This is a genomic window from Mycobacterium noviomagense, assembly GCF_010731635.1.
GTDB classification, from domain to species: domain Bacteria; phylum Actinomycetota; class Actinomycetes; order Mycobacteriales; family Mycobacteriaceae; genus Mycobacterium; species Mycobacterium noviomagense.
This window is the reverse complement of sequence record NZ_AP022583.1, coordinates 4,557,345-4,613,584: the sequence shown is the minus strand read 5'-3', so window position 1 is coordinate 4,613,584 and position 56,240 is coordinate 4,557,345. Positions and strand designations below refer to the sequence as shown.

At 66.9% G+C, this 56,240-nt stretch carries 59 protein-coding genes, 1 tRNA gene and 1 pseudogene (2 of these 61 cut by a window edge); 44 read left to right on the top strand and 17 right to left on the bottom strand.

The genetic code is table 11. The features are described 5' to 3' along the window. The 3 genes from ripC to G6N15_RS21860 form a co-directional block, all read left to right on the top strand. Positions 1-289, top strand: the final stretch of a protein-coding gene (ripC, locus tag G6N15_RS21870) for a peptidoglycan hydrolase RipC (RefSeq protein WP_083089307.1). 854 nt of this gene lie to the left of the window's left edge; 289 of the gene's 1,143 nt are visible here — the last part of the coding sequence; its start codon lies off the left edge, out of view; the stop codon is at positions 287-289. Positions 290-384: 95 nt separating this feature from the next. Then, entirely contained in the window at positions 385-1,185 is an 801-nt protein-coding gene (locus G6N15_RS21865; protein ID WP_232070502.1) for a hypothetical protein, read from the top strand. A 9-nt stretch (positions 1,186-1,194) separates the two neighbouring features. Continuing rightward, positions 1,195-2,331: a glycosyltransferase family 4 protein gene (locus G6N15_RS21860; RefSeq protein WP_083089305.1), complete on the top strand. Its 1,137-nt coding sequence runs from the start codon at positions 1,195-1,197 to the stop codon at positions 2,329-2,331. A gap of 45 nt (positions 2,332-2,376) precedes the next feature. On the opposite strand, the gene G6N15_RS21855 is transcribed toward G6N15_RS21860, so the two are convergent. Next, positions 2,377-4,173 carry an AMP-dependent synthetase/ligase gene (locus G6N15_RS21855; RefSeq protein ID WP_083089304.1) on the bottom strand — a complete coding sequence of 599 codons (1,797 nt, stop codon included), beginning with the start codon at positions 4,171-4,173 and terminating at the stop codon, positions 2,377-2,379. A gap of 121 nt (positions 4,174-4,294) precedes the next feature. Between G6N15_RS21855 and G6N15_RS21850 the strand changes: the two genes are divergently transcribed. The 5 genes from G6N15_RS21850 (at position 4,295) to G6N15_RS21830 (ending at position 7,689) form a co-directional block, all read left to right on the top strand. Beyond that, a complete protein-coding gene (locus G6N15_RS21850; RefSeq protein WP_083089303.1) occupies positions 4,295-4,684 on the top strand; it encodes an SRPBCC family protein in 390 nt (129 codons plus the stop codon). A 105-nt stretch (positions 4,685-4,789) separates the two neighbouring features. Continuing rightward, a complete protein-coding gene (locus G6N15_RS21845; RefSeq protein ID WP_083089302.1) occupies positions 4,790-5,227 on the top strand; it encodes an SRPBCC family protein in 438 nt (145 codons plus the stop codon). After that, positions 5,220-6,482 (top strand): ArsA family ATPase, encoded by a 1,263-nt coding sequence (locus G6N15_RS21840; RefSeq protein ID WP_083089301.1) that lies wholly within the window; start codon positions 5,220-5,222, stop codon positions 6,480-6,482. Before G6N15_RS21845 ends, G6N15_RS21840 begins: the two co-directional genes overlap by 8 nt. Beyond that, positions 6,479-6,862 carry a hypothetical protein gene (locus G6N15_RS21835; protein WP_083089321.1) on the top strand — a complete coding sequence of 128 codons (384 nt, stop codon included), beginning with the start codon at positions 6,479-6,481 and terminating at the stop codon, positions 6,860-6,862. The genes G6N15_RS21840 and G6N15_RS21835 overlap by 4 nt, the downstream gene beginning before the upstream one ends. Before the next feature lie 89 nt (positions 6,863-6,951). Next, positions 6,952-7,689, top strand: coding sequence for a lysophospholipid acyltransferase family protein (locus G6N15_RS21830; RefSeq protein WP_083089300.1), 738 nt, complete (start codon positions 6,952-6,954; stop codon positions 7,687-7,689). 20 nt (positions 7,690-7,709) lie between these two features. Here the strand turns inward: G6N15_RS21830 and G6N15_RS21825 are convergent, their stop codons facing one another. Next, a complete protein-coding gene (locus tag G6N15_RS21825; protein WP_139797983.1) occupies positions 7,710-8,981 on the bottom strand; it encodes a glycosyltransferase 87 family protein in 1,272 nt (423 codons plus the stop codon). A gap of 110 nt (positions 8,982-9,091) precedes the next feature. On the opposite strand from G6N15_RS21825, the gene G6N15_RS21820 reads away from it, so the two are divergent. The 3 genes from G6N15_RS21820 (at position 9,092) to G6N15_RS21810 (ending at position 11,939) form a co-directional block, all read left to right on the top strand. Further along, on the top strand, positions 9,092-9,967 hold the full coding sequence (locus G6N15_RS21820) for a hypothetical protein (protein WP_083089298.1): 876 nt from the start codon (positions 9,092-9,094) through the stop codon (positions 9,965-9,967). A gap of 11 nt (positions 9,968-9,978) precedes the next feature. Next, positions 9,979-10,488 carry a polyadenylate-specific 3'-exoribonuclease AS gene (locus G6N15_RS21815; RefSeq protein WP_083089297.1) on the top strand — a complete coding sequence of 170 codons (510 nt, stop codon included), beginning with the start codon at positions 9,979-9,981 and terminating at the stop codon, positions 10,486-10,488. 62 nt (positions 10,489-10,550) lie between these two features. Then, positions 10,551-11,939 carry a class II 3-deoxy-7-phosphoheptulonate synthase gene (locus tag G6N15_RS21810; protein ID WP_083089296.1) on the top strand — a complete coding sequence of 463 codons (1,389 nt, stop codon included), beginning with the start codon at positions 10,551-10,553 and terminating at the stop codon, positions 11,937-11,939. Between the two features lie 72 nt (positions 11,940-12,011). Here the strand turns inward: G6N15_RS21810 and G6N15_RS21805 are convergent, their stop codons facing one another. Next, positions 12,012-13,199, bottom strand: coding sequence for a protein kinase domain-containing protein (locus G6N15_RS21805; protein ID WP_139797981.1), 1,188 nt, complete (start codon positions 13,197-13,199; stop codon positions 12,012-12,014). Positions 13,200-13,279: 80 nt separating this feature from the next. Between G6N15_RS21805 and G6N15_RS21800 the strand changes: the two genes are divergently transcribed. Then, a complete protein-coding gene (locus G6N15_RS21800) occupies positions 13,280-13,684 on the top strand; it encodes an Rv2175c family DNA-binding protein (RefSeq protein WP_083089294.1) in 405 nt (134 codons plus the stop codon). Here the strand turns inward: G6N15_RS21800 and G6N15_RS21795 are convergent. After that, positions 13,671-15,206 carry an alpha-(1->6)-mannopyranosyltransferase A gene (locus G6N15_RS21795; RefSeq protein WP_083089293.1) on the bottom strand — a complete coding sequence of 512 codons (1,536 nt, stop codon included), beginning with the start codon at positions 15,204-15,206 and terminating at the stop codon, positions 13,671-13,673. The genes G6N15_RS21800 and G6N15_RS21795 overlap by 14 nt on opposite strands. Before the next feature lie 5 nt (positions 15,207-15,211). Next, positions 15,212-16,261, bottom strand: a complete 1,050-nt coding sequence (idsA2, locus tag G6N15_RS21790; RefSeq protein ID WP_083089292.1) for a bifunctional (2E,6E)-farnesyl/geranyl diphosphate synthase — start codon at positions 16,259-16,261, stop codon at positions 15,212-15,214. A 167-nt stretch (positions 16,262-16,428) separates the two neighbouring features. Between idsA2 and G6N15_RS21785 the strand changes: the two genes are divergently transcribed. Then, the gene (locus G6N15_RS21785) at positions 16,429-17,328 is read left to right on the top strand and encodes a mycobacterial-type methylenetetrahydrofolate reductase (RefSeq protein WP_083089291.1); all 900 of its coding nucleotides are present in this window, start codon (positions 16,429-16,431) and stop codon (positions 17,326-17,328) included. Between the two features lie 8 nt (positions 17,329-17,336). Here the strand turns inward: G6N15_RS21785 and G6N15_RS21780 are convergent, their stop codons facing one another. Both G6N15_RS21780 and G6N15_RS21775 read right to left on the bottom strand, forming a co-directional pair. Then, positions 17,337-18,041, bottom strand: coding sequence for an LppM family (lipo)protein (locus G6N15_RS21780; RefSeq protein ID WP_083089320.1), 705 nt, complete (start codon positions 18,039-18,041; stop codon positions 17,337-17,339). Between the two features lie 59 nt (positions 18,042-18,100). After that, positions 18,101-18,700 carry a GNAT family N-acetyltransferase gene (locus G6N15_RS21775; protein WP_083089319.1) on the bottom strand — a complete coding sequence of 200 codons (600 nt, stop codon included), beginning with the start codon at positions 18,698-18,700 and terminating at the stop codon, positions 18,101-18,103. Between the two features lie 380 nt (positions 18,701-19,080). On the opposite strand from G6N15_RS21775, the gene G6N15_RS21770 reads away from it, so the two are divergent. The 6 genes from G6N15_RS21770 to G6N15_RS21745 all read left to right on the top strand — a co-directional run bounded on the left by G6N15_RS21770 (position 19,081) and on the right by G6N15_RS21745 (position 25,386). Next, positions 19,081-19,482, top strand: coding sequence for a DUF3040 domain-containing protein (locus G6N15_RS21770; protein ID WP_083089290.1), 402 nt, complete (start codon positions 19,081-19,083; stop codon positions 19,480-19,482). A 338-nt stretch (positions 19,483-19,820) separates the two neighbouring features. Then, complete coding sequence (gene mraZ / locus G6N15_RS21765; RefSeq protein WP_083089289.1) at positions 19,821-20,255, top strand: division/cell wall cluster transcriptional repressor MraZ; 435 nt, start codon at positions 19,821-19,823, stop codon at positions 20,253-20,255. After that, on the top strand, positions 20,230-21,405 hold the full coding sequence (rsmH, locus tag G6N15_RS21760; RefSeq protein ID WP_139797978.1) for a 16S rRNA (cytosine(1402)-N(4))-methyltransferase RsmH: 1,176 nt from the start codon (positions 20,230-20,232) through the stop codon (positions 21,403-21,405). The genes mraZ and rsmH overlap by 26 nt, the downstream gene beginning before the upstream one ends. Continuing rightward, positions 21,395-22,591 carry a hypothetical protein gene (locus G6N15_RS21755; RefSeq protein WP_163748208.1) on the top strand — a complete coding sequence of 399 codons (1,197 nt, stop codon included), beginning with the start codon at positions 21,395-21,397 and terminating at the stop codon, positions 22,589-22,591. The genes rsmH and G6N15_RS21755 overlap by 11 nt, the downstream gene beginning before the upstream one ends. Positions 22,592-22,698: 107 nt before the next feature. Then, the gene (locus G6N15_RS21750) at positions 22,699-24,606 is read left to right on the top strand and encodes a peptidoglycan D,D-transpeptidase FtsI family protein (protein ID WP_275998644.1); all 1,908 of its coding nucleotides are present in this window, start codon (positions 22,699-22,701) and stop codon (positions 24,604-24,606) included. 264 nt (positions 24,607-24,870) lie between these two features. Then, positions 24,871-25,386 (top strand): hypothetical protein, encoded by a 516-nt coding sequence (locus tag G6N15_RS21745; protein ID WP_139797919.1) that lies wholly within the window; start codon positions 24,871-24,873, stop codon positions 25,384-25,386. 39 nt (positions 25,387-25,425) lie between these two features. Here the strand turns inward: G6N15_RS21745 and G6N15_RS23870 are convergent, their stop codons facing one another. The 4 genes from G6N15_RS23870 to G6N15_RS21725 all read right to left on the bottom strand — a co-directional run bounded on the left by G6N15_RS23870 (position 25,426) and on the right by G6N15_RS21725 (position 28,006). Next, positions 25,426-25,842 carry a DUF4333 domain-containing protein gene (locus G6N15_RS23870; RefSeq protein WP_369407288.1) on the bottom strand — a complete coding sequence of 139 codons (417 nt, stop codon included), beginning with the start codon at positions 25,840-25,842 and terminating at the stop codon, positions 25,426-25,428. Between the two features lie 23 nt (positions 25,843-25,865). Continuing rightward, the gene (locus G6N15_RS21735; protein ID WP_083088881.1) at positions 25,866-26,354 is read right to left on the bottom strand and encodes a hypothetical protein; all 489 of its coding nucleotides are present in this window, start codon (positions 26,352-26,354) and stop codon (positions 25,866-25,868) included. 88 nt (positions 26,355-26,442) lie between these two features. After that, the gene (locus tag G6N15_RS21730) at positions 26,443-27,726 is read right to left on the bottom strand and encodes a hypothetical protein (protein ID WP_139797920.1); all 1,284 of its coding nucleotides are present in this window, start codon (positions 27,724-27,726) and stop codon (positions 26,443-26,445) included. A gap of 4 nt (positions 27,727-27,730) precedes the next feature. Further along, positions 27,731-28,006 carry a hypothetical protein gene (locus tag G6N15_RS21725; RefSeq protein WP_083088883.1) on the bottom strand — a complete coding sequence of 92 codons (276 nt, stop codon included), beginning with the start codon at positions 28,004-28,006 and terminating at the stop codon, positions 27,731-27,733. 220 nt (positions 28,007-28,226) lie between these two features. Between G6N15_RS21725 and G6N15_RS21720 the strand changes: the two genes are divergently transcribed. The 15 genes from G6N15_RS21720 (at position 28,227) to G6N15_RS21650 (ending at position 44,547) form a co-directional block, all read left to right on the top strand. Continuing rightward, on the top strand, positions 28,227-29,756 hold the full coding sequence (locus G6N15_RS21720; protein ID WP_083088884.1) for a UDP-N-acetylmuramoyl-L-alanyl-D-glutamate--2,6-diaminopimelate ligase: 1,530 nt from the start codon (positions 28,227-28,229) through the stop codon (positions 29,754-29,756). Continuing rightward, complete coding sequence (locus G6N15_RS21715) at positions 29,753-31,282, top strand: UDP-N-acetylmuramoyl-tripeptide--D-alanyl-D-alanine ligase (RefSeq protein ID WP_083088885.1); 1,530 nt, start codon at positions 29,753-29,755, stop codon at positions 31,280-31,282. Before G6N15_RS21720 ends, G6N15_RS21715 begins: the two co-directional genes overlap by 4 nt. Continuing rightward, positions 31,279-32,358 carry a phospho-N-acetylmuramoyl-pentapeptide-transferase gene (gene mraY / locus G6N15_RS21710; protein WP_083088886.1) on the top strand — a complete coding sequence of 360 codons (1,080 nt, stop codon included), beginning with the start codon at positions 31,279-31,281 and terminating at the stop codon, positions 32,356-32,358. The genes G6N15_RS21715 and mraY overlap by 4 nt, the downstream gene beginning before the upstream one ends. 1 nt (position 32,359) lies before the next feature. Then, a complete protein-coding gene (gene murD / locus G6N15_RS21705) occupies positions 32,360-33,823 on the top strand; it encodes a UDP-N-acetylmuramoyl-L-alanine--D-glutamate ligase (RefSeq protein WP_083088887.1) in 1,464 nt (487 codons plus the stop codon). Positions 33,824-33,829: 6 nt separating this feature from the next. Next, a complete protein-coding gene (gene ftsW / locus G6N15_RS21700) occupies positions 33,830-35,425 on the top strand; it encodes a putative lipid II flippase FtsW (RefSeq protein WP_083088888.1) in 1,596 nt (531 codons plus the stop codon). Further along, entirely contained in the window at positions 35,335-36,597 is a 1,263-nt protein-coding gene (murG, locus tag G6N15_RS21695) for an undecaprenyldiphospho-muramoylpentapeptide beta-N-acetylglucosaminyltransferase (RefSeq protein WP_372506528.1), read from the top strand. Before ftsW ends, murG begins: the two co-directional genes overlap by 91 nt. Before the next feature lie 2 nt (positions 36,598-36,599). After that, positions 36,600-38,084 (top strand): UDP-N-acetylmuramate--L-alanine ligase, encoded by a 1,485-nt coding sequence (gene murC, locus G6N15_RS21690; RefSeq protein WP_083088889.1) that lies wholly within the window; start codon positions 36,600-36,602, stop codon positions 38,082-38,084. Beyond that, the gene (locus tag G6N15_RS21685; protein WP_083088890.1) at positions 38,078-38,989 is read left to right on the top strand and encodes a cell division protein FtsQ/DivIB; all 912 of its coding nucleotides are present in this window, start codon (positions 38,078-38,080) and stop codon (positions 38,987-38,989) included. Before murC ends, G6N15_RS21685 begins: the two co-directional genes overlap by 7 nt. A gap of 297 nt (positions 38,990-39,286) precedes the next feature. Beyond that, a complete protein-coding gene (ftsZ, locus tag G6N15_RS21680) occupies positions 39,287-40,429 on the top strand; it encodes a cell division protein FtsZ (protein WP_083088920.1) in 1,143 nt (380 codons plus the stop codon). Between the two features lie 10 nt (positions 40,430-40,439). Continuing rightward, entirely contained in the window at positions 40,440-41,147 is a 708-nt protein-coding gene (gene pgeF, locus G6N15_RS21675) for a peptidoglycan editing factor PgeF (protein ID WP_083088891.1), read from the top strand. Continuing rightward, positions 41,144-41,926 carry a YggS family pyridoxal phosphate-dependent enzyme gene (locus G6N15_RS21670; RefSeq protein ID WP_083088892.1) on the top strand — a complete coding sequence of 261 codons (783 nt, stop codon included), beginning with the start codon at positions 41,144-41,146 and terminating at the stop codon, positions 41,924-41,926. The genes pgeF and G6N15_RS21670 overlap by 4 nt, the downstream gene beginning before the upstream one ends. A 56-nt stretch (positions 41,927-41,982) precedes the next feature. Further along, positions 41,983-42,618 (top strand): cell division protein SepF, encoded by a 636-nt coding sequence (locus G6N15_RS21665; protein ID WP_083088893.1) that lies wholly within the window; start codon positions 41,983-41,985, stop codon positions 42,616-42,618. A 142-nt stretch (positions 42,619-42,760) separates the two neighbouring features. Beyond that, positions 42,761-43,051 carry a YggT family protein gene (locus G6N15_RS21660; protein ID WP_083088894.1) on the top strand — a complete coding sequence of 97 codons (291 nt, stop codon included), beginning with the start codon at positions 42,761-42,763 and terminating at the stop codon, positions 43,049-43,051. Between the two features lie 208 nt (positions 43,052-43,259). After that, positions 43,260-44,060, top strand: a complete 801-nt coding sequence (gene wag31, locus G6N15_RS21655; protein WP_083088895.1) for a DivIVA-like cell division protein Wag31 — start codon at positions 43,260-43,262, stop codon at positions 44,058-44,060. An 82-nt stretch (positions 44,061-44,142) separates the two neighbouring features. Continuing rightward, complete coding sequence (locus G6N15_RS21650) at positions 44,143-44,547, top strand: hypothetical protein (RefSeq protein WP_083088896.1); 405 nt, start codon at positions 44,143-44,145, stop codon at positions 44,545-44,547. A gap of 35 nt (positions 44,548-44,582) precedes the next feature. On the opposite strand, the pseudogene G6N15_RS21645 reads toward G6N15_RS21650, so the two are convergent. The 3 genes and pseudogenes from G6N15_RS21645 to G6N15_RS21635 all read right to left on the bottom strand — a co-directional run. After that, positions 44,583-45,287 (bottom strand): annotated as a pseudogene (locus G6N15_RS21645) (phosphoribosyltransferase); the annotation flags it as partial. Positions 45,288-45,433: 146 nt separating this feature from the next. Next, positions 45,434-46,321 (bottom strand): SDR family NAD(P)-dependent oxidoreductase, encoded by an 888-nt coding sequence (locus tag G6N15_RS21640; protein WP_083088921.1) that lies wholly within the window; start codon positions 46,319-46,321, stop codon positions 45,434-45,436. 187 nt (positions 46,322-46,508) lie between these two features. Continuing rightward, a tRNA-Leu gene (locus G6N15_RS21635) sits at positions 46,509-46,594 on the bottom strand. A gap of 118 nt (positions 46,595-46,712) precedes the next feature. Here G6N15_RS21635 and G6N15_RS21630 point away from each other — a divergent pair. Then, on the top strand, positions 46,713-48,068 hold the full coding sequence (locus G6N15_RS21630) for a M20/M25/M40 family metallo-hydrolase (RefSeq protein ID WP_083088898.1): 1,356 nt from the start codon (positions 46,713-46,715) through the stop codon (positions 48,066-48,068). Between the two features lie 19 nt (positions 48,069-48,087). Further along, positions 48,088-48,618 (top strand): YbhB/YbcL family Raf kinase inhibitor-like protein, encoded by a 531-nt coding sequence (locus tag G6N15_RS21625; protein ID WP_083088899.1) that lies wholly within the window; start codon positions 48,088-48,090, stop codon positions 48,616-48,618. Between the two features lie 63 nt (positions 48,619-48,681). On the opposite strand, the gene G6N15_RS21620 is transcribed toward G6N15_RS21625, so the two are convergent. Genes G6N15_RS21620 through G6N15_RS21610 form a run of 3 tightly spaced genes read right to left on the bottom strand, consistent with a single transcriptional unit; the run spans position 48,682 to position 51,067 of the window. Then, positions 48,682-49,785, bottom strand: a complete 1,104-nt coding sequence (locus tag G6N15_RS21620; protein ID WP_232070303.1) for a quinone-dependent dihydroorotate dehydrogenase — start codon at positions 49,783-49,785, stop codon at positions 48,682-48,684. Beyond that, positions 49,782-50,033 (bottom strand): DUF5703 family protein, encoded by a 252-nt coding sequence (locus G6N15_RS21615; RefSeq protein ID WP_083088901.1) that lies wholly within the window; start codon positions 50,031-50,033, stop codon positions 49,782-49,784. Before G6N15_RS21615 ends, G6N15_RS21620 begins: the two co-directional genes overlap by 4 nt. Then, on the bottom strand, positions 50,030-51,067 hold the full coding sequence (locus G6N15_RS21610; protein WP_372506529.1) for a hypothetical protein: 1,038 nt from the start codon (positions 51,065-51,067) through the stop codon (positions 50,030-50,032). Before G6N15_RS21610 ends, G6N15_RS21615 begins: the two co-directional genes overlap by 4 nt. A 183-nt stretch (positions 51,068-51,250) precedes the next feature. Here G6N15_RS21610 and G6N15_RS21605 point away from each other — a divergent pair, with 183 nt between their 5' ends. From G6N15_RS21605 to mshC, 8 genes are all read left to right on the top strand, one after another. After that, the gene (locus tag G6N15_RS21605; RefSeq protein ID WP_083088902.1) at positions 51,251-51,553 is read left to right on the top strand and encodes a hypothetical protein; all 303 of its coding nucleotides are present in this window, start codon (positions 51,251-51,253) and stop codon (positions 51,551-51,553) included. 74 nt (positions 51,554-51,627) lie between these two features. Next, positions 51,628-52,509, top strand: a complete 882-nt coding sequence (locus tag G6N15_RS21600) for an undecaprenyl-diphosphate phosphatase (RefSeq protein WP_083088903.1) — start codon at positions 51,628-51,630, stop codon at positions 52,507-52,509. Then, on the top strand, positions 52,506-53,222 hold the full coding sequence (locus G6N15_RS21595; protein WP_083088904.1) for a histidine phosphatase family protein: 717 nt from the start codon (positions 52,506-52,508) through the stop codon (positions 53,220-53,222). Before G6N15_RS21600 ends, G6N15_RS21595 begins: the two co-directional genes overlap by 4 nt. A 92-nt stretch (positions 53,223-53,314) precedes the next feature. After that, a complete protein-coding gene (locus G6N15_RS21590; protein WP_083088905.1) occupies positions 53,315-53,902 on the top strand; it encodes a DUF3090 domain-containing protein in 588 nt (195 codons plus the stop codon). Continuing rightward, positions 53,886-54,701: an SCO1664 family protein gene (locus tag G6N15_RS21585; RefSeq protein WP_083088906.1), complete on the top strand. Its 816-nt coding sequence runs from the start codon at positions 53,886-53,888 to the stop codon at positions 54,699-54,701. Before G6N15_RS21590 ends, G6N15_RS21585 begins: the two co-directional genes overlap by 17 nt. A gap of 32 nt (positions 54,702-54,733) precedes the next feature. Next, positions 54,734-55,246, top strand: coding sequence for a DUF2505 domain-containing protein (locus G6N15_RS21580; protein ID WP_083088907.1), 513 nt, complete (start codon positions 54,734-54,736; stop codon positions 55,244-55,246). A 44-nt stretch (positions 55,247-55,290) separates the two neighbouring features. Continuing rightward, positions 55,291-56,064, top strand: coding sequence for a 3'(2'),5'-bisphosphate nucleotidase CysQ (locus tag G6N15_RS21575; RefSeq protein ID WP_083088908.1), 774 nt, complete (start codon positions 55,291-55,293; stop codon positions 56,062-56,064). A gap of 135 nt (positions 56,065-56,199) precedes the next feature. Next, positions 56,200-56,240 carry the start of a cysteine--1-D-myo-inosityl 2-amino-2-deoxy-alpha-D-glucopyranoside ligase gene (mshC, locus tag G6N15_RS21570; RefSeq protein ID WP_083088909.1) on the top strand. The gene runs 1,195 nt beyond the window's last position, so only the first 41 of its 1,236 coding nucleotides appear in the window; it begins with the start codon at positions 56,200-56,202; its stop codon lies off the right edge, out of view.

The window sequence follows — 56,240 nt, the reverse complement described above, 5'->3', positions numbered from 1 at the left end:
GGGCGGTGCCGCGCCCGGCGGGTTCGACTGCTCCGGCCTGGTGATGTGGGCATTTCAGCAGGCCGGTATCCCGCTGCCGCACTCCAGCCAGGCGTTGGCGAACGGCGGGCAGCCCATCGCCCTGTCGGATCTGCAGCCCGGTGACGTGCTGACCTTCTATTCCGACGCTTCACATGCCGGCATCTACATCGGTGACGGTCTGATGGTTCATTCCTCGACGTATGGTCAGCCGGTGCGGGTGGTTCCGATGACCTCGTCGGGCCCGATTCACAACGCGCGCCGCTACTAGAGTTGATGGCCCGGCTTCTCCTCGGGCCAGGGTGGCCCGCATCGTCGCTGGGCGGAGCCTTCGCCGGGAAGTTTCCTCACCGGTGGCAGCCGGTGCTGCTGGCGGCCGCGCTTGTCGTCGAACTGAGCGTCGGGACAGCGGTGGTGGCAGGTCCTCGGCCCCACCCCGAGCCGGCCACCGTCACAGCGCCGACGATTTCCGTCGCTGGGGGTCGCACGGTGCGCATTGTCAGCCTTGGCGGTCCGAACACCGACCGGCTTTTGACGCGGGTCGCCGCCGAGATGGGCGGGGCCGTCGACGTGGTGCAGGCCTTCTGGGGGCCACAGTGGCCGCGCCGGATCACGGTGGTGGCGACGGGCTCCCAACAGCAGTTCGTGGCCGCGGCCGGCGGCACGGCGGCGCAGTGGTCTGACATCGCGGCGGTCACCGTCGCCGACCGTGTCGAGCCCGAGCATCGGACCGCGCAAGGCCAGCGCATCGTCTTCGCGCCGGGTGCCGCCGCGATGAGCGATACCTCGCTGCGAATTGTTTTGCGCCACGAGCTTTTTCACTACGCGGCGTTCGCCGAAACCGCCCTCGACGCGCCGCGCTGGCTGTCCGAAGGGGTAGCCGACTTCGTTGCGCGGCCAGCCACGTCGCCGCCCCCAGCGCTGGCGGCCACGCTGCCGTCTGACGCCGATCTCGACGTGCCCGGACCGCAGCGCTCGCTCGGCTATGACAAGGCGTGGTGGTTTGCCCGCTTCGTCGCCGACGCCTACGGGACGGTCACGTTGCGCCGGTTGTATCTCGCCGCCTGCGGCGTTGGGCACGCCGACGCGACGGCCGCGATGCGTGCCGTGTTGGGCAGCGAACCGGCGAGCCTGCTCACGCGCTGGCAACAGTGGCTCACCCGCTAGCCTTTCCGGGTGGCTCGGGTCCTGCTGGTGACCAACGACTTTCCGCCTCGCCGTGGCGGTATCCAGTCCTATCTGGAAGAGCTGGTGCGCAGGATCGTCAGCATCGGGTCGCATGCCGTGACGGTGTATGCGCCGCAATGGAAAGGTGCCGACGCCTTCGATGCGCGCGCGTCCGGCTATCAGGTGGTACGTCATCCGGGCACGTTGATGGTGCCCGGCCCGGCTGTCGATATCCGGATGCGCAGCCTGATCGCCGCCTACGACATCGACACCGTCTGGTTCGGCGCCGCGGCGCCGTTGGCATTGCTGGCGGACCGTGCACGACGGGCCGGCGTGATTCGGGTGCTGGCCAGCACGCATGGCCACGAGGTGGGCTGGTCGATGCTTCCGATGGCCCGCTCGGTGCTGCGTCGGATCGGCGACCGCACCGATGTGGTGACTTTTGTCAGCCGCTACACCCGAGCCCGATTCGCGTCGGCCTTCGGGCCGCGGGCGGCGTTGGAGTACCTGCCGCCGGGCGTGGACACGGACCGGTTCCGGCCCGACCCGGCGAGCCGCGCCGAATTGCGCGCCCGTTACCGGCTGGGCCAGCGGCCGACAGTGGTGTGCCTGTCGCGGCTGGTGCCGCGCAAAGGCCAGGACATGCTGATTCGGGCACTGCCTGCGATCCGGCAGCGAGTGGAGGCCGCCGCGCTGGTCATCGTCGGCGGTGGTCCGTATCTTTCCGCGCTGCGCCAGTTGGCCCAGCGTGCCGGGGTGGTCGAGCACGTGGTCTTCACCGGCGCAGTTTCCGGAGCAGACCTACCCGCGCATCACGCGATGGCCGACGTTTTCGCGATGCCCTGCCGAACCCGGGGTGCGGGACTGGACGTCGAGGGGCTGGGCATCGTGTTCCTCGAGGCCTCCGCCTCCGGCGTGCCGGTGGTTGCCGGATGCTCGGGCGGGGCACCGGAAACCGTGCAGCACAACGTAACTGGGCTTGTTGTCGACGGTCGCTCGGTAGAGCAGGTTGCCGACGCGGTCGGTGGGCTGTTGGCCGATCCCGACCGGGCTGCCGCAATGGGCGCTGCGGGGAGGAACTGGGTGACGGAAAACTGGCGATGGGACACGCTGGCGGCACGCATGGCCGCGCTTTTGGAAGGCTAACAGCGTGTTCGCCGGGCCATGCCCGGCCACGGTCTGCTCGGCGGCTCAGGAGTAGATCGCTTCGATGTCCGGGGCGAACTTCTCCGACACCACCTTGCGCTTGACCTTCATGGTCGGGGTCAGCTCACCGGTGTCTTCGGTGAAGTCGACCGGCAGAATCCGGAACTTGCGGATCGACTCGGCATGTGAGACAGCCAAATTGGCTTGTTTGACGGCAGCGTCCACCTCGGCGACCAAGTCCGGATCAGTCGCCAGATCGCCCACCGACATGTCGGCGGCCTTGCTGTTGCGCTGTTTCCAGCCTTCGAACGCCTCCGGGTCGATGGTGATCAGCGCCCCGACGAAGGGCTTGGCGTCGCCGACGACCATGGCCTGGCTGATCAAGGGGTGCGCCCGCAACTGGTCCTCGAGCACCGCCGGCGCGACGTTCTTACCGCCCGCGGTGACGATGATCTCCTTCTTGCGGCCGGTGATGCTCAAAAAGCCGTCCTCGTCGACCGAACCCAGGTCGCCGGTCTTGAACCAGCCCTCGGTGAACGCCTCTGCCGTGGCCTGCTCGTTGTGCCAGTAGCCGTTGCACACCACGCCCCCGCGAACCAGCAGCTCCCCGTCATCCGCGATGCGCATGCTGTTGCCGGGCAAGAGTTTTCCGACCGTACCGATCTTCAAGTCGCCCACCTGGTTGACGGTGATGGCCGCACTGGTCTCGGTCAGGCCGTAGCCCTCGTACACCGTCAGACCCACGCCGCGGTAGAAGTGGCCCAGCCGGGCGCCCAGCGGGGCGCCGCCGGAGATGGAGGCGCGGCAGTCGCCGCCCAAGGCTGCACGCAGCTTGTGGTAGACCAACCGATCGAACAGCGCATGCTTGGCGCGCAGCAGCAGGCTCGGGCCGCCGCGGTCGCAGGCCTGGCTCCAGTCGACGGCAGTCTGAGCGGCGATGTCGAAGATCCGTCGCTTGCCGTCGTTGGCGGCGTTTTGCGCGGCGGTGTTGTACACCTTTTCGAACACCCGCGGCACCGATACCACGATCGTCGGCTTGAACACCGCGAACATCGGCAGCAGATTCTTGATGTCGCTGGTGAATCCGACCGTGACCTTGTTGGCGAACGCGGCCATCGTGATTGCGCGGGCCAGCACGTGCGCCAGCGGCAAAAACACCAGCAGGCGTTCGCCCTTGGTCAGCAGCGTGGGCAGTACCTCTTTGGCGCCGCGAGTCTCATAGACCAAGTTGGAGTGCGTGAGTTGGCAGCCCTTGGGCCGCCCGGTGGTGCCCGAGGTGTAGATCAGCGTCGCCGGGTCAGCGCTGCGCAACGCCTGCACCCGGGTGCTGACCTCAGCAGGGTCGACCGACGCGCCTTCATCGGCGAGCTGGTCAAGCGCCTTGCGGCCCGAGCCGTCGATATGCAGCACCCGGCGCAACGCGGGCAGCTGGCCGGTGAGCTCGCTGACCATCGTCGCGTGCGCGTCGGTTTCTGCGAACGCCACCACCGCCTCGGAGTCCTGCAGCACCCAGCGCACCTGCTCAGCCGACGAGGTCTCATAGATTGGGACCGTCACGGCGCCGACGGACAGGATCGCGAAATCGAGAATCGCCCACTCGTAGCGGGTGGCCGAGAAGATGGCTACCCGGTCACCGGGCTGTACCCCCAGCGCAATCAAGCCCATTGCGGCCGAGCGGATTTGGGCGGCTGCAGCGGCGCATGTGACGTCGGTCCAAGCCCCGTCGACCAGCCGCTGGAAAATCACGAAGTCAGGGTCCTCACGCTCATGGTCGTACACCGAGGCCACGATGCTGTCGTGTTCGCCGACGGTAAACGGGGCGGGCACACTGAACTCACGCACTCTTTGACCTCGCTTGACCTCGCATGACGTTGCCGGGGTCGCCGGCTCGATGGCGTCCAGCCTAATCGGCGCCGGTGCCAGTCCTGATCGGTGTCGGCTCGGCGTATGTGAAGCTGGAATAGTGCACAGCATTCAGGTCGCCGACGAGACGTTTGTCGCTGCGGACGCTGCACGCGTAGGGCGGGCTGTCGCCGATCCGGCCAGCTGGCAGCGGTGGTGGCCTGATTTGCGGCTGGAGGTCGTCGAGGATCGCGGCGATAAGGGGATCAGGTGGGCGGTGACCGGCGGGTTGACCGGCACCATGGAGATCTGGCTGGAACCGGCGCTGGACGGGGTGTTGCTGCACTATTTCCTGCACGCTGAGCCGTCCGGTGCCGCTGCGTGGCAGTTGGCCCGGATGAACCTGCCCCGAATGACACACCGACGCCGGGTTGCCGGCAAGAAAATGGCCTTCGAAGTCAAGGCCGCACTGGAGCGCTCGCGGCCCGTCGGGGTTTCTCCGGTGGCTTAGCCGAACCGGGTTGCGACGGCGGAGTACCGTTTCTGCGAAAGGGCCAGAAGGTACTCCGGCCGGAGCCGAGGTCCACCCGCTTACGGGCGAGAAGGAAGCAACCAGGTGGCGGAGAAGACGACCCAGACCATCTACATCGATGCGGATCCGCGCACGGTGATGGATGTCATTGCCGACATCGGCTCTTACCCCGAATGGGTGTCGGAGTACAAAGAGGCCGAAGTACTGGAGGCCGACGCCGAGGGATATCCGAAGGTGGCGCGGCTGGTGCTAGACGCCACCGTTCTCAAAGACACCATGGTGTTGTCCTACGACTGGCCCAAAGACCATGACTCGGTTCGCTGGTCGCTGGTATCCAGCTCGCTGCTCAAATCCCTCGACGGCGCATACCGCTTGGAGCCCAGCGGATCTGGCACCGATGTCACCTACGAGCTCACGGTCGACCTGGCTGTCCCGATGATCGGGTTGCTCAAGCGCAAGGCTGAGCGCAGGCTGACCGACACCGCGTTGAAGGATCTGAAGAAACGAGTCGAGGCTGAGTGAGTCCGCAGCGCCCGCCCTGGCCCGGATCAGTCTCTTCGTCGGCAAGGGTGGGGTAGGAAAGTCGACCCTGGCGGCCGCCACCGCTGTGCGGGAGGCGCGCGCCGGTCATCGGGTACTGGTGGTGTCCACCGATCAAGCGCATTCGCTGGGAGACGTGCTCGGCGTTGCCGTCCCGCCGACCGGTCAGCGTGATCCGGTGCGTGTGCTCGCCGATGACCTGGATGCCGGCGGCGGCTTCCTCGATGCGCTGGCGTTGGACACGCTGGCGTTGCTGGAAGCTCGTTGGCGCGAGGTGGTCGACGCGCTGGGCCGCCGCTTTCCTGATTCGGAACTGGGCACCATCGCCCCCGAAGAACTATCGGCACTGCCCGGCGTCCAGGAAGTGCTCGGCCTGCATGAGGTCGGTGAAGTGGCCACCGCCGGGCAGTGGGATCACATCGTGGTCGACTGCGCCTCCACCGCCGACGCGCTGCGGATGCTGACGTTGCCGGCCACGTTCGGGCTCTACGTGGAACGCGCGTGGCCGCGGCATCGCAGGCTGACGGTCGCCGCGACCGACACCCGCTCCGCGGCGGCCGTCGAGCTGCTGGAGCGCATCCGCGCCAGTGTTGACCGGCTCAGCACGCTGCTGACCGACGGTGGCGTGGTCGGTGCTCACCTGGTGCTGACGGCCGAACGGGTGGTGTCAGCCGAGGCGGTCCGTACGCTCGGTTCGCTGTCGTTGATGGGCGTGCGTGTCGAGGAGCTGATCGTCAACCAGGTTTTGGTGCAGGACGATTCCTACGAGTACCGCAACCTGCCCGAGCACCCGGCGTTCGACTGGTATGCCGAACGCATCGGCGAGCAACAAGCTGTGCTGAACGAACTCGACGCCACCATCGGTGACGTCGCGCTGGTGCTGGCTCCCCATCTGGCCGGTGAGCCGATCGGCCCCAAGGCGCTGGGCGAGCTGCTCGATGGTGTCCGCCGTCGTGGCGGGGCACCGCCGCCCGGGCCACTGCGTCCCGTCGTGGATCTGGAATCAGGATCAGGGCTGCAGTCGGTGTACCGATTGCGGTTAGAGTTGCCCCAACTCGATTCCGGCGCGCTCACCTTGGGCCGAGTCGACGACGACCTGATCATCGGTGTCGGCGGCATGCGGCGCCGAGTTCGGTTGGCGTCGGTACTGCGCCGATGCACGGTGTTGGACGCGCATCTTCGAGGCAGCGAACTGACGGTACGTTTCCGACCTGATCCGGAGGTGTGGCCAGCATGAGCGGCGTTCACCCCGATATCGGTCCCGAGTTGCGGAAGCTTGCCCAAAGCATCCTGGACGGCATCGACCCGGCGGTGCGTGCTGCGGCGGCGCGGGCGTCGGGCAGCGGAGTCGGCACCGGCAAGTGCCAGCAGATGTGGTGCCCGGTATGCGCGCTCGCGGCGCTGGTCACCGGTGACCAGCATCCACTGCTGACCGTCATCGCCGACCACAGTCTCGCGTTGCTGACAGTGATCCGCGCAATCATCGACGACATGGACCGCTCGGCGCCGCCGCCTACCCCGGGGGGCCCGCCCGGTGGTGGCACGGGTGCCGCGCCCGCCGGCGAAGCGCCGGCGACCAGCCGGTACCAGCCGATCCCCGTCACCGTCGAGGAATAGCCGGCCACCGTCGCTGTGTGGTCGCATCCGCAGCCGGTGGGTACAGTTGGCGCAGAGCACCGTCGGGTGTGGGGCGAGAGGGAGGGTCCATGTGGTACTGGCTACTCAAGTACATCTTCATGGGCCCCCTGCTTGCATTGCTCGGCCGGCCGAAAGTCGAAGGGCTGGAATATGTTCCGCGTACCGGCCCGGCGATACTGGCCAGTAACCATCTTGCTGTCGCGGACAGTTTTTATCTGCCGCTGGTGGTGCGCCGCCGGATCACCTTCCTCGCCAAGCGGGAGTACTTCACCGGCACAGGGCTGAAGGGCTGGTTCCTTCGCTGGTTCTACAGCACTACCGGGCAGGTGCCGATCGACCGCAGTAGTGGTGATGCCGCGCAGGCGGCGCTGGAAACCGCGGAGCGGTTGCTCAAAGAAGGCAAGTTGCTTGGCATGTATCCGGAGGGCACCCGCTCGCCCGACGGCCGGCTGTACAAGGGCAAGACGGGGCTGGCGCGGCTGGCGTTGCACACCGGCGTCCCGGTCATTCCGGTGGCGATGATCGGCACCGACAAGGTGAACCCGCCCGGTAGCAAGATGTGGCGGTTCGGCCGGGTCACCGTCCGGTTCGGCAAACCGATGGAGTTCTCGCGGTTCGAGGGGCTGGCGGGCAACCATTTCATCGAACGGGCTGTCACCGACGAGGTGATGTACGAGCTGATGGGGTTGTCGGGTCAGGAGTACGTCGACATCTACGCGGCCACAGTCAAAAACGGTCACAAGCCAACTGCGTCGGGGTCGTCCGGCGGAACCGCCGCACGCATTCCGGAAACCGCAGCCGGCTGATCCGCCCGGCTAGCGACGATTCAGCCGACCGCCGACACCGGCGCCCGGTGCGGCGCTGTCGGGATTTCATGTGGGCTGCGAGCTTTGACAATGATCCCGGCGATGATGATCGTGGCCAGCGCCCACCACACGTAGGACGCTCCGACAAGCTGTCGCCACCACGGCGCAGTCGTCTCGTGGTACTTGGGCATCAGGTCGATCGGTGTCCACACCATCAGCGCCACTCCGGCGCCGGTGACCGCGGCAAGGGCCGCGCTGCGCCGGCGCCACGTCAGCACCATCGTTACCAGCACCGCCGGCAGCATCCACACCCAGTGGTGTGACCACGACACCGGCGAAACCACCAAGCCGAACAGCGCGACACAGATGACAGCCAAGACTGGCTCACCCGCGCCAAGCACTCGCCGCGTCGCCCATATCGTCAAGGCCAGCACGAGCAGGCAGCCGAGCGCCCACAGCACGAAGCGTTCGTGCTCGCCCAGGCCGGACCGCGCCAGGGCGCCGGCAATGTTCTGGTTGGTGTTCAGCGTGGCCGCACCGATCCGGTCGGTGTTGCGCACCGTGTTGGTCCAGTACTCCCAGGAGTCGCGCCAGTCCAGCGCGAAGCCGGCCAGCGTCACCGCCGCAAAGGAGCACACGGCAGTCAGTGCGGCCCGGCCCTCGCGGCGCAGCAGGAAATACAGCAGGAACACCGCGGGCGTTAGTTTCAGCGCGATGCCCAGCCCCAGCAGCATGCCGCGCGGCCATGCGGTGCGGCGGGGCAGGCAGTCGGCGATCACCAGCGTCATCAGCACCACGTTGATCTGACCGTAGGCGAAGTTCGACTTGATCGGCTCCAGCCAGATCACCCCAGCTGCCACCACGGCCAGCGCCGACCACCATCGCCGCCACCAGGCCGGCCCGGGCAGCAGCCGCGACGAGCCCCACACGTCGAGGCGGGTCAGCACGACCATAATCGCGACGATCAGCAGCACCAGCGTCGTGCAGGTGATCGCGACGCTGGCAGCCGGCATCCGCAACCAGGCGAAGGGGCAGAACACGATGGCGGCCAGCGGGGGATAGGTGAACGGCAGGTTCAGCCCGATCGGGGTGTGAAACATCGTGTCTTTGTAGAGCGGGCGGTTGTCCAGCCAGGCCCGCGCGCCCATCTGATAGACGTCGATGTCGATGCGGTAGGGGATGTGCCCCAGCAACCGCCAACTCGCATAGCTCAACGCCGCGAGAGCCAGCAGCGGAAGCACACCCCACACGGTGATCCGCCCGAAGATCGCTCGCCCCCGCCACGCGCCCATGCCGGGCGACCCCTGTCCGCTCATGTCGGAGAACACCCTATCGGTGTTGCGTGCACATCAAGCGGCATGGCTAGCCGCACCGGGCGGCTAGTGCGCGTACGTTTTCTTAGGTGCTTCACTGGTTACAACACGACATCATCGAACGCGGCCGACTGCCGCTGCTGTGCTGCCTCGTCGCGTTCATCTTGACTTTCGCCGTGACACGCAGCTTCGTGCGCTACATCCGTCACCGCGCCAGCGCCGGACTGCCGCCTAAATGGTGGCAGCCCCGGAACGTCTATATCGGGTCTGTCCACATCCACCATGTGGTAGTTGGCGTCGTCTTGGTGATGATCTCCGGTGTGACGTTGGTGACCCTGTCCATCACCGGGAACCAGCCCGAAGTCGCCGCAGCAGCAACGTTTTTCGGTATCGGAGCCGCCCTCGTGCTCGACGAGTACGCGTTGATCCTGCATCTGTCCGACGTCTACTGGGAGGAGGACGGCCGCACCTCGGTGGACGCAGTGTTCGCCGCTGTGGCGGTGGGCGGACTGCTGGTGCTCGGCTTGCACCCGATGATGTTCTTTCTCTCCATCTGGCAGGACACCCATTCGAGGCTGATGCACGCCGCCGTCATCGCCGGGCTGGTGCTCACACCGCCGCTGGCCGTGGTCGTGTTGCTCAAGGGCAAGGTGTGGACCGGGCTGATCGGCATGTTCTTCGTTGTGCTGCTGGTGGTCGGAGCCATCCGGTTGTCGCGTCCACATGCTCCATGGGCCCGCTGGCGGTACAACACCCAGCTCGACAAGATGCGGCGTGCCTTGGAGCGCGAACGCAATCTGCGCCGCCCCGTTGTCGGGGTCAAGCTGTGGCTGCAGAACCTGGTTGCCGGGACGCCGCGGCTGCCCGACGAGCACATGGTCGACGCCGAGCTGGACCGCGAGGTGCACGCCGCCCCGCCACCCGAAGGAATCCAGCGCGCGCTGGCGAGCGGCAGCAGCGGCTAGGGTTCCCGCACGTGCGGTATTTCTATGACACGGAGTTCATCGAAGACGGCCGCACCATCGACCTGATCTCCATCGGCGTGGTGGCCGAGGACGGCCGCGAATACTACGCGGTATCCACTGAATTCGATCCTCAACGGGCAGGCAGCTGGGTACGCACCCATGTGCTGCCCAAGCTTCCGCCACCTGCTTCGCAGCTGTGGCGTTCCCGCTCGCAGATCCGCTGCGATCTAGAGCGGTTCTTGCGCGTCGATGCGGGGGAGCCGATCGAGCTGTGGGCGTGGGTCGGCGCCTACGACCATGTGGCGCTTTGTCAGCTGTGGGGCCCGATGACCCAGTTGCCGACGGCGATGCCGCGGTTTACCCGGGAACTGCGCCAGCTCTGGGAGGACCGGGGGTGTCCGCGCATGCCACGCCGGCCGCCCGATACCCATGACGCCCTGGTCGACGCCCGTGACCAGCTGCGACGGTTCCGACTCATCATCGCGGCCGGTAACCTGGGCGCGGGCGCGGCGGCGGACTGAGCTGTTTGCCTGGCCCTGGCGCTGTGGGCGGGCGAACGCCGTCAGCCCGTTACGATGAACGGATGAACTGGACCGTCGACATCCCGATCGACCAGCTGCCACCGCTGCCGCCGCTACCGGCGGAGCTGCGGTCGCGGCTGGACGCCGCATTGGCGAGGCCGGCCGCCCAGCAGCCCAGTTGGCCGGCCGACCAGGCCGAGGCGATGCGCAAGGTCTTGGAAAGCGTCCCGCCCGTCACGGTGGCGTCCGAGATTGTGCGGCTGCAGGAGCTGCTGGCCCAAGTCGCCCGCGGCGAGGCCTTCCTGCTGCAGGGCGGCGACTGCGCGGAGACGTTCACCGACAACACCGAGCAACACATCCGCGGCAACATCCGCACCCTGCTCCAGATGGCCGTCGTGCTGACCTACGGCGCCAGCTTGCCGGTGGTCAAGGTGGCCCGGATCGCCGGCCAATACGCCAAGCCTCGGTCTGCCGACATCGACGCGCTGGGCCTGCTGTCCTACCGCGGGGACATGATCAACGGCTTCGCCCCGGACTCCACTGCCCGGGAGCACGACCCGTCGCGGCTGGTGCGTGCCTACGCCAACGCCAGCGCGGCGATGAATCTGGTGCGGGCGCTGACGTCGTCCGGGCTGGCGTCGCTGGATCGCGTTCTCGACTGGAACCGGGAATTCGTGCGCACCTCGCCGGCCGGCGCGCGCTACGAAGCGCTGGCCTCCGAGATCGAGCGCGGGCTGGCGTTCATGAGCGCCTGCGGAGTGGCCGACCGCAACCTCGAGACCGCCGAAATCTACGCCAGCCACGAGGCGCTGGTGCTCGACTACGAGCGCGCCATGTTGCGCCTCTCCGAGGAGCCCGACGGTAGCCCGAAGCTTTACGATCTATCGGCGCACTACGTCTGGGTCGGAGAGCGCACCCGCCAGCTCGACGGGGCGCACATCGCCTTCGCCGAAGTCATCGCCAACCCGATCGGCGTCAAGATCGGCCCGACCATGACTCCGGAGCTGGCCGTCGAATACGTCGAGCGGCTCGACCCGCACAACAAACCGGGCCGGCTGACTTTGGTGAGCCGGCTGGGCAACAACAAAGTGCGTGATCTGCTGCCACCGATTATCGAAAAGGTTCAGGCGACCGGTCATCAGGTGATTTGGCAGTGCGATCCGATGCACGGCAACACCCACGAATCGTCCAACGGCTACAAAACCCGCCATTTCGACCGCATCGTCGATGAGGTGCAGGGCTTCTTCGAGGTGCACCGGGCGCTCGGCACCCACCCGGGTGGCATCCACGTCGAGATCACCGGCGAGGACGTGACGGAGTGCTTAGGTGGGGCGCAAGACATTTCGGACACCGATCTGGTGGGCCGCTATGAAACCGCCTGTGACCCGCGGCTAAATACCCAGCAGTCGCTGGAGTTGGCGTTCCTGGTCGCGGAGATGCTGCGCGACTAGGAGCTCAGTGCGCCGCGTGGCCAGTTATGGCACGCTTTTGTCGAAATTGCGTGTCATAACTGGCCTTTCGCGCTAAAGCAGCCCGCTCAGGTTGCTGCCGATGGTCCACCCCGCGGCGGCGACCAGCCCGGTGACGGCCAGCACGACCGCCACCCAGACCAGCACCATCCGCTTGGCGTGTTGTCGCGCCCAGATGAATTCACTGAGCTCGATACCGGCGAATTGACCTGAGACCACTTGGCCGTCGAGCTCGTCGTCGTCGGCAGACCAGTCGCGAGTCAGCTGTCGGGTAGGTTGGCGCTGCCGCGGCGGGTGATCGGTGACCTGCTCGGTTCGAATTTGACTGTGATACAGCGCAGCTGAGCGGTGTTGGGCGGAGTTGCGTGGCGCCGGCACCCGAAACTCGGGCAGCCCCAAATCCTCAGCGATCGCGTCCAGTTCGGTACTCAGCTCGCAGGCATCGGCATAGCGGTCGGCGGGGTCGCGGGCCGTCGCGCGCGCCACCAACTCGTCGAATTGCGCTGGCACGCCCTCGATGGCCGCGCTGGGCGGCGGCACGTCGGTGTCTAACCGCTGGTAGGCAACTGCCAGCGGCGAGTCGCCGGAAAACGGCGTGCGGCCCGTCAGCAACTCATAGGTGAGGATCCCGACCGCGTACACGTCGCTGGCAGGCGTGGCTTTCCCGTCGCGTACCTGCTCGGGGGACAGGTAGGCGGCGGTGCCCAAAATGACACTGGCCGAGGTGATTCCGGCGGCGGCCACGGCGCGAACCAACCCGAAGTCGGCGATCTTCACGTCGCCCTCATCGGAGATCAGCACGTTTTCCGGCTTGATGTCGCGGTGCACCAGCCCGGCCCGATGCGCGGCACCCAGGCCACCGAGCACCGGCCGAAGCACCGCAACCACCGCATGCGGGGGCATCGGGCCGCGCTCGATCAGCAATTCGCGCAGTGTGCCGCCCTCGATGAGCTCCATCACCAGAAACGGGTGGCGAGCATCGAGTCCTTGGTCGTAGACCGCGACCAGGCCGGGGTGCTTGAGCCGGGCCACCGTGCGGGCCTCCATCCGGAAGCGGGTCAGGAATTGCTCGTCGCCGGCGTAGCGAGAGTCCATGACCTTCACCGCGACAGGGCGGTCCAGTCGCTCATCGAGGCCCCGGTAGACGGTGGACGTGCCGCCGCTGGCGATCTTCGCCTGCACCCGGTAGCGCCCATCGAGCAACGCGCCGTAGAGCGGATCCTCCGTCACAGCTGCGGCCACGGAGCCATCGTAGGTGCCGGTGCGATTCAGCTGCCGAAACGTGCACGCAGCGCGCCGGTATGAGCTCTAGACTTGTCGCGGTGAGCAGTATTCCGGCCGGCGACGACGTTCTCGATCCCGACGAGCCCACTTACGATCTGCCCCGGGTCGCCGAGTTGCTCGGTGTGTCCGTGAGCAAAGTTCAGCAGCAGCTGCGGGAAGGCCATCTGATCGCAGTGCGGCGCCGTGGTGATGTGGTGGTGCCGCGAATTTTCTTCACTGAATCCGGTGAGGTAGTCAAGAGCCTGCCCGGGCTTCTGGTGGTGTTGCACGACGGCGGCTATCACGAGACCGAGATCGTCCGGTGGTTATTCACCCCGGATCCGTCGCTGACCGTCACCCGGGACGGGACGCGCGACGCCGTGACCAATGCCCGTCCGGTCGACGCGCTGCATGCCCACCAGGCCCGCGAAGTGGTGCGACGGGCCCAAGCTATGGCGTACTAGGGTTTTCGACTGTTTCGCCGGGCGGCTGCGGTGCCCGGTAGAGCGCATACCACGCGATGACCGCGCACGCGGTCGCCAGCGACACATGCAGCCACGAATACATCCCGTGTGCTCCATCGGGTCGGAAGATCACCATGATCCACGTCGAGAACGCCGCGATCGCCGCGACCGACGCCCGCGACTGAGCCAGCGACCCCACCACTGCCAGTGGCCAGGAGTAGTACCACGGCAGCGCCGCGGGCACGAACAACACCACCACCAGCATCGCCCACGCGATTCCGGTCAATGCCTCACGGTCGTTGTGGCGGAACCGCCACCACAGCAGTGGCAGCGCGACGGCGATGATCGCGATGCCGGCGATCCGGGTGACGTGGAGCACGGCATAGAAATTGACCGGGAAAAACCATCCGCCGAGGGCGTGCACCAGGTTCGCGACCGCGGTCGGCACCGTGAGCCAGTTGATGATCTTCACTGAACCGGCCAGCGCGGTCAGCCAGCCCAGGCTCACCCGGGCCACCGCGGACAACACCGCGAACACTGCGACGAAGATCAGTACAGACGTTGCGGCGGCCGCCGCGAAGGCCGGTAGTGGTCGGTAGCCCCGGCGGTCGCGCAGATGGTGCATCCACACCCACACCAAAAACGGCAGTGCGATCCCGGCTGTCGCCTTGACCGCCACCGCGACGGCGACCAGCGTGATGCCTGCGACATGGTGGCGGCCGAAGGTCAGCGCGATGCCGGCGGCCATCAACCCCACCATCAGCATCTCGTTGTGGACGCCGCCCATCAGATGGATGATCACCAGCGGGTTGAGCGCGCAGATCCACAGCGCTGTGGGTGCGTCCGCGCCGAGGTGACGGGCGATGCGCGGTGTGGCCCAAATCAGTAGTGCCAGCCCGGGCAGCATGCATAACCGCAGCAGCATGGTTCCGGCGATCACGTGGTTGCCGACCAGCATCGTGATGAGCTTGGCGACGAGAATGAATGCTGGGCCGTACGGTGCGGTGGTGATCGTCCAAATGGGACTGACGTTGTCCAGCAAGGGATTCGGGTTGTCGACCGGCGCAGCCACGTAGGGGTCCAGGCCGTCGCGCAGCAGCGCGCCCTGGGCGAGATACGAGTAGGTGTCGCGGCTGAAGACGGGCACCGACAGCAATAGCGGTGCAAGCCAGAACCCGGTAGTGGCCACCAGGGTGTATTCCGTTGCCTCGCCGGCGATCACGCGCCGGCCCAGTCGTAGCCACGCGATCAGCATCAGGGCAACACCGAGCCACAGCACAGTCGAGGAGAGCACCAGCCCATGCCCGAAGCGCAGCCACGACAGGTGCATCGACTCCAGCAGTGGGTCGTGTGGCTTGGTGCTGCCCGCCCCGAGTCCGCCCGCGGTGATCAGCGCTGCGCCCAGGAAGCCCAGCAGCGCCGGCCCGGCATCGGGAGCCTGGGTGAACTCCCGCAGCCGTGAAAAACCGTGGCCGACACCATGACCCGGTTTTGTGGCCGGTGTGGGTGTGGGAGTGGTCATACCGCTCACGCGGACCTGGTGGCGGCCAGCTTGGCCAGTTCGGACAGCCCCGCTTTGGCTGTCGCGTTGATCGGCGCGGCGGCCAAGGTGTCCAACGCCCGGCGGGTCAGCATGTCAATCCGCTGCTCCACGGCGGCCAGCGCGCCGAGCGCCTCGATGGCGTCGCACAATTCGCGCACCTGGGAGTCGGTCAGCTCAGTGCCCATCGAGGAACGCAGCAGTTCGGCCGCCGCCGGGTCGGACCGGTCGGCCATCGCCACCGCCTCTGCCACCAGCACGGTTTGCTTGCCCGACCGCAGGTCGTCACCGGAGGGCTTACCGGTGACCGCGGGATCGCCGAACACACCCAGCACGTCGTCGCGCAGCTGGAAGGCCAGCCCGAGGTCGAGGCCGATCTGCTCGAAAACCGAGTGCACGTCGGGCCGATCGGCGGCCGCGGCCGCGCCCAACTGCAGTGGTCGCACGACCGTGTAAGAGGCGGTCTTATAGGTATTGACGGCCATGGCGGAGGCGACAGATTCGGCGGCGCTGGCTTCGGCGACGATGTCGAGGTATTGGCCGCCCAGCACTTCGGTGCGGATATCGGCCCACACTCGCCGAACTCGGCGATGCGCGTCGGGCGGAAGATCAACGTCGGCGACGATGTCGTCGGCCCAGGCCAGCGCCAGGTCACCGAGCAGGATCGCGGCCGACATCCCGAATTGATCCGCGGAGCCGCGCCAGTGGCGGGCGCGGTGCAACTCGGCGAAGTTCACGTGGGTAGTCGGCCGACCGCGGCGGGTTGCCGATGCGTCGATCACGTCGTCATGCACCAGCGCACTGGCGTGCAGCAGCTCCAGCGCGGAGAAGAGCAGCAGCACGTGGGCATCGGCTTCTTCGGTGCTGATGGCGCGCCAGCCCCAGTAGGCGAACACCGGCCGCAGCCGCTTGCCCCCGATGAGCACGAACTCCTCTAACCGCGCGATCAGGGCGTCGTAGTCAGCGCTGATGTGGGCAGCCTGCGTGCGGCGGTCGTGCAGATACCGTCGCAGCTGCTCGGTGATTCGGTCCGCCACCTCGACGGTTGCCGCTGCTTCGACGCTCAGCGCGGCGCCCCTTTCGCCCGATGTGTGTTCACGCTAGAGCGTACGGCTGGTTTCGCAGGGTTGAGACGGCGCTGGCCGCCACACGGACCGCACAAGTTGCTTCGACAGGCTCACTATCTCGCACCTATGCTGTCGGGGTGGCCAGCACCCTCAACACCGTTGCGCTCGAACTCGTGCCGCCGAACCTGGAGCGCGGCCCCCAGCAGGCGGTGGACGACGCGCGCAAAGTCGCCCAATTCTCTGCTGAATCGGGCATCGACGGCCACATCGGGCACGTGATGATCCCGGGGTTGATCGCCGAGGAGGATGACCGGCCCGTCGAAATGAAGCCGAAGCTCGACGTACTGGACTTTTGGTCGCTCATCAAGCCGGAGTTACCAGGGGTGCGCGGATTGTGCAGCCAGGTCACCGCATTCATGGACGAGGCCACCCTGCGTCACCGGCTCACCGAGCTGGTGTCGGCGGGGATTGAGGGAATCGTTTTCGTCGGTGTACCGCGCACCATGAAAGACGGCGAAGGCTCCGGCGTAGCGCCCACTGACGCCCTATCGATCTATCGCGAATTAGTGCCTAACCGCGGAGTGATCCTCATCCCGACGCGGGAAGGTGAGCAGGGCCGGTTCAATTTCAAGTGCGAGCAAGGCGCGACCTTCGCCCAGACGCAGCTGCTGTATTCCGACGCGATTGTGGCTTTCCTCACCGAGTTCGCCGAGAACACGGACTACCGACCAGAGATCTTGTTGTCGTTCGGGTTTGTGCCGAAGGTGGAGAGCCGGGTGGGTTTCATCAACTGGCTCATCCAGGATCCAGGCAACGCCGCGGTGGCCGCAGAGCAGGAGTTCGTCAAGACGCTGGCCGGCAGCGAGCCCGCGCAGAAGCGCCGGCTGATGGTCGATCTGTACAAGCGGGTGATTGACGGTGTCGCCGAGCTGGGCTATCCGCTGAGCATCCATCTCGAGGCCACCTACGGTGTTTCGGCGCCGGCCTTCGAGACCTTCGCGCAGATGCTCGACTACTGGTCGCCCGCCAAGCCGTAAAGGATGGCTTACTCCGGCGGGTGATCGCCCGGCGTGCTGAATCTCGGTGAGCGGTCACGGGACTGCCACGCCAGCAGCGCCACCGCACCAGCCACCACGAACGACGAAATGCCCAGCCACAGAGCTGCATTCGTGAACGAGCGGGTGCTGGGATCGGTGTAGCGCGCCTGGGCGTTCATCGTGCTGACCGCGCCAGGCTTGAGCTTCCACGCGACGACGTCGGGGTCGACGCGTTCGCCGTTGGTCGAAGTGACCGCGCCCGGGAATGACACGCTGAGTTCGACGTCGGCCTCGGGATCCGTCAACGACGTCAGGTCTGCCCGTCCTTCGAGTATTACTACGTTGCCGGAGCGGCGCAGGGACAGGTTTACCCCGGAGGCGTCGGGATTCAGGTTTGCCAGCTGCGGCAGCTCGGCGAACGTCAATTGGGAGAAATCCGCCTCTGAGCCCACATACCCGTCACGGTCGTACTTGGAGATCGCCACCTTCTGACTGAATGGCAGGTTGGGGTCGAACTGCGGTCCGTTGTCTTTGTCGTTGCGTGCCTTCGTCGCCGCGACGATCTGGCCCGACACCAGGTCGTCAGGCGAGATCGCGATCGAGGCTTTGACCCGCACACACCCGGCGATCATCGGCGCTAGCAGCATCAGCGCCATGATCGCCAGCAGCCGCTGGCGTCGACGGGCACTGAACCGTCGGGCTACAAGCCGCATGCTGCCGTCGCGCACCACGTCATCGTGCCAGACCCGGTATGTCGGTACGGCCGGTGTCCTCACAACGGCAGCTTGCGTCCCAGGATCGCGAAAGGTCGCGGATCACCGGCGAAGTGGTAGCCCCGGATGATGTCGGTGAAGCCCAGCCGCCGGTAGAGCCGCCAGGCCCGGTTGGCCTCCCCGTCGGTTTCCGGGGTCGACAGCAGCACGTTGGCCTCACCGCGCCCGGCCAGCAGCCGTCGAGCCAGCGCCTCGCCGAGACCGCGTCCCTGCGCCCGCGGATGAATGTGCAATTCCGTCAATTCGAAATAACTTGCCATCAGATTGATGATCTCGGGGTGCGCAAAACCGGCGCGCTGCAAGCCGAGAACTACTTGCTGTTGCCACCACTGATCGGGCGCGCCGCAGTAGCCGTAGGCGATTCCAAGCAGCGGAGCGTTGCTCAGCTCCTCCACCGAGGGCGGTTTCGCGCCGTCATGGTCGGCCTCCACTGCGGCCACGGCTTGCCAACCGCGTCGCCGCGTGTGTTCGAGCCACATGGCCGCGCGCTGCTTCTCGGTGCCGCGCGGGTATCGCATCGCGTCGACGTACACAGCCAGGGCATCACCGAGACGGCGCTGCATGTCGTGCGTCGACAGATCGATGAGGAAGGTCGACAACTCGCGGTCTCCTCCTCGAACGCTGATCCCGTGCGCTGCTTGAATTCTCATTATCGGCCCCCGCGCCACCTGCGGATCGACAACGTCGGCGACCGAAGTCGATGGCCCGGCTCTTGTTCGGCCTTCCAGGTCCGCATCGGTCGCCACGCTCGAGCTCAATTGCCTGGCTCCTCCTCGGGCCTTCGGCCCGCATCGGTCGCCACGCTAAAGCCGATGGCCCCGCTGCTCTTCGGGCCTTTCGGGCCCGCATTGTCGCCAGACTACAATCGACGAGCGAACCAGTGGTATGGCGCAGTTTCACCTCGTATCATCTGAGTTAGTTGCCCCAACAAAGTGGGCATCCACGTTATGCGTGACGGGCTGTCGGCAAGGAGGGACGAATGCCACTCTCCGATCATGAGCAGCGGATGCTCGAGCAGATCGAGAGCGCTCTCTACGCCGAGGACCCGAAGTTCGCCTCAAGCGTCCGTGGCGGCGGGCTGCGTGCGCCGACCGCGCGGCGACGGCTGCAAGGTGCGGCCCTATTTGTTGTCGGTTTGGGGATGCTGGTTTCCGGTGTCGCGTTCAAGGCGACGATGATTGGCAGCTTCCCGATTCTTTCCGTCCTCGGTTTCGTGGTGATGTTCGGTGGTGTGGTGTATGCGATCACCGGTCCGCGGTTCCCCGGCGGGCGCGACCGCACTGGATCGCCGGGTGTGCCGCGGCCACGTCGCGCCAAAGGCGCCGGCGGCTCGTTCACCAGTCGCATGGAGGACCGTTTCCGCCGCCGCTTCGACGAGTAGCGCGGCCGCGGTGAAGGCCGCTGATCTGTAGGGCAGCTTCGGCTGCCCTCTTTTTTGCGTTCGTCACGGCTGGCATGGGAACTGCTTTTGTCTAGCTCTAGCGCCCCACAATGCCCCACGTGGCCGCTGGCCAGGGATTCGGGCTGCTGAGCTTGGCTGATTCACCGCGTATACGCGAATTGAGACACAGCTGAACCACCCCTGTTACGCGTTCGAAGTCGGAAACGCCGCATCCTTACTTTGTAAATGGAGCAAAGTGGGGCGTTGTGGGGTATGGTGGCTGAAGTCGTGGGTGAGACGAAGTTCCGGAGCTTCGTCCCGTGGCGGGAGGTGGCCTGATGTTTCTGGGCACCTACACGCCCAAGCTCGACGACAAGGGGCGGCTGACGCTGCCCGCCAAGTTCCGTGACGCGTTGGCAGGAGGGTTGATGGTCACCAAAAGCCAAGATCACAGCTTGGCCGTCTACCCCCGCGCCGAGTTCGAGCAGCTGGCCCGCCGGCTGGCGGACAAGGCCAAGCGCAACAACCCGGAGGCGCGGGCGTTCCTGCGCAACCTCGCGGCAGGCACTGACGAACAGCATCCGGACGCCCAGGGCCGGATCACCCTGTCGGCCGATCATCGTCGCTACGCCAATCTGTCCAAAGACTGCGTGGTGATCGGAGCGGTCGACTACCTCGAGATCTGGGACGCGCAGGCCTGGCAGAACTACCAGCAGACCCACGAAGAGAACTTCTCCGCGGCCAGCGATGAAGCACTCGGCGACATCATCTGAGGCGCATGCCCGTGCATCGCGGTCTCTGCCCGAACCGACCCTGACGTACTTCCCCAACGCCAGGTTCGTGCTATCGGACAGGGACCCCGGTGCAGGGGCGGCCCTCGATCTCGCCGCTCGGGGAGGTGTTGTCATGGCCGACGATCCGGCTGATTTCGGTCATGCGCCGGTCCTGCTGGAACGCTGCGTGGCGCTGCTCACCCCGGCACTGGCCCGCGAGCACTCGGACGGGTCGGGCGCCGTACTGGTGGACGCCACCGTCGGCGCGGGTGGTCACGCGGAGCGGTTCCTCACCGACCTGCCCGGGCTACGCCTGATCGGCCTCGACCGTGACCCTGCAGCGTTGGACATCGCCGCGGCACGGCTGTCCCGGTTCTCCGACCGGGTGACATTGGTGCGTACCAGGTATGACGACATCGCCACCGCTCTAGCCGAATCCGGGTGCGATCCAATGGGTTCGGTGCACGGTGTGCTCTTCGATCTGGGTGTGTCGTCGATGCAACTCGACCATGTGGAGCGAGGTTTCGCTTACGCTCACGACGCTCCGCTGGACATGCGGATGGACCCGGATACACCGCTGACCGCGGCCGACATCGTGAACACCTACGATGAGCCCGCCCTGGCTGACATTCTACGGCGCTACGGCGAGGAGAGATTCGCGCGTCGCATAGCCGCCCACATCGTCCGCCGCCGGTCCGTCACGCCGTTTACGACAACCGGTGAGCTGGTTGAGCTGCTCTACCAAGCCATTCCGGCACCGGCACGGCGAACGGGCGGGCATCCGGCCAAGCGGACCTTCCAGGCACTGCGTATCGCCGTCAACGGTGAGCTGGACTCGCTGCGCAGGGCGCTTCCTGCCGCGTTGGATGCGCTGACCGTCGACGGCCGCATTGTGGTGCTGGCGTACCAGTCGCTGGAGGACCGCATCGTCAAGGACATATTCCGCGCCGCCGTCACTTCCCGCACTCCGACCGGGTTGCCCGTCGAACTGCCCGGCCATGCACCGGAATTCAGGTCGCTGACCCGCGGTGCCGAACGCGCCGACCGTGCCGAGATCGAACGCAACCCCCGTAGCGCCCCGGTGCGGTTGCGGGCGTTGCAACGAGTGCCGCGCCACGACGCAGCAAGGAGGGCGACTCATGGGGGCTAAGCGGCAGGCAGCGACGCGCCACGGGACTGATCGCCGGCCTACTAAAAGCGACGCCGCGGCTCGGACGAAAACGCCTGGATCGCTCACGGCGTCGCGGCGCACCCGGCATGGTGGCAAGGCGTCGGCCCCCACTCGTGAGTTGCGAGCGCCGCAGTCGGGGCCGCAGACCACGCCGATGTCACGACCGGTCGAGCGGCCGGCCCGGCCGAAGAGCGCCGCCCAGGCGAAGGCACGGGCCAAGGCACGAAAAGCTAAGGCGCCCAAGGTAGCTCGCCAGCCGTTGCGTGAGCGTCTGCTTGCCAGGTTGGCATCGATTGATCTTCGGCCGCGAACCCTGGCGAGCAAGGTGCCCTTCGTCGTGCTGGTCATCGGATCGCTAGGCCTGGGCCTGGGGGTCACGCTCTGGCTGTCCACTGATTCCGCGGAGCGCTCTTATGAGTTGGGCAACGCGCGTCAGAAAACCCAGTTGCTGCAGCAGCAGAAGGAGGCGCTCGAACGCGATGTGCTCCAGGCGCAGGCTGCACCGGCGTTGGCAGAGGCGGCCCGAAAATTGGGAATGATCCCGACAAGAGACACGGCCCACCTGGTGCAGGACCCGACCGGTACGTGGGTGGTAGTCGGCACACCCAAACCCGCCGAGGGCGTTCCGCCGCCGCCGCTGAACACCAAGCTGCCGGACGAAAAGCCGGCACCGCCCAAACCTGCGGTGAACCCGCTGGAGACGCCGGTTCCGGTGTCAGCGGGTGCCGGTGCGCCGACCATGCCGACCCAGTCTGGCCCTCAGGTGCTGCTCCGTGCTCCTGACGGGGCAACGACGTTGGGCATCCAGCAGTTACCTGCTGGGCCGATACCAGGGGCGCCCAATGCCCCGGCGGCCGGAGCCGGCCCGGTGGTGCCGCCTGCTGCTGGTACGCCCCCGCAACCGGCTCTCGAGGCCCCGCCGCCGCCCGCTCCTGCAGCCCCGCCGCCGGCTCCGGGCGCCGTTCCTCCCGTGCCCGGTCTAGTTCCGCCCGCGTCGGGACCGTCCCCGTCAGGGCCGCCCCCGGCTGCCGTGCCGCCCGCCGCTGCGCCGCCGCCTGGCGCAGTACCTGCGGCGCCAGTGCCCGCTGCCACCCCGTTCGCTGCACCCGCCGGCGGCGAACAGTTCGGCCCGCTAACCGTCACGGCCCCTGGCGCGCCCCGGTGAGCCGCGCCGATCGCTCGCGAGCGCGCCAGTCGCAGGCCGCGCGAAGTGCACGCGACACCCGAAAGGCACGCAAAAAGGTCGACGAGTCCAAGAAGAAATCACCAAAGCTGAAGAAAGCCGACAAATCCCGCCCAGAACTGCACGGAAACGTTGGCCCGCAGGGCCACTCGGCCCGTGACCGGCGCACCCGTCAGGCAATCAATCTGGGATCGCGCGGCGCGTCGTTCGTCTTTCGACACCGGGCAGGCAACGCTGTCGTCTTCATCGCCTTGCTTGTTGCGGCTGCGCAGCTGTTTTATCTGCAGGTGCCGCGTGCCTCCGGGCTGCGTGCGGAGGCCGCTGGGCAACTCAAGGTCACCGACGTCGAAAAAGCCGTGCGCGGAAGCATCGTCGACCGCAACAACGACCAACTGGCGTTCACCATCGAAGCTCGCGCGCTCACATTCCAGCCGCGGCGCATCCACAAGCAGCTTGCCGAAGCCAAACAAAAGAATGCCAAAGCACCCGATCCCCAGCAGCGGCTGCACGATATCGCCAAGGAAGTCGCGCTTCGGTTGAACAACAAGCCGGACCAGGCAACGGTTTTCAAGAAAGTGAACAGTAACGAGACATTCGTCTACCTAGCCCGCGCCGTCGACCCGGCTATCGCCACCGCGATCACGACGAAATTCCCGGAAGTTGGCGCCGAGCGCCAAGATCTGCGCCAGTATCCGGGTGGATCGCTGGCGGCCAACATCGTTGGCGGTATCGACTGGGACGGCCACGGTCTGCTGGGACTGGAGGATTCGCTGGATGCCGTGCTGGCCGGAACCGACGGGTCGGTGACCTACGACCGTGGATCCGACGGCGTGGTGATCCCGGGCAGCTATCGCAATCGGCACAAGGCGGTCAACGGCTCGACTGTCCAGCTGACCATCGACAACGACATCCAGTTCTATGTCCAGCAGCAGGTGCAGCAAGCCAAGAACGCCTCCGGGGCACACACCGTGTCAGCGGTTGTACTCGACGCCAAGACCGGCGAGGTGCTGGCCATGGCCAACGACAACACCTTCGACCCGTCGCAAGACATCGGGCGTCAGGGTGATCGGCAGCTGGGCAACCTCGCCGTGTCATCCCCGTATGAGCCTGGCTCGGTCAACAAGATCATCACCGCCTCGTCGGTGATCGAATACGGGCTAACGAACCCGGACGAGGTGCTGTCGGTACCTGGCTCGATCCACATGGGTGGTGTCACTGTGCACGACGCCTGGAACCACGGCGTAATGCCTTACACCACAACGGGTGTGTTCGGGAAGTCGTCCAACGTGGGCACGCTGATGCTGGCACAGCGGGTCGGTCCGGAACGCTGGTTCGACATGCTCAAGAAATTCGGGCTGGGCCAGCGCACCAATGTGGGGCTGCCCGGCGAAAGCGCGGGCCTGGTGCCGCCGATCGACCAGTGGTCGGGCAGCACATTCTCCAATCTACCTATCGGCCAAGGCCTTTCGATGACCTTGCTGCAAATGACCGGCATGTACCAGACCATCGCCAACGACGGGCTGCGGGTACCGCCGCGCATCATCAAGGCGACCGTCGCACCGGACGGCACCCGCACCGAAGAAGCGCGGCCCGAAGGTGTTCGGGTGGTGTCGGCACAAACCGCGCAGACGGTGCGCAACATGCTGCGCGCCGTCGTGCAGCGCGACCCGATGGGCTATCAGCAGGGCACTGGGCCGGCGGCCGCGGTCGAGGGCTACCAGATCTCCGGCAAAACCGGCACTGCGCAACAGATCAACCCCGCGTGCGGCTGCTACTTCGACGACGTCTACTGGATCACCTTCGCGGGGATGGCCACCACCGACAATCCCCGCTACGTGGTCGGGATCATGATGGACAACCCGCAGCGTTCCTCAGACGGTGCTCCTGGACACACCGCCGCTCCGCTGTTCCACAACATCGCGGCCTGGTTGCTGCAGCGCGAAAATGTCCCGCTGTCGCCCGACCCCGGCCCGCGGCTGACGCTGCAAGCCACCTAGCGGCGAACTGCGCTGGCCCAACGAGACGACCATGGTCGGCAGACCAGCAATCATTTGCGGTATGTTGCCGACAACACGGCTGTGGCTAGACAAGCCGCTGCGTGGTAACGCCACATGCTGGCTCATATGTCGCGGTGACAGCAGCATCGATTGCGCACAGCTGATCGTTTGGAGTCGCGAGGAAGGATGATCACATGGGAACGCGGGATATCGATGAATCGGCCAAATCATCAGCGGCGGAACGACAGGTGAACGGCACACGAGATGAGTGAATTTCGGGATGCCGTCGCGGCGGCGGCCCAAGGTACGCCATACATCGTCGACGACACCAAGAAGGGCTTCGACGTAAAACTTGACATCGCCAACGCTCAATGGTGGGGCTTATACAACCGGGCCGGTTTGCGCAAGAGCTTCCGGTGGCGAGTGGTCGAGCGTAAGTCCTATTTTACGATCACTGACCGCCAGGTTGACGTGACGTGGCGGGCGGGAGTTCCCGCGATTGGCGCCTCGGTTCAAGTGCAGGGGGGCCGGGTTTTCTCGTTCTCACGCCAGAAGATTTGGGCGCTGTCGGACCGCGGCCGCATCGAACCGGTGGTGGACTATCGATTCAATGCCAGAGAGGGCAGGGACTTAATTCGGATGGTAGCCCGACAGTTAGGACTGAAAGAACGCCAGCCGCTGTCGTTCAAGATTCCGCTGGCCATGGTGGTGGCGACTTCCGCATTTTTCGCGATCTACGGACTGGTGCTGTTAGTTCTCCGGATTACCGGTGCGCACTAATGAAGCCGCGCGAGCGACGCGCCGTTATGCTGCAACGAGTTAACTGCTGGCATGGTCACCGGTGGTCGGGATTTCGTCGCCCACTTGCCAGTCCCAGCTGGCATTGTCGGGCGAGGTTGCTTTGGTGATCCTAATCGTGAGGTGGAAATGTTTGCCGTCCTGAGCCAGGACGCATTGTTCTGTGGCGCCAAGCTTTATAGGCAGGTCGCCGGGGCAGTTGATCACAACGGGTCCACCGCCTGACTGTTCGCGAATCTGCTGGGCAGTGATCTGCTCTAGGTCTCCCTTCGGAACTGCCGGCTGCGCTGGTGCGGACGCGGTGGTGCTGGAATGCGCTGGGGTAGTGGTGCCAGTACCAACGGAGACGTGACACGAACTTATCGCCAGTGTCGCCGGGCCCAGGACAATCAGGAGAGCGGTGACGCGCTTCGGTGGCAGCACTATCGTCCCTTCCATGTTGTTCAGGCTTGCCTGACGGCTCACTGTACCGGTGAGACGGTCGATACGAACTCGCTGAATTCAGGGCCAGCTTGGTCGAAGACATCGGCCGGGCAAGTCAACAGCAACTGCAACACGGCGACGTCGCTTGGATCCTCGGTGCTGGGAAACGCGTTGATGATCTGAATCTGCTTGAGTGTCATGGCGGCTTCGCCAGCGGGGTATTCGATCTGCAACAGTTGAGCAGCCTGCGACGCGGATTCGCTAGCCACGACATCGTGTTTCAGCACGCTGACCGCGTAGCGGGATTGCAAACTGCCCAGATATGATGCCGCCAGCGCGGCGACGTCGACCGGCTGGCCGTAGTTTGCGAAGCCGCTGATGACCAAATTAGTGGCTACCGGTTCAGAGAGATTTTGCGTGCGCACTGCAACATATGCGGCGTCGGGTTGGCCGCAAGAGTCCGGTGGCACCAGGGTCCAACCATCGGGAAGATCGAACGATATCCGAAACGGAAGTTCGCGACTCATCGTCTACTCGCTGGCTCCCACAGCGGGCCATGGGTCAAGATGCGCACGCCTTCTACGTCAGATGCGCCGTCACGTCCACGGCGGGTGCTTAATTGAACAAATCGCTCAGCCACTGGCCGGCCTTCGTCAGACCACCGACTACCGCGTTTGGGTCGATGGCGATGTGCGGAGAGATTTTTCCGCCGGGCCCCCAAGCAAGTCCCAGCGTGCCGCCGAGAACAAACTTTCCGTCCTCCATGCCGACGTCGAGGTGTGCTCCTCCACCGACGCCGAACTGTGCTGCGCCGCCCAGACTCAGATCCATAGGTCCAAGGTTGTAGTTGGCTTTGCCTCCGAGCTCTGCTCCGAGAAACCCGTCTGCGCCCAGTGATACCCCGTGATCAGTGATAGTTGCGTCCGCGTTGCCATGCGCGCCGGCCTCGCCGTTTGCAGATGTCGTGAGCGGGTGTCCGAAAATATCCCGCGACCAGTGCGCCTCGCCCTTGGCCCCCCATGCGTCAACGCCGGCTTTGCCCGTGATGCCGTCGGTGTGCTGGCTCCCATAGGCCCCGCCCTGCCTGCCCGGGCCGTGCCATTCCCAACTTCCGTGGTCACCGTCGAAAGTTCCTGTCTTGTGCGGAACGTTGGGCCATGCCTCGTGCGGGTCTGTCGAGTGACCCCATCGCTTTTCGGTGTCGCCGTGCGGCTCTATATGGGTGGTACTGCCCTTGCCAAACGACTTGCTGCCGCCGTGCTTGGAGTTTTCGTCTTCTGACGAATCACGTTTCTTGGTTTTGTTGTCCACCGCGTGGACTGCGCCTTTGTGCCTCGACTTCTCATCGGTGCCCGGCTCGTCGGGCTCGTGCTCGTCGAAAGTGAAGCCAGCAATATTACCGAGGGCGGCGGTGATTTCCGACCCGACCCGCTGATCTAGTCCGACCAATTGCGCCGCGCTCTGGCGGATATTCCCCGCGAACCCCTCGGCCTGCGCCTGCCGGACTGCCTGTTCTTCGACAGTCTTGATGGTCCCCGCGTATTTGACCATGTAGTCGTCGTGGACATTGAACCCCGCGTCCCACGCATCCTCCACCGCAGAACGCAGCTGACTTTGTGCTGCTGATAGGTCGGAAGCTCCGCGGCGGCTGACTTTTGCGGCCTCGCGCAATCGCTCGCCCACGCTGGTCGCTTTTTCCTTGTCGGAAGCAGCCCGGCTTTCAGCTGCGTCAAATGCCAGTCCCTGCCAAGCGCTGCTCCGGATCACGTTGTGCACCTCGGCAAACCCGAATTCCAAGCGGTCGGCGAAGCGCTCCCAGTATTCCGCACCTTCGGTCAAATGCGCTGTGCCCCAAGACATAAGGTTCGACAGCGAAGGAAGTGGACCAGCATCAGCCATCTAGCTACCCGCGCAACTCGCCTAGATCATCCGCCGCTTCGCGCTCGTTTTCTTGATAGTCGCCCCATGCCGCCACAAGCTTGCTGGAGATTGCCTGCATGCGCGCCGCCGATGCCGACCCAACCGCCGCCACGCCAGCGTGGCCGGTACTAACCGCCGCCGCGCTGGGCTGCGCCGACGCAGCTACCGCCGGGGCTTCTCCGGCGGTTACCTCATCGACCATCGCCCCGACGCGGCTCGCCACACTGTGCAATGCGTCCGGTACCTGCAGCGGCTTCACGACGCGAAGTTTAACCGAGCAGCGCCGCGATTACCCTTCACCCGCAGTTGCTTGACCCGCGCATCTAGCAGCGCTCGCGGACCGGGACGGTCGCGACCAACCGATCACTTAACGCTTTTGCAGTGCGTCTTTGTAACGGTGCGCGAGCCTGCTACTGCCGTCGCCCTCGATACTGTGTGATGGCTGAAATCCTGATGATCTGCTGGCAGCGACGGAGGTGATGACGGTGCCCACAGCGCTGCGGCCCCGCGTCGGCTCCGGCGTGCCGCTGCCGGCGCTGGCCGCGCAGGTCGGAGCGGTGCCGGCCGAGGACAGGGTCGTCCCCGAGTTGCGGATCACCGGCGTCACGCTGCGGGCCCAAGACGCCCAGCCGGGCGACTTGTTCGCCGCACTGCCCGGCGCGACCACACATGGTGCCCGATATATTCGCGACGCCACTGAACGCGGCGCCATCGCGGTGCTCACCGACGCCGCGGGAGTCGCCGAAATGGCCGACCAGCCGCATCTACCGGTGCTGATTCACCCGTCGCCGCGCGACGTCCTCGGTGAATTGGCCGCCACCGTCTACGGGCATCCCTCCCAGCGGGTGACCGTCATCGGGGTCACCGGAACATCCGGTAAGACGACCACGACCTATCTGGTGGAAGCCGGTCTACGCGCCGGCAACCGGATGACGGGACTGGTCGGCACCATCGGCATCCGCATCGACGGCGACGACATTCCCGGCGGATTGACCACCCCCGAGGCGCCCGACCTGCAAGCCCAGCTCGCGGCGATGGCCGAACGCGGCGTGGACACCGTCGTCATGGAGGTGTCCAGTCACGCGCTGGCACTGGGCCGTGTCGACGGCATCCGGTTCGCGGTCGCCGGCTTCACCAACTTGTCTCGCGACCACCTGGACTTTCACCCCAGCATGGCCGACTACTTCGAGGCCAAGGCCCGGCTGTTCGACCCCAGCGACAAGCTGCGCGCCGACACCGCCGTGGTCTGCGTCGACGACGACGCCGGCCGGGCGATGGCGGCCCGGGCCGCTGACGCGATCACCGTCAGCACGACAAATCAGGCCGCGGACTGGCGCGCCGAGGACATCGCGCCAATGGGCGCCGCCGGCCAGGAATTCACCGCGGTCGACCCGGCAGGCGTGCACCACCGGCTCGGCATCCCACTGCCGGGCAGCTATAACATCGCGAATTGCCTTCTGGCAGTTGCTATTTTGGATAGGGTCGGCGTCTCGCCCGAGCAGGCAGCCACTGGCCTGCGGGATGTTCGAGTCCCAGGCCGCCTCGAGCAGATCGACCGCGGTCAGGACTTCCTGGCGCTGGTCGACTATGCGCACAAGCCGGGCGCCCTCGAAGCGGTGTTGACCACGTTGCGCCGCACAGATCGCCGACTGGCGGTGGTGTTCGGAGCGGGAGGCGATCGCGACGCCGGCAAGCGGGCGCCGATGGGCAAAATCGCCGCCGAGCTGGCCGATCTGGTCGTGGTCACCGACGACAACCCGCGCAGCGAGGACCCCGCGTTGATCCGGCGCGAAATCCTCGCTGGCACAAAGGAAGCCCGCACTGCCGCTGAAGTTGTCGAAATCGGCGATCGGCGCGAGGCCATCAGGCACGCCGTGGCGTGGGCCCGCCCAGGTGACGTCGTGCTGGTCACCGGAAAAGGACATGAGACCGGGCAGAACACCGGCGGCCAAATCCGCCCGTTCGACGACCGGATCGAGCTCGCCGCCGCCCTGGAGGCACTGCGGTGATAGACCTGACCGTCGCGCAGATCGCCGACATCGTCGGCGGCGAACTCGCCGACATCTCACCGCAGGCCGCCGCGCAGCTGCATATCACCGGAACCGTCGAATTCGACTCGCGCAAAGTCACTGCAGGCGGGCTGTTTCTGGCGCTGCCCGGGGCGCGCACCGACGGCCACGACCACGCAGCCGCGGCGGTGGCCGTGGGCGCGGTCGCGGTGCTGGCCGCCCGGCCGGTCGGCGTGCCAGCCATCGTGGTCCGTCCTCAGCCCGGCCAAACCCATGACGCGCTGGCCGGGCTGCTTGAGCACGACCACGACGGCTCCGCGGCGGCGGTGCTGGCCGCGCTGGCCAAATTGGCCGCTGCCGTCGCCGCAGAGCTAATCAGCAAGGGGCTGATCGTCATTGGGGTCACCGGTTCGTCGGGCAAGACCTCGACCAAGGACCTGCTGGCCGCCGTGCTCGCCCCGCTGGGCGAAGTAGTGGCACCGCCCGGGTCGTTCAACAACGAACTGGGTCACCCCTGGACTGTCCTGCGCGCCACGCCCAGCACCGACTACCTCGTTCTGGAATTGTCAGCCCGCCATCCCGGCAACATCGCCGCGCTGGCGGCGATCGCACCACCCAAGATCGGCGTGGTGCTCAACGTCGGCACGGCGCACTTGGGCGAATTCGGGTCCAGGGAAGCGATCGCGGCAACGAAATCCGAACTGCCGCAAGCAGTTCCGGCTTCAGGTGTGGTGATACTCAACGCCGACGACCCGGCGGTGGCGGCGATGGCCAACAAAACCGCGGCCCGGGTAGTGCGGGTCAGCCGAAACCCACACACCGACGCCGGCCCCAGCGACGTGTGGGCCGGACCGGTCACCCTCGACGAGCTGGCCCGGCCACACTTCACCCTGCACACCGGCGACTCCGCGGTCGACGTCCACCTCGGCGTGCACGGCGAACACCAGGTCAGCAATGCGCTGTGCGCCGCCGCGGTCGCCTTGGAGTGCGGCGCCAGCCTCGAACAAGTCGCGGAAACGCTGGCCAGCGCCGGTCCGGTGTCGCGGCACCGCATGCACGTGACCACCCGCCCCGACGGGGTGACCGTCATCGACGACGCCTACAACGCCAACCCGGACTCGATGCGCGCAGGCTTGCAGGCCCTGGCCTCGATCGCCCATCAGACACCACAGCCGCGACGCAGCTGGGCCGTGCTGGGCGAGATGGCCGAACTCGGGGACGACGCGATAACCGAGCATGACCGCATCGGCCGGCTGGCGGTGCGCTTAGATGTGTCTCGTCTCGTTGTCGTCGGAACGGGGAGGTCGATGAGCGCCATGCACCAGGGCGCGGTGATGGAGGGCTCGTGGGGAGCCGAGGCCACCCCCGTCGCCGACCCGGACGCCGCCCTGGCATTGCTGCGCGCCGAGCTGCAGCCGGGCGATGTGGTGCTGGTGAAGGCGTCCAACGCCGCCGGGCTCGGCGCGCTGGCGGATGCGCTGGTCGCCGATGCTGCCGGCGGTGATGGCCGGGGCGTTCGCTCATGATCGAGATTCTCATCGCCGTCGGCATCTCGCTGACGGTGTCAATCTTGTTGACGCCAGCGCTGATCCGGTTGTTCAACAGGCAGGGCTTCGGCCACGAGATCCGCGAGGACGGGCCCCCGAGTCATAGGACGAAGCGCGGCACGCCCTCGATGGGCGGAGTGGCGATCCTGGCCGGCATCTGGGCGGGCTACTTGGGCACCCATCTGGCGGGCCTGGCCTTCGACAGCTACGGACCTTCGGCGTCAGGCCTGCTGGTCTTGCTTCTGGCGACCGCGCTCGGTGCTGTCGGGTTCGTCGACGACCTGATCAAGGTCCGGCGGGCCCGCAACCTGGGGTTGAACAAGACCGCCAAGATGGTCGGACAGATCACGGCGGCGGTTTTGTTCGCTGTGCTGGTGCTGCAGTTCCGCAACACCGACGGCTTGACCCCGGCCAGTTCCGACCTGTCCTACGTCCGCGAAATCGCTACTGTCACTTTGGCTCCCGCCTTGTTCGTACTGTTCTGCGTGGTCGTGGTCAGCGCCTGGTCGAACGCGGTCAACTTCACCGACGGCCTCGACGGACTGGCGGGCGGATCCATGGCGATGGTCACCGCGGCCTACGTGCTAATCACGTTCTGGCAGTACCGCAACGCCTGCGCAACCGCGCCGGGGCTGGGCTGCTACAACGTGCGCGATCCGCTGGATCTGGCGCTCGTCGCCGCGGCGACGGCCGGCGCCTGCATCGGCTTTCTGTGGTGGAACGCCGCGCCGGCCAGAATCTTCATGGGCGACACCGGATCGCTGGCGCTGGGTGGCATTCTCGCGGGCATCTCGGTGACCAGCCGCACCGAAGTCCTCGCCGTCGTCCTGGGTTCGTTGTTCGTCGCCGAGATCACCTCCGTGGTGCTGCAAATCCTGGCCTTTCGCACCACCGGTCGGCGGGTGTTCCGAATGGCGCCCTTCCACCACCATTTCGAGCTCGCCGGCTGGGCCGAGACCACGGTGATCGTGCGGTTCTGGCTGCTCACCGCGATCAGCTGCGGCCTGGGTGTGGCCCTGTTCTACAGCGAGTGGCTGGCCGCGATCGGCGACTGACATGGGCTACGAGGCCGGGCTGGACCCGCTCGCACCGGACGCGCCCGTGCTGGTGGCCGGCGCCGGTATGACGGGGCGTTCGGTGCTGGCCGCACTGGCGCCGCTGGGTGTCCGCCCGACGCTGTGCGACGACGACCCAGCCGCATTGCAGCACTACGCCGACGGCGGCGTGGCCACGACGCGTCCGTCCGACGCTGCCCAGCACATCGGCGACTACGCGCTGGTGGTCACCAGTCCCGGCTTCAGACCGACGGCCCCGCTGCTGGCCGCAGCCGCCGCGGCCGGCGTGCCGATCTGGGGCGACGTGGAATTGGCCTGGCGGCTCGACTCGTCCGGCCACTACGGACCGCCGCGCCGCTGGCTGGTAGTCACCGGCACCAACGGCAAGACCACCACGACCTCGATGCTGCACGCCATGCTCACCGCCGCCGGCCTCGACGCCCGGCTGTGCGGCAACATCGGCAACCCGCTGCTGGACGCGCTGGCCGAGCCTGCCGATCTGCTGGCGGTGGAACTGTCCAGTTTCCAGCTGCACTGGGCGCCGTCGATGCGGCCCGAGGCCGGCGCGGTACTCAACATCGCCGAAGACCACCTCGACTGGCACGGCAGCATGGCCGCCTACACGGCGGCCAAGGCACGGGTGCTGGGCGGCCGGGTGGCGGTGGTCGGGCTCGACGACGAACGCGCAGCAGCACTGCTGGACACCGCGACCGCGCCAGTGAGGGTCGGCTTTCGGCTCGGCCAACCCGCTGCCGGAGAACTCGGCGTGCGCGACGGGCAGCTGGTCGACCGCGCCTTCGCCGACAACCTCGCCTTGGCTCCGGTCGACTCGATACCGGTACCGGGCCCCGTCGGCGTGCTCGACGCACTCGGCGCCGCAGCGCTGGCCCGCTGCGTCGGGGTGCCCGCCCGCGCGGTGGCCGACGCGCTGGCGTCGTTTCGCGTCGGGCGACACCGAGCCGAGGTCGTCGCCGTCGTCGGCGGCGTCCGCTACGTCGACGACTCCAAGGCCACCAACCCGCACGCCGCCGAGGCGTCGGCGCTGGCCTACCCGCGGGTGGTATGGGTCGCTGGAGGCCTGCTCAAGGGCGCATCGATCGACGCGACCGTCGCCAGAATCGCAAACCGGCTGGTCGGGGCGGTTTTGATCGGCCGCGACCGAACCGCTTTTGCCGACGCGTTATCGCGACACGCGCCCGATGTCCCCGTCGTCCACGTAGTGACAGGCGAGGATGCTGATGTGCATGCGACAAATGAGACATTTGTTACTGCTGTGGCAGAAGATGCCACCGGCCAGAGCCTGGGTAAGCGGGTGATGACCGCCGCCGTGGCCGCAGCCCGTGGCCTCGCCCAACCCGGAGACACCGTGCTACTGGCACCGGCCGGCGCGTCGTTCGACCAGTTCAGCGACTACGCCGACCGCGGCGAGGCGTTCGCCGCCGCCGTGCGCGCCGCTAGCCGGTAGGCGGCGATGAACAGCCCGCTGGCCCGGTGGCGGCACCGGGACAACACGTCGCAGGTCGCGAGCGAACCAGCGCCGGACGAGGCGCCGCCGTCCCCGTCCGCTGATGAGGCCGCGGAACCGACGACCCCGGCCAGCCAGCCGCGAGCTGTCATCGCCCCGCCGACGGGCGGACCACGCACCCGGTTCGGCGCCTGGCTGGGCCGGCCGATGACGTCGTTTCACCTGATCATCGCTGTCGCGGCGCTGCTGACCACCATGGGTTTGATCATGGTGTTGTCGGCGTCCGGAGTGCGGTCCTATGACGACGACGGCTCGGCGTGGGTTATCTTCGGCCGGCAGGTGTTGTGGACCGTCATCGGGCTCGTGGCGTGCTACCTGGCGCTGCGGGTACCGGTGTGGCTGATGCGGCGCATGGCATTTTCCAGCTACGCGCTGACGATCGTGTTGCTGGTATTGGTGCTGGTCCCCGGGATAGGCCACTACGCCAACGGCTGCCGCGGCTGGTTCGTGGTGGCGGGGTTCTCGATGCAGCCCTCGGAGCTGACCAAAATCGCCTTCGCAATCTGGGGAGCCCATCTGTTGGCGGCCCGCCGCATGGAGCGGGCCTCGCTGCGAGAAATGCTGATTCCGCTGGTGCCGGCCGCCGTCATCGCGTTGGCGCTGATCGTGGCCCAGCCCGACCTCGGCCAGACGGTGTCGATGGGCATCATCCTGCTGGCCCTGCTGTGGTATGCCGGCCTGCCGCTGCGGGTGTTTTTGAGTTCGCTGTTCGCGGTCATCGTCTCCGGCGCGATCCTGGCGGTCTCGGAAGGTTACCGCTCCGACCGGGTGCGGTCATGGCTCAATCCCGGGCAGGATCCCCAAGACTCCGGATACCAAGCCCGCCAGGCGAAGTTCGCGCTGGCCAACGGCGGCATCTTCGGCCACGGTCTTGGGCAGGGCACCGCGAAATGGAACTACCTGCCCAACGCCCACAACGACTTCATCTTCGCGATCATCGGCGAGGAACTCGGCTTCGTCGGCGCATTCGGGCTGCTGGCCCTGTTCGGGCTGTTCGCCTATACCGGGATGCGGATCGCCCGCCGATCAGCCGACCCGTTCCTGCGGCTGCTCACCGCCACCACCACGATGTGGGTGATCGGCCAGGTGTTCATCAACGTCGGGTATGTGATCGGGCTGCTCCCCGTCACCGGCATTCAGTTGCCGCTCATCTCTGCGGGTGGAACATCAACGGCCACAACACTTCTCATGATCGGCGTGATGGCGAACGCGGCGCGTCACGAACCGGAGGCGGTGGCCGCGCTGCGGGCCGGCCGCGACGACCGGATGAACCGGCTGCTGCGGCTACCGCTGCCCCAGCCCTACTCGCCGACCCGGGCCGAGGCTCTGCGTGATCGGCTGCGTGCGCGTCCGCAACCATCTAAGAAGCAGCGCAAGCCCGATCGCACGGCGTCGGCGTCTCGGGCGGCGCGATCAGCCAAAGGCCGTGCGGCCGATCGGCCGGCGCGCCGATCGGGGCATCATGGAGAGCGTCAACGCCACGCCGGCCAGCGTCAGCCACGCAGCGGGCGTGCTCGCGCACTGGAAGGTCAGCGTTATTGAACGACTCGGTCACACAGCCAGCCGCAGACGCCGCGTTGTCGGTCGTCCTCGCCGGCGGTGGCACGGCCGGTCATGTCGAACCCGCCATGGCCGTCGCCGACGCCTTGACCGCATTGGATCCGCAGGTACGCATCACCGCTCTGGGCACCGCCCGCGGGTTGGAGACCAGGCTGGTGCCCGAGCGGGGCTACCCACTCGAGCTGATCACCCCGGTACCGCTGCCGCGTAAGCTCAGCGCCGATTTGGCCCGGCTGCCGCCGCGGGTAATGCGAGCGGTCCGGCAGACCCGCGCGGTGCTCGACGAGGTCGACGCCGACGTCGTGATCGGGTTCGGTGGCTACGTCGCGCTACCGGCGTATTTGGCCGCCCGCGGCATACCCGGCCGTCGGCGCCGCATACCGGTGGTGATCCATGAAGCCAACGCCAGCGCCGGGCTAGCCAACCGGGTCGGCGCTCCGATCGCGGTCCGGGTGCTGTCCGCCGTGCCCGATTGCGGGCTGCGGCGCACCGAGGTGGTCGGTGTGCCGGTGCGCTCGGCGATCACCGGGCTGGACCGCGCGGCTTTGCGGTCGTCCGCGCGTGCCCACTTCGGCTTCAGCGAGGACGACCGCGTGCTGCTGGTGTTCGGCGGCTCGCAGGGCGCGGCGTCGATCAACCGCGCTGTCTCCGCGGCGGCCAGTGACTTGGCGGCCGCCGGCGTTGCCGTTTTGCATGCCTACGGGCCCAAGAACGCTCTGGACCTGCGGGCACCAGCGCCCGGCGACCCGCCGTATGTGGCGGTGCCCTACCTGGACCGGATGGACTTGGCTTATGCCGCAGCCGATTTGGCGATCTGTCGGTCCGGGGCGATGACTGTCGCCGAGGTCTCCGCCGTCGGGCTGCCCGCGGTCTACGTCCCGCTGCCCATCGGCAACGGCGAACAGCGGCTCAACGCGGTGCCGGTGGTCAACGCCGGCGGCGGGCTGCTGGTCGCCGACGCGGACTTGACACCGCGCTTCGTGGCCGAACAGGTGGCCGGGCTGCTGAACGACCCGCCGCGGCTGGCGGCGATGACGGCGGCTGCTGCCCGGGCCGCGCATCCGGATGCGGCGCAGCGGGTGGCTCAGGCTGGCCTGGACGTGGCACGTCAAGCGCGGGGGGCGCGTGAGCGGCGGCCGACGGGAACGGGGTGACGGTGAGCGATACGTCGCTGCCGCCGGAGTTGGAGCGGGTGCACATGGTCGGCATTGGGGGAGCGGGCATGTCGGGCATCGCCCGCATCCTGCTGGACCGCGGGGGGATGGTCTCGGGGTCGGACGCCAAGGAGTCGCGAGGTGTGCGTGCGTTGCGCGCCCGCGGTGCGCTGATCCGCATCGGCCACGACACCTCGTCGCTGGATCTGCTGCCCGGCGGGCCGACTGCGGTCATCACCACCCATGCCGCGATCCCCAAGACCAACCCCGAGCTGGTCGAAGCCCGCCGCCGCGGCATCCCGGTGGTGCTGAGGCCCGCCGTGCTGGCCAAGCTGATGGCCGGGCGCACCACGTTGATGGTCACCGGAACGCACGGTAAGACGACCACGACGTCGATGCTGATCGTTGCGCTGCAGCACTGCGGGCTCGATCCGTCGTTCGCGGTCGGAGGCGAGCTGGGCGAGGCCGGAACCAACGCCCACCACGGCAGCGGCGACTACTTCGTCGCCGAGGCTGACGAAAGTGACGGCTCGCTGCTCGAGTACACGCCCCACGTCGCGGTCGTCACCAACATCGAGTCCGATCATCTGGACTTCTTTGGCAGCGTCGACGCGTATACGGCAGTGTTCGACTCCTTCGTCGAACGCCTTGCCCCCGGTGGGGCCCTCGTGGTCTGCACCGACGATCCGGGAGCGGCCGCGTTGGCGGAACGCACTGCGGCGCTGGGCATTCGGGTGCTGCGCTATGGCAGCCAGCCAGCCGATCACGGTCCCGCAAGCCGGAAATATCCACTAACCGCCACGCTGCTGTCGTGGGAGCAGCAAGGCACAGGCGCGGTGGCGCACATCCAGCTAGTCGGCGATCCCAACCCCTGGGCGATGCGGCTATCGGTGCCGGGCCGGCACATGGCGCTCAACGCGTTGGGCGCATTCCTTGCCGCTATTGAAATCGGCGCTCCGCCAGAGTCGGTGCTCGACGGCCTGGCCGGTTTTGAAGGGGTGCGCCGGCGATTCGAGCTGATCGGCACTGCGGCGTCGGTGCGGGTATTCGACGACTACGCCCACCACCCGACGGAAATCAGCGCGACGCTGGCTGCTGTCCGCACACTGCTGGACCAAAGCGGCAACGGTCGGGCCGTGGTCGTGTTCCAGCCCCACTTATATTCGCGGACAAAAACTTTCGCAGCCGAGTTCGGCCACGCCCTCGATGCCGCCGACGAGGTCTTCGTGCTCGATGTCTACGGCGCACGCGAACAACCGCTGCCCGGTGTGAGCGGAGCCAGTGTGGCCGAGCACGTCAGCGTGCCGGTGCACTATGTTCCGGATTTCTCCGCCGTCGCCGAGACGGTGGCCGCGGCGGTTCGGCCCGGCGACGTCGTCGTCACCATGGGCGCCGGCGACGTGACCATGCTGGCGCCCGAGATCGTGACCGCGTTGCGGGTGCGGGCGAACCGCACGTTGCCGGGCCGTCCCGGGGGGCAGTGGTGAGCGAACCGACGTCCGGGCCGGCGACCGACGCGGCGACCGAGCCGATCGCCACCCCGGAGGGCGAAAATCCCGACTCGGGGGCGATCCGTTTCGAAGGCCCGCGTCGTCGGGCCCGCCAGGAGCGCGCCGAGCGGCGCGCCGCGGAAGCCCGGGCCAGGGCGATCGAAGAGGCCCGCCGGGAGGCCAAACGAAAAGCCCGCGGCGGCGTACTCGGCGAGGGCAAACCCGTTCCGCGGGGCGCCGTTCGCGGATTGAAGATGATGCTCGCGACGGTCCTGTTGGCGGTGGTCACCGTCGGGCTCGGGCTCATCCTGTACTTCACGCCGGTGATGTCGGCGCGCAGCATCGTCGTCGCCGGAACCGGCGCGGTGACTCGCGAGGAGGTACTCGACACGGCAAAGGTGCGGCCCGGGACACCGCTGCTGCAGATCGACACCGACGCAGTCGCCGACCGGGTGGCAGCCATCCGACGGGTGGCCAGCGCGCGGGTGCAGCGCCAGTATCCGTCGACGCTGCGCATCACGATCGTCGAGCGGGTTCCCGTGGTGGTCAAGGACTTTCCCGATGGCCCGCACCTCTACGACCGCGACGGTGTCGACTTCGCCATCGCCCCGCCGCCACCGGCGCTGCCCTATATCGACGTCGACAATCCCGGTCCGACGGATCCGGCAACCAAGGCTGTGCTGGCGGTGCTCACCGCGCTGCGCCCGGAGGTGGCGGGCCAGGTCGGGCGGGTGGCGGCTCCGTCGGTTGCCTCCATCACGTTGACGCTGGCGGACGGGCGAACCGTGATCTGGGGGACCACCGACCGCACCGAGGAGAAGGCCGAGAAACTGGCCGCGCTGCTGACGCAGCCCGGAAAGACTTATGACCTGTCCAGCCCGGACTTGCCGACGGTCAAGTAGGGCGGCTGCTTCGTCGAAATTGCATCCAGGGTCGCGAATTCTGACCAATCGCAGCCCTCAGCGCAATCTCACTTGCCCAGGGCCGAACAACGCCCGGGCCGAAAAATGGCCGAAATTCACGGCGACGCGTCGGCGCGCCTGCATCACCAGCACGCGCCGCGGCCATACCGTTCTGGTTGCGCGGAACTACTTGACATAACTCTAAGCCTAAGGTTGAGGTTGAGGGTTTACGGCTCGCCGAGAGTCACCAAGGAGCTTCGCCACCAGGCCAAGCCCACCAGGGAGGAAGACGCAATGATGACCCCCCCGCATAACTACCTGGCCGTCATCAAAGTCGTGGGTATCGGCGGCGGTGGTGTCAACGCCGTCAACCGGATGATCGAGCAGGGCCTCAAAGGCGTGGAGTTCATCGCCATCAACACCGACGCCCAAGCGCTGTTGATGAGCGATGCCGACGTCAAACTCGACGTCGGCCGTGACTCCACCCGCGGCCTCGGCGCCGGCGCCGACCCCGAGGTAGGGCGCAAGGCCGCCGAAGACGCCAAGGACGAGATCGAAGAACTGCTGCGCGGGGCCGACATGGTGTTCGTCACCGCCGGTGAAGGCGGCGGTACCGGCACCGGCGGGGCCCCCGTCGTGGCCAGCATCGCCCGCAAGCTCGGCGCGTTGACGGTCGGCGTGGTCACCCGGCCGTTCTCGTTCGAGGGCAAGCGGCGCAGCCAGCAAGCCGAAACCGGCATCGCCACGCTGCGCGAAAGCTGTGACACGCTGATCGTGATCCCCAATGACCGGTTGCTGCAGATGGGCGACGCGCAGGTGTCGCTGATGGACGCGTTTCGCAGCGCCGACGAGGTGCTGCTCAACGGTGTGCAGGGCATCACCGACCTGATCACCACGCCGGGGCTGATCAACGTCGACTTCGCCGACGTCAAGGGCATCATGTCCGGGGCCGGAACCGCGCTGATGGGCATTGGCTCCGCCCGCGGCGAGGGCCGAGCACTCAAAGCGGCCGAGATCGCGATTAACTCACCGCTGCTGGAGCAGTCCATGGAGGGCGCGCAGGGCGTGCTGATGTCGATCGCCGGCGGCAGCGACCTGGGCCTGTTCGAGATCAACGAGGCGGCGTCGCTCGTGCAAGACGCCGCTCATCAAGACGCCAACATCATTTTCGGCACGGTCATCGACGATTCCCTCGGCGACGAGGTGCGTGTCACGGTGATCGCGGCAGGCTTCGCGTCGACCGGACCCACTCGCAGGCCATTAGCGGGCGGCGCGGAAACTCCGACGATCGCCCCCGGAAAGCACGGGAAGGTCTCCTCGACGCTCTTCGAGCCGGCCGACGCCGTCAGCGTCCCGGTGCCCACCAACGGCACGACGTTCAATATCGGCGGCGATGAAGACGACGAGGACGTCGACGTGCCGCCGTTCATGCGGCGCTAATACTGGGCAGGTGAGCTATCGCATCCGGCGGGTGACCACCACCCGGGCGGGCGGTGTCTCGGCGCCGCCGTTCGACACGTTCAATCTCGGCGACCATGTCGGCGACGATCCCGCGGCGGTGGCGGCCAACCGGGCGCGGTTGGCTGCGGCGATCGGGCTTGAAGTCAACCGGGTGGTGTGGATGAATCAGGTCCACGGTGATCACGTCGAGGTGGTCGGGGAGCCGCGGGAGACCGCGGTCGACGAGACCGACGCATTGGTGACCGCGACGCCGCGACTGGCGCTGGCCGTGGTGAGCGCCGACTGCGTGCCGGTGTTGATGGCCGATGCCCGCGCCGGCGTGGTCGCGGCGGTGCACGCCGGTCGCGTCGGCGCGCAGCGCGGCGTGGTGGCGCGGGCGCTGGAGACGATGTTGTCTCTCGGTGCGCACACCGACGACATCTCCGCTCTGCTCGGCCCCGCGGTCAGCGGGCACAACTACGAAGTGCCCGCAGCGATGGCCGACGAGGTCGCCACGGCACTGCCGGGCAGCCGTACCACCACCTCATCCGGCACGCCCGGACTCGACCTGCGAGCCGGGATCGCTTGCCAGTTAAGCGATTTGGGTGTTCAAGCCATCGACATCGACCCGCGCTGCACGGTGGACGACCCGAGCCTGTTCAGCCACCGCCGCGGCGCGCCGACCGGGCGGCTGGCGTCGCTGGTGTGGATGGAATGAACGCGGTGGCCGACGTCGGGCCGAACCCGGAAGTCCGCGAAGAGCGCGAATCGGAATTGGCCAATGCTTTGGCCGCAGTGCGATCGCGATTGGCGGCAGCCGCCGAGGCGGTGGGCCGAAAACCTGAAGAAATTGAGCTTTTACCGATTACCAAATTCTTTCCAGCAACCGATGTTGTGATTTTGTCGCGACTGGGTTGTGCATCCGTTGGCGAATCCCGTGATCAGGAAGCTTCGGCGAAGGTTGGTGAAGTCGCCCGGTTATTAGGCCCGGGATCACCGCCGGTGCGCTGGCACATGGTCGGCCAGATTCAGCGCAACAAAGCCCGTTCCTTGGCCCGTTGGGCGCACACCGTGCACTCGGTCAGCAGCGTGCGCATAGCGGCCGCGCTCGACCGGGCGGTGGGTACGGCCCGCGCTGACGGTCATCGTCAAGGTCCGCTGTGGGTCTACGTGCAGGTCAGTCTCGACGGCGATGTGTCGCGTGGCGGCGTCGACGTCTCGGCGCCCAGCGCCGTCGACGAGCTCTGCGCGCAGATCGCAGCCGCCGACAACCTCGAGCTGGTCGGATTGATGGGAATTCCGCCACTGGACTGGGATCCCGACGCGGCCTTCGAACGCCTGCAAGCCGAGCATCGCCGCGTCCGCCGGTCGCATCCAGAGGCGGCCGGCCTGTCCGCAGGAATGTCGAACGACCTGGAACTGGCGATAAAACATGGTTCGACCTGTGTGCGTGTCGGTACCGCGCTATTGGGTCCTCGACCGTTACGGTCACCGTGATAAGTCACTGTAGTCACACCTTCATCAAAGGCACCGCATCCAGAAGGGGTCACGCGATGAGCACACTGCACAAGGTCAAGGCCTACTTCGGTATGGCTCCGATGGAGGACTACGACGACGAGTACTACGACGACGACCGCGCTCCGTCCCGCAGCGGTTACTCCCGGCACCGGTTCGAGGACGGCTACAGCCGCTACGAAGGGCGGGACTACGACGATCCGCGCGGCGAGCCGGACGACTACCCGCCCGGCAGCTACCGCGGCGGCTACGCCGACGAGCCCCGGTTCCGGCCCCGCGACTACGACCGCAGCGAACTGGGCCGGCCTCGATTCGGGCTATTGCGGGGCTCGACCCGCGGCGCGCTGGCGATGGATCCGCGCCGGATGGCGATGCTGTTCGACGAGGGCAGCCCGCTGTCGAAGATCACCACGCTGCGGCCTAAGGACTACACCGAGGCCCGCACCATCGGCGAGCGGTTCCGCGACGGCACCCCGGTGATCATCGACTTGGTGTCGCTGGACAACGCCGAAGCCAAACGGCTGGTGGACTTCGCCGCCGGATTGGCGTTCGGTCTGCGGGGTTCGTTCGACAAGGTCGCCACCAAGGTGTTCCTGCTGTCGCCTGCCGACGTCGAGGTGTCGCCGGAGGAGCGGCGCCGCATCGCCGAGACCGGCTTCTACGCCTACCAGTAACGGGCGACAGCCCGGCTGGCTCCGAGGGCCGGGCACGGCTGTGTGGGTCGGCAGCGGCAATCGGTAGGCTGTCGGTTATCGCACTGGTCGCTGGTGACCGTGTCGTCGATGTCGCATTCTCAGTAGTAAGGTCGGGCTCTCATTGGCGCTGTTCTTCGAAATCCTCGGTTTCGCGCTGTTCGTCTTCTGGCTGCTGCTGATCGCCCGGGTCGTTGTCGAGTTCGTTCGCTCGTTCAGCCGTGACTGGCATCCGCGCGGCGCCACGGTGGTGATCCTGGAGATCATCATGTCGCTCACCGATCCGCCGGTGAAACTTTTACGCCGGTTGATACCGCAGCTAACGATCGGCGCGGTTCGCTTCGATTTGTCCATCATGGTGTTGCTGCTAGTCGCGTTCATTGGCATGCAGCTGGCATTCAGCGCCGCCGCCTGAACCGCCCAAAAGTGTTCGCAGCGCGCATTTCTCGTGCCTTTAAGGCGGCATTCGGCAAATCTTAGTTTTTGAAATTCGTTCTTAATTATCGGTCTCGTCTGCAACCGCCGGGTCTGGTGTGACAGGATGGGCGACAGTTGCAGTGCGGCTAGCAGGCCGTTCTACACTTTCCAGATCGTTTGACCGTCCAGAGTCGAGGGGGCAAAGAATGCCGCTCACACCAGCCGACGTCCACAATGTGGCGTTCAGTAAGCCGCCGATCGGCAAGCGCGGCTACAACGAAGACGAGGTCGACGCCTTCCTCGACCTAGTGGAAACCGAGCTCACCCGGCTCATCGAGGAGAATTCCGATCTCCGCCAACGGGTCAACGAATTGGAACAAGAGCTGGCCAGCGCCCGCTCCGGTGGCGGCGCTCAACCAACGGAAGCCATTCCGCTGTACCGGCCCGAGCCCGAACCGGAGCGCGCACCCGCGCCGGCCGCTGCTGCTGCTCCCGCCGAGTCCGGCGAGGAGCAGGCCATGAGGGCCGCCAAGGTGTTGAGCTTGGCGCAGGACACCGCCGACCGGCTGACCAGCACCGCCAAGGCCGAGGCGGACAAGCTGCTGGCCGATGCACGCGCCAATGCCGACCAGATTCTCGCCGACGCCCGGCGTGAAGCCGACTCCACCATCGCCGAGGCCCGCCAGCGCGCCGACGCGATGCTGGCCGATGCCCAGACCCGCTCGGAGGCTCAGCTGCGGCAGGCGCAGGAGAAGGCCGACGCGTTGCAGGCCGACGCCGAACGCAAGCACTCCGAGATCATGGGCACCATCAACCAGCAGCGCACCGTGCTGGAAGGTCGGCTGGAGCAACTTCGGACGTTTGAACGCGAATACCGCACCCGGCTGAAGACCTACCTGGAATCTCAGCTCGAAGAGCTCGGCCAGCGCGGCTCGGCAGCACCGGTCGATTCCAGCGCTACCAACGAGGCCGGCGGGTTCAACCAGTTCAATCGGGGTACTAACTAGTCGAACGGGCCTGGCCTGCGTGGCTTGCGCTCACCCCTGGCAGGCTTCGTAGTAGCTGCCCCGTCGGCTGGAGGGTTGACCGATGCTGATTATTGCGCTGGTGCTCGCGGTGATAGGCCTTGCCGCGTTGGTTTTCGCGGTCGTCACCAGCAACGAGTTGGTGGCTTGGGTATGCATCGGCGCAAGTGTGGTGGGCGTGGTGCTGCTGATCATCGACGCGCTGCAGGAACGCCAGCGGCGCCAGGCCGGTGGTGGTGAACCGGTGCCGGCGGGTGCCGAGGTGCGGCCAGGCGCCGGCCAGACCGGATATGGCGTGTCCGGCGGCCCCGATAGCGCCACCCAGGAAAGCGATTACGCCGACTACCCAGAAGACCTCCCGGAGGAGCACGAGGAGCATCCGGCCGCCGAATCCGGCACCGCCACCGGCGAGAAGCCGGCTCCCGACGCTGACCACGGCGATGCCATCAAGGACGACAACACTCGCTAGGCACGTGCTGGATGCCTGGTGAGGGCCGCTAAAGCTTAGTTCTGGCTGGCACCTGCCCACGGCGGGGTGGCCAGCAGCTCACGGACCTCGTCGTCGCTGACCTGGTGAAAGTCGTCGTAGACCTGACCCACGGCCTCGAATGCGGGCGGCATGGTCGCGCACACCACGTCGTCAGCCTCCTGTGCCAGTTGCTGGCACGCTGACGGCGGGCCCACCGGGACGGCGACAACGACCGATTCTGGACCGGCGGCCCGGACAGCCCGCACCGCCGCGAGCATGCTGGCGCCGGTGGCGATGCCGTCGTCGACCAGAATCACGGTTTTGCCCCGCGGGTCAGCGACCGGGCGATCGCCGCGATACGCCTGCTCCCGCCGCTTCAGCTCAGCGGTTTCGCGTTCGATGACCGCACGCACCTGCTCATCGCTGATGCGCAGGCTGGATACGACGTTGTCGTTCATCACCACGCCGCCGCCGCTGGCCAATGCGCCCATGGCGAGTTCGCTCCACTGCGGCACCCCCAGCTTGCGGACCAAAAACACGTCGAGGTCGGCGTGCAGCGCCGAGGCAACTTCCCAGCCGACAGGAAGGCCGCCGCGGGCCAGCCCGTAAACGAGCAGTCCGTCCCGGCCGCGGTAGGACGATAGCTCCTCGGCCAGCACGCGCCCCGCTTCACGACGGTCGCGGAAGGTGCGTCGCGACGTCCGCCGAAGAAAGCCACTCGATCGGTTCATTCGCCGTACTCGCCGTACTTTCGATTGCTGGCGCTACCCAGCCTACGACCGCGCTGACCGCTGGACACCGTTGGCCGGGTTCATTTACTTCAGGATTGCGGCTTCCCCAAGCGCGGGGACACCAAACCGCGAGCGGTGCTTCGGTGTGGCGCAGCCTATCTCCGTCTGCTGATAGCCAGAGCAATCAGAACGTCCAGCACCGGATCCGGCGTGACACGGTGCGTCACCGCACTGAGCCATGAATCCCTGCCCACCCGGTAGCGGGTCTTCGGCCGTTTGGCGACCAAGGCGGCAGCAACCGCGTTCGCGTACTGCAGCGGTGTCGTCTTGCTCGCATACACGTGCTTTTCATGGGCGTCCAGAAAAGCGGTGAATCGGCTGCGGTAAGTGGCGGCGATGTCGGCGGGGGCGGTGGCGATGATCTGCTCGGCAGAGGCGCGCAGCTTGCGCCAGATCGGCGTCTCTACCACGCCGGGTTCGATCACCGACACACGCACACCCAGTGGCCCCAATTCGCGACGCAATGCGTCGCTCAACCCTTCTTTGCCGAACTCAGACGCCGCGTACGCGCCGAGAAATGGCGGTGCGACGTTACCGATGCTCGAGCTGACGTTGACGATCCGGCCCTTGGAGGCGCGCAGCAACGGCAGAAAACGTTGCGTAACTTGTAGCACCCCAACCAGATTCGTTTCAAGCTGAGTGCGCAGCTCGTCGATCGGGAGGCATTCCAGTGGCGAACCCACGCAAACACCGGCGTTGTTCACCACGGCCCACAATCCGGTGTCGGCACACCGTAATTCCACGTGATCACCGGCCCGCGCGACGGAGGTCGCGTCGGTGACGTCCAGTAGCACCGGGATCAACTCACCTGCCGATGGGGGCAGATTGACCAGGTCTTCGGCGCTCGACTGTGACCGCACACCGGCGAACACCCGGTAGCCGAGATCAGCCAGGTGCAGGGCGGCCGCCCGGCCGAGTCCGCTTGACGCGCCGGTGATTACCACCGATTTGTGCCGCGGCCGCCACAGCGCCGAGGACGTCATCGCCCGATCGTAGCGGCGCCGCTCGTGCGGCTTACCCGAAAAGCACAAGCAGGACGTTGTCGACCCGCCGGCCGCAACCCGTACCGCTACGTTGCAAACGAGATTCATTGTGCGACAACGTATTCGACACGGCGTTGCGCTTGTGGGCGCGTCAGCGATTGAACGCCGCGATTGACCATCCGATGAGTGTCCGAGGGGGGACTTGAACCCCCACGCCCAGTAATAGGGCACTAGCACCTCAAGCTAGCGCGTCTGCCATTCCGCCACTCGGACCGGAGCAACAATTGTGGCAGCTAAGGCTATCGGATTGGCCTCTACCGACCCAAACTACCGCCATAGAAGACGCGAGCCGCGCACTCGGGTCGAGGCGCCCTGTCCAATGGCCCGTCCAATGGTAGGAAAGGTGACTGTGACGGTTCCAGCCGGATTGCCAGTCGACGACGTGGTGGACGTCGTGGGCACCCTGATCCGGTTCGACACCACCAACACCGGTGACCCGGAGACCACTAAAGGTGAGGCCGAGTGTGCCCGCTGGGTCGCACAGCAGCTGGAAGATGTCGGCTACCAGGCCGAATACGTCGAGTCTGGCGCGCCCGGCCGCGGGAATGTGTTCGCCAGGCTGGCCGGCGCGGACCGTTCGCGGGGCGCTCTGCTGGTCCACGGCCATCTCGACGTGGTGCCGGCCGAGCCGGCCGATTGGAGTGTGCACCCGTTCTCCGGCGCCGTCGAGGACGGCTATGTGTGGGGCCGCGGCGCCGTCGACATGAAAGACATGGTGGGCATGATGATCGTGGTTGCCCGCCACTTCCGGCGGGCCGGCATCGTGCCCCCGCGCGACCTGGTGTTCGCGTTCGTCGCCGACGAGGAGAACGGCGGCACATTCGGGGCCCAATGGCTGGTCGACAACCGCCCCGACCTCTTCGCCGGGGTCAGCGAAGCGATCGGCGAAGTCGGCGGTTTTTCGCTGACAGTGCCACGCCGCGACGGCGGTGAGCGGCGCCTGTACCTGATCGAGACCGCCGAGAAGGGGCTGCAGTGGATGCGGCTGACCGCCCGCGGCAGGGCGGGGCACGGCTCGATGGTGCACGATCACAACGCGGTCACGGTGCTCGCCGAGGCGGTCGCGCGGTTAGGCCGCCACCGGTTCCCGCTGGTGCTCAGCGACACCGTCGTGCAGTTCCTGGCCGCTGTCGGCGAAGAGACCGGGCACACCTTCGACACCGAATCCGCCGATCTGGAGGGCGCGATCGAGAAGCTCGGCCCCATTGCGCGCATCGTGAAGGCCACCCTGCGCGACACGGCCAACCCGACGATGCTCAAGGCCGGTTACAAGGCCAACGTCGTGCCGGCCATGGCGGAAGCCATGGTGGACTGCCGGGTGCTGCCCGGCCGGCAGGCGGCGTTCGAGGCGGAGGTCGACGAGCTGATCGGCCCGGACGTGACCCGCGAATGGATCAGGGATCTGCCGTCGTATGAGACCAGCTTCGACGGCGATCTGGTCGACGCCATGAACGCTGCGCTGCTTGCCGTCGATCCCGAAGCTCGGACCGTGCCCTACATGCTGTCTGGCGGGACAGATGCAAAAGCCTTCGCCCGCTTGGGTATTCGTTGCTTCGGGTTCATCCCGCTGCGGTTGCCGCCGGACCTCGATTTTTCTGCGCTGTTCCATGGCGTCGACGAGCGGGTACCCGTGGACGCGCTGAGGTTCGGCACCCAAGTGCTGGCGAATTTTCTGACACACTGCTGACGAGACGAGAGGACTGACCATGGCCACACTGCCTGACCCCTATGCCCGGCTGCCCAAGTTGCCGTCGTTCACGCTGACGTCGAAGTCGATCACCGACGGCCAGCCGCTGGCGACCGCCCAGATCAGCGGCATCATGGGCGCCGGCGGCGAAGACGCTAGCCCGCAATTGAGCTGGTCAGGGTTTCCCGAGCAGACCCGCAGTTTCGCGGTCACCGTCTATGACCCGGATGCGCCGACCCTGTCGGGGTTCTGGCATTGGGCGGTGGCGAACCTGCCGGCGAACGTCACCGAGCTACCGGAGGGTGTGGGCGACGGACGCGAATTGCCAGGCGGCGCGCTGACATTGGTCAACGACGCCGGCATGCGCCGCTACGTCGGTGCCGCCCCGCCGCCCGGGCACGGCCCGCACCGCTACTACGTCGCGGTGCATGCGGTGGACGTCGAGAAACTCGACCTCACCGAGGACGCCAGCCCGGCGTTTCTCGGATTCAACTTGTTCCAGCACGCCATCGCGCGGGCGGTCATCTACGGCACCTACGAGCAGCGGTAACTGCTCGCCGAGCAGACGCAAAAGCGCCATTTCCCAGTGGAAATCGGGTGCTTTTGCGTCTGCTCAGCCATGAGTCTTCCGCGCTGCCGACCCGACGGCCTCGCTCAGCGACGTGAACCCGCCGTCGCGCAGGCGACGCGCGATCCCGTCGTGGATGTGCTTGGGCCACAAGCCGCCTCCGTAGATGAAGCCGGTGTAACCCTGTAGCAGCGAGGCTCCCGCGGTGATGCGCTCCCAGGCGTCGTCGACGGTCTCGATGCCGCCGACGCTGATCAGCACCAACCGGTCGCCGACGCGCCCATAGAGCCGCCGCAGTATCTCGGTGGCCCGGCGTGCCAGCGGCGGCCCCGAAATGCCGCCGCTGCCCAGCTCGGCCACACCGCTGCTGGTCAGGCCGTCGCGCGCGACGGTGGTGTTGGTCGCCACGATGCCGGCCAAGCCCAGCTCGACGGCAAGGTCTGCGATGTCGTCGATGTCGGCATCGGACAGATCCGGCGCGATCTTCACCAGCACCGGCTTGGACGTCTCAGAGCGGACCGCGGCCAAGATCGGCCGCAGCGACTCCACGGCCTGCAAGTCCCTCAGGCCCGGCGTGTTGGGGGAGCTGACGTTGACCACCAGATACGACGCCAGCGGGCCTACCAGCCGTGCGCTGGTGCGATAGTCCTCGGCGGCACTGGCCGCCGGAATCGCCTTGGTCTTGCCGATATTGACACCGATCGGCACGTCGGGCCGGCGTCGCGCGAGCCGGATCGCCAACTGGCCGGCACCGTCGTTGTTGAACCCCATCCGGTTCAGCAGCGCCCGGTCGGACGGTAACCGCAACAGCCGAGGAGCCGGATTGCCCGGCTGCGGCTCGGCGGTGACGGTGCCGACCTCGGCGTAGCCGAACCCCAGCGCACCCCAAATGCGTAGTCCGGTCCCGTCCTTGTCGAAGCCGGCGGCCAGCCCGAGCGGTCCCGGGAAGCTCACCCCGAACACGGTGCTGGCCAGCACCGGATCCCTCGGCGCCAACAGCCGGTGCAGCAGCCGGCGCAATGGCGGGGCAGCCGTCACACCGCGAAGCGCCGCGAAGACCAGGCGGTGCACCTGTTCTGCCGGAAGCAAAAACAGCAGCGGGCGCACCACGCGGTATAGCCGATGCTCCCTTTTGCGCGCTCGGTTCACAGTTCGGGCTGGTCGGTCTGCCGGTCGAGGGGAGACTTCTTGCGGCGCAACAGCACTCGTCGGCTCCCGTCGGTGTAAAGCCGAACCCGCGTCAGCTCCCAGCCGCGGTACTCCGCCTCGATCGACAGCCGCGTCGATGCGCTGACCCGTGTCACCTCCGGCGGCAGGCGCAACGGCACCCACTCGTATTCGTCGGACATCTCTGTCGTCCACTCAGCGGGTAACCGGCTGCGGCGCGCCGCGCTCAACGCCGACCCGCCGCATGCTCGATGACCTGGACTCCGTCACCTGACCCCGACACCACATACAACGTGCCCGAGGCATCGTCAAAGGCCAGCGAGTTAGGTTGCCGCACGGTTGGGTAACGTACCTTTTCGACGGGTATTCCGGTGGTCAGATCGTAACCAATGACCATATTCGTTGCCGTCTGCGATACCCAAGCGAGTCCGCGCGAGCCCGCCAGGCCGTAGGGCGCCTGTCGAACCGGGTAGGCCTGACGCAAGATCAGCGGGTCAACCCCGAACACCAGCAACTGGCCGCCGCGGGCGTCGGCAACCAGCACCCGGCCCAACGGGTCGGCGGCCAAGGTCGTCGCGCCCCGGCCGGCGCGCAGCGCTTGTTGGGCATTGCCGTCGGCACCGATCGCCGTCACCGAGGTCTGGCCACGGTCCAACACCACCGCTGTATTGCCCTGTGTCACAACCGAATCCACCCGGGCGAAGAGCTTGTTTCGTTTTGCGACGGCGGCCCGGGTGGCTGCCGGCGGCTCAAGCAGATAAACCGCACCGTCTGCGCTGCCCAACATGAGCTTGCCGTCGGCGCGCCGCGCGATCGCGGTGAAGTCGGTGTCGGGTGCGCCGTCGACGTCGACCCGCGTGGCGTGGCCCGCGGACAAGTCCACGGTGAAGTAGCCCCCGCGCCCGGAGAGGTAAGCGGTGCCGCGGCCATCGCCAGTCACCGCGGTCGCCGGGCCCGGCAGCGCGATGCTGCGCGGCGGCTGCGCGGTGCCGACCACGGTGATGCCGGAAGGCGCTGCCGGATCGGGGCCGGGGCTCAGCACCGCCAGTCGCGACGTGGCGGCATCGAACGTCGCCGCCTGCGGGTGACCACCCAGCGGCAGGACCATACCGGCCGGGCTGGCCGTCACCGGAGGTGACTGCGCAGGCTGCGCCGGCGCGATGGTCGGGGGTGCGGTCTCCAGCGCGTTCGACGAGCACGCTGCGGCGAAGGTAACGCAAAACAGCAGGCCGGCGACGCGACGGTGAACTTGCGGTTTACAGATTCGCACCACCGGGTAACTCTTAGACCATGCAACAGAACCTGGGACTGGGGTCCGATTCTAAGGAATATTGTTGGCCGCGTCCCGGGCCCGCCACCCATATCTGGCGGGTGACCGAAGGTAGGGTCGGCTCATGACCCGCGCCGGCGACGATGCAGAGCGCAGCGATGAGGGGGAGCGGCGCCCATGACCGTCGCCGAAGACCGTCAGTTTTCCAGCCTCGAGTTCACCATCGAGGACATGTGGACGGGGATCTTCGCGAGCGGGTACGGGCACGTCGGTGACGGGCGCAGCTTCTCCTTCCACGTCGAACGCCGCTCGCTGGTCGTCGAGGTCTACCGGCCCCGGCTGAGCGGACTCGTACCCCAAGCCGAGGACGTCGTCGCGAGGTCGACTCGCAGTCTGGTCGGGATCGATCTCACCGACGAGCGCAGTCTCGCCGCGGCGGTGCGGGATTCGGTTGCGCTGGCCGAACCTGTTTCCCGCTAGGCCCGCCCGGCACTCCCGGCCGTAGGGCCCCACAGGCACCCGGTACGGTCGTCGTCGTGACTGCGACGCCGACGATGTCTTGGTGGCAGGTCGTCGTTTTGTCGGTGGTGCAGGGGTTGACGGAATTCCTGCCCGTGTCGTCGTCGGGGCATCTGGCGATCGTGTCGCGCATCATGTTCGGGCGCGACGCCGGCGCTTCGTTCACCGCGGTCGCCCAGCTGGGCACCGAGGTCGCCGTGCTGGTCTACTTTGCTCGCGACATCGTGCGCATCGCCACCGCGTGGCTTAAAGGCCTTGTCCGTTCCCGAGCGCCACGGGGCGGCCCCGGCGCTCAGGTGAGCCGCGGCAACACCCTCGAGCACCGGGATATCGACTATTGGATGGGCTGGTACGTGATCGTCGGGACGATCCCGATATGTGTCCTCGGCGTGCTCTTCACCGACCAAATCCGCTCCGGCGTCCGCAATTTGTGGGTGGTGGCGACGGCGCTGGTGCTGTTTTCCGCGGTGATCGCGGCTGCGGAGTACGTGGGGCGGCAGAGCAGGCATGTTGAGCAGCTGACCGTCTGGGACGCCCTCATCGTGGGCTGTGCCCAGACGCTGGCTCTGGTCCCGGGGGTGTCGCGGTCCGGGGCAACGATCAGCGCCGGGCTGTTTCTCGGGCTCGACCGTGAGTTGGCCGCTCGGTTCGCTTTCCTGCTCGCGATTCCGGCGGTGTTCGCCTCGGGACTGTTTTCGCTGCCCGACGCTTTCCACCCGGTGCGCGAGGGGATGAGCGCCAGCGGACCGCAGTTGTTGGTGGCGACGCTGATCGCGTTCGTCGTCGGCTACAGCGCGGTGGCGTGGTTTCTGCGGTTTCTGGTGCGTCACAGCATGTATTGGTTCGTCGGGTATCGGCTGGTCGCGGGGATCAGCGTGTTGGCCTTGCTCGCGGCGGGGACGGTATCCGCGACATGACGGTCATCCTGCTGCGGCACGGCCGATCGACGTCGAACACCGCGCAGGTGCTGGCGGGCCGTTCCGAGGGGGTCGACCTCGACGACAAGGGCCGTGAGCAAGCCGCCGAACTGACCGGCCGTCTCGGCGAGCTGCCGCTCAAGGCGCTGGTGACCTCGCCGCTGCTGCGGTGCCGGCGCACGGTCGAACCGCTCGCCGAGGCGCTGGGCATGCAGCCGGTAGTCGACGAACGACTCTCCGAAGTCGACTACGGCCAGTGGACCGGCCGCAAAATCGCCGAGCTGGCCAAAGAGCCGTTGTGGACGGTGGTTCAGGCCCATCCCAGTGCGGCGGTGTTTCCAGACGGCGAAGGGTTGGCTCAGGTGCAGGCGCGCGCGGTGGCCGCGGTCCGCGACCACGACCGGCGGCTCGCCGACGAGCACGGCGGTGACGCACTGTGGTTGGCCTGCACGCACGGCGACGTCATCAAAGCGGTAGTCGCCGACGCGCTGGGCAACCATTTGGACAGCTTTCAGCGCATCACCGCCGACCCGGCATCGATGAGCGTGATCCGCTACACCCAGCTGCGCCCATTCGTGTTGCACGTCAACCACACCGGCGCGCGACTCACCGCTGCTTTGACCGCGGCGCCTTCTTCGGATGCGGCGTCGGATAAAGAGCCGGATAAAGAGATGCCGCCCGGCGACGCGGTGGTCGGCGGGTCCACCGACTAACTGTTAAGGGCCGCGCGTCATTGCAAATGCGTATGCGGCGCAATTGCCGGGCATTACATCAGAACGACGATTGCCGGTATTTTGGAGATGCCATGGCCCGAGCAATTCATGTCTTTCGCACACCCGACCGCTTCGTCGCCGGGACCGTCGGCCAGCCCGGAAACCGCACCTTCTACCTGCAAGCCGTCCATGACAACCGGGTGGTGTCGGTGGTACTGGAGAAACAGCAGGTCGCGGTGCTCGCCGACCGCATCGGCGCGTTGCTGTATGAGGTGCATCGCAGGTTCGGCACACCGGTTCCTCCGGAGACCACCGAGGTGGACGACCTCAGCCCGCTGATCACGCCGATCGACGCCGAGTTTCGGGTCGGCACGATGGGACTGGGGTGGGATTCCGAGGCGCAGACCGTGGTGGTCGAGTTGCTGGCTGTCACCGACACCGAGTTCGACGCGTCGGTGGTGCTTGACGACACCGAGGAAGGCCCCGACGCGGTGCGGGTGTTTTTGACGCCGGAGTCGGCCCGGCAGTTCGCAACCCGGTCGCATCGCGTCATCTCGGCGGGACGTCCTCCGTGTCCGCTGTGCGACGAACCGCTGGACCCGGAGGGACACATCTGCGCGCGCACCAACGGCTACCGGCGCAGCGCGCTGCTCGGGTCTGACGATGACGCCGAGGCCTGATGATCGAGAGGTGTTGCGGCGCGGCGGGCTGACGGTCTTAGGACGCATTCGCTCGGCGAGTAACGCCACCTTTTTGTGCGAGTCGACGCTGGGTGAGCGCAGCGTGCACTGCGTCTACAAACCGATTGCCGGTGAGCAGCCGCTGTGGGATTTCCCCGACGGAACGCTGGCCGGTCGGGAACTCGGCGCGTATCTGGTGTCGACCCAGCTGGGCTGGAACATCGTGCCCTACACGATCATTCGCGACGGGCCGGCTGGCCGCGGCATGCTGCAGTTGTGGATTCACCAACCCGGCGACGCGCCGGACTCCGATCCCGATACCGGACCCGACCTGGTCGACCTATTTCCCGCCGGCAAACCGCCTGCGGGTTATCTGCCGGTGCTGCGCGCCTACGACTATGCCGGCGACGAAGTCATCCTGATGCACGCCGACGACATCCGGTTGCGGCGGATGTCGGTGTTCGACGTGCTGGTCAACAACGCCGACCGCAAGGGCGGCCACATTTTGCGCGGCGTCGACGGGCGGGTCTACGGAGTCGACCACGGTGTCTGCCTGCACACCCAGGACAAGTTGCGCACGGTGTTGTGGGGCTGGGCGGGCAAGCCCATCGACGACGAAACTCTGGACGCGGTCGCCGGACTGGCCGAAGCGCTGCGCGGCCCGCTCGCCGACACGCTGGCCGGGCACATCACTGCCCGTGAAATCTCGGCGTTACGCCGGCGGGCGCGCGCGTTGCTGGACAATCCGGTGATGCCCACTCCGGACCGGCATCGTCCCATTCCGTGGCCGGCGTTCTGACGCGACGATCAAAACCGATACGCTCGCTTTCTATGCCGCGTTCGTTCGCCTACTCGATTGAGTCTCCGGTTGGCGTCGACCAAATCCTTTCGGCGTTCGGCGACAACGACTACTGGCAGGCGAGGCTGGTTGCCGCAGGGAACGACACCGCGACAGTGGACTCCTTGGCCGTCGACCCGCACGGTGCGGTGACCGTGGTCGTCAGGTCCAGCATTCTGCGCACCCAGCTGCCGAAAATGGTGGCAAAGTTGGTCCGCGGTGATCTGGAGCAGATCCAAAGCGAGAATTGGACCCCGATCGACGGCGGCCGGGTGCGCGGCGAGGTCACCGTGTCGATGCGCGGGGCACCGTTTTCCGGGGCTTGTGAGGCGTTGTTGGCGCCGGTCAGCAATGGTTCGCGGTGGGAGGTGAGTGGGACCGTGGCAGTCAAAGTCCCACTGGTCGGAAGCCCCATCGAGAACATGATCGGCACCCAATTCGGCACCGGCATCACTAACCTCCAGCGCTTCACCGCCGAATGGATCGAAGAAAACCGCCGACCATAGGCCGCTAGGGTCGGTCCCGATCGGCCTTCGGCAATACTGGATCGGTGAGCCCAGCCCGCGACCTGACCGACGCTGCGCTGGCCGCTCAATTGGCCGAGGACGCCGGAAAGCTGTTGCTGGCGGTGCGCGACGACGTCGGGTTCGACTATCCGTGGCTGCTGGGCGACGCCGGCGACGCGCAGGCGAACGCACTGCTGCTGCGGCGGCTGCAGGCCGAACGGCCCGGTGACGCGGTGCTCAGCGAAGAAGCCTATGACGACCTCTCCCGTGTGGATGGCGACCGGGTGTGGATCATCGACCCACTGGATGGCACCCGCGAATTCTCTACGCCCGGATGCGACGACTGGGCGGTCCATGTGGCGCTGTGGCAGCGCGACCGCGGGCCGCAGGGGGCCATCACCGACGCGGCGGTCGCGTTGCCCGCGATCGGCGAGCTCTACCGCAGCGACACCGTGACTGCCAGCACCGCGACGCGCTCGGGGCCTATTCGTATCACCGCCAGCGCGAGCCGGCCGCCCGCGGTGCTGTACCGACTGCGGGAACGGCTGGACATCGAAATGGTTCGGATCGGCTCGGCCGGAGCGAAGGCGATGTCGGTGGTGCGCGGCGATGCCGACGCCTACATTCACGCCGGCGGCCAATGGGAGTGGGACTCGGCCGCCCCCGCGGGCGTCGTGTTGGCAGCGGGCCTGCATGCGTCCCGGCTGGACGGCTCCGAGCTGGTCTACAACCGGCCCGACCCGTATCTGCCTGATCTGCTGATGTGCCGCCCGGAGCTGGCCGACGTACTCCTGGAGGCGATCGCAAGCGCGGCGTAGCCGGGCGCAGCGGGTCGCCGCCATCCAACCTCGGTGCCATTCGGTTGGCCAGCTGACACCACGCTGGGGCTGAATTGCGCGGCTCCTCCTCGGGCCGTTCCGGCCCGCATCGTCGCCACGCTTAAAGTCGACGGTATGCAATCCTGGCCCTCCCCGCCCCGACCGGTGTTGCCGGG

Bases quoted from the DNA above. Each gene is read 5' to 3' on its own strand.
- G6N15_RS21780 (WP_083089320.1), bottom strand. From the start codon at position 18,041: ATGCGGCTTGTAGCCCGACGGTTCAGTGCCCGTCGACGCCAGCGGCTG.
- G6N15_RS23870 (WP_369407288.1), bottom strand. From the start codon at position 25,842: ATGGAAGGGACGATAGTGCTGCCACCGAAGCGCGTCACCGCTCTCCTG.
- G6N15_RS21630 (WP_083088898.1), top strand. From the start codon at position 46,713: ATGGTAGGAAAGGTGACTGTGACGGTTCCAGCCGGATTGCCAGTCGAC.
- G6N15_RS21825 (WP_139797983.1), bottom strand. From the start codon at position 8,981: ATGGGCGCGTGGCGGGGGCGAGCGATCTTCGGGCGGATCACCGTGTGG.
- G6N15_RS21600 (WP_083088903.1), top strand. From the start codon at position 51,628: ATGTCTTGGTGGCAGGTCGTCGTTTTGTCGGTGGTGCAGGGGTTGACG.
- G6N15_RS21650 (WP_083088896.1), top strand. From the start codon at position 44,143: ATGCTGATTATTGCGCTGGTGCTCGCGGTGATAGGCCTTGCCGCGTTG.
- ftsZ (WP_083088920.1), top strand. From the start codon at position 39,287: ATGACCCCCCCGCATAACTACCTGGCCGTCATCAAAGTCGTGGGTATC.
- G6N15_RS21590 (WP_083088905.1), top strand. From the start codon at position 53,315: ATGGCCCGAGCAATTCATGTCTTTCGCACACCCGACCGCTTCGTCGCC.
- G6N15_RS21730 (WP_139797920.1), bottom strand. From the start codon at position 27,726: ATGGCTGATGCTGGTCCACTTCCTTCGCTGTCGAACCTTATGTCTTGG.
- G6N15_RS21770 (WP_083089290.1), top strand. From the start codon at position 19,081: ATGCCACTCTCCGATCATGAGCAGCGGATGCTCGAGCAGATCGAGAGC.
- wag31 (WP_083088895.1), top strand. From the start codon at position 43,260: ATGCCGCTCACACCAGCCGACGTCCACAATGTGGCGTTCAGTAAGCCG.
- G6N15_RS21735 (WP_083088881.1), bottom strand. From the start codon at position 26,354: ATGAGTCGCGAACTTCCGTTTCGGATATCGTTCGATCTTCCCGATGGT.
- G6N15_RS21830 (WP_083089300.1), top strand. From the start codon at position 6,952: ATGTGGTACTGGCTACTCAAGTACATCTTCATGGGCCCCCTGCTTGCA.
- G6N15_RS21670 (WP_083088892.1), top strand. From the start codon at position 41,144: ATGAACGCGGTGGCCGACGTCGGGCCGAACCCGGAAGTCCGCGAAGAG.
- G6N15_RS21595 (WP_083088904.1), top strand. From the start codon at position 52,506: ATGACGGTCATCCTGCTGCGGCACGGCCGATCGACGTCGAACACCGCG.
- G6N15_RS21625 (WP_083088899.1), top strand. From the start codon at position 48,088: ATGGCCACACTGCCTGACCCCTATGCCCGGCTGCCCAAGTTGCCGTCG.
- ftsW (WP_083088888.1), top strand. From the start codon at position 33,830: ATGAACAGCCCGCTGGCCCGGTGGCGGCACCGGGACAACACGTCGCAG.
- G6N15_RS21720 (WP_083088884.1), top strand. From the start codon at position 28,227: ATGACGGTGCCCACAGCGCTGCGGCCCCGCGTCGGCTCCGGCGTGCCG.
- mraZ (WP_083089289.1), top strand. From the start codon at position 19,821: ATGTTTCTGGGCACCTACACGCCCAAGCTCGACGACAAGGGGCGGCTG.
- murD (WP_083088887.1), top strand. From the start codon at position 32,360: ATGGGCTACGAGGCCGGGCTGGACCCGCTCGCACCGGACGCGCCCGTG.
- G6N15_RS21580 (WP_083088907.1), top strand. From the start codon at position 54,734: ATGCCGCGTTCGTTCGCCTACTCGATTGAGTCTCCGGTTGGCGTCGAC.
- G6N15_RS21640 (WP_083088921.1), bottom strand. From the start codon at position 46,321: ATGACGTCCTCGGCGCTGTGGCGGCCGCGGCACAAATCGGTGGTAATC.
- G6N15_RS21835 (WP_083089321.1), top strand. From the start codon at position 6,479: ATGAGCGGCGTTCACCCCGATATCGGTCCCGAGTTGCGGAAGCTTGCC.
- G6N15_RS21755 (WP_163748208.1), top strand. From the start codon at position 21,395: ATGGGGGCTAAGCGGCAGGCAGCGACGCGCCACGGGACTGATCGCCGG.
- G6N15_RS21585 (WP_083088906.1), top strand. From the start codon at position 53,886: ATGACGCCGAGGCCTGATGATCGAGAGGTGTTGCGGCGCGGCGGGCTG.
- G6N15_RS21745 (WP_139797919.1), top strand. From the start codon at position 24,871: ATGAGTGAATTTCGGGATGCCGTCGCGGCGGCGGCCCAAGGTACGCCA.
- G6N15_RS21605 (WP_083088902.1), top strand. From the start codon at position 51,251: ATGACCGTCGCCGAAGACCGTCAGTTTTCCAGCCTCGAGTTCACCATC.
- G6N15_RS21795 (WP_083089293.1), bottom strand. From the start codon at position 15,206: ATGACCACTCCCACACCCACACCGGCCACAAAACCGGGTCATGGTGTC.
- G6N15_RS21665 (WP_083088893.1), top strand. From the start codon at position 41,983: ATGAGCACACTGCACAAGGTCAAGGCCTACTTCGGTATGGCTCCGATG.
- rsmH (WP_139797978.1), top strand. From the start codon at position 20,230: ATGAAGCACTCGGCGACATCATCTGAGGCGCATGCCCGTGCATCGCGG.
- mraY (WP_083088886.1), top strand. From the start codon at position 31,279: ATGATCGAGATTCTCATCGCCGTCGGCATCTCGCTGACGGTGTCAATC.
- G6N15_RS21810 (WP_083089296.1), top strand. From the start codon at position 10,551: ATGAACTGGACCGTCGACATCCCGATCGACCAGCTGCCACCGCTGCCG.